General features: G+C 68.0%; 52 protein-coding genes (1 of these 52 cut by a window edge). 24 read left to right on the top strand and 28 right to left on the bottom strand.

What is annotated here, in order from left to right:
• Positions 1-1,751 carry the 3' portion of an efflux RND transporter permease subunit gene (locus tag TSH20_RS01805; RefSeq protein WP_109073118.1) on the top strand. Its footprint begins 1,375 nt before the window's first position, so only the last 1,751 of its 3,126 coding nucleotides appear in the window; its start codon lies beyond the left edge, outside the window; its stop codon occupies positions 1,749-1,751.
• Between the two features lie 3 nt (positions 1,752-1,754).
• Here the strand turns inward: TSH20_RS01805 and TSH20_RS01800 are convergent, their stop codons facing one another.
• The gene (locus TSH20_RS01800) at positions 1,755-2,837 is read right to left on the bottom strand and encodes a patatin-like phospholipase family protein (RefSeq protein ID WP_109073117.1); all 1,083 of its coding nucleotides are present in this window, start codon (positions 2,835-2,837) and stop codon (positions 1,755-1,757) included.
• Positions 2,838-2,993: 156 nt separating this feature from the next.
• Between TSH20_RS01800 and TSH20_RS01795 the strand changes: the two genes are divergently transcribed.
• The 4 genes from TSH20_RS01795 (at position 2,994) to TSH20_RS01780 (ending at position 7,830) form a co-directional block, all read left to right on the top strand.
• Positions 2,994-3,803, top strand: a complete 810-nt coding sequence (locus TSH20_RS01795; protein ID WP_109073116.1) for an RNA methyltransferase — start codon at positions 2,994-2,996, stop codon at positions 3,801-3,803.
• Positions 3,800-6,001, top strand: coding sequence for a helicase-related protein (locus TSH20_RS01790; RefSeq protein ID WP_109073115.1), 2,202 nt, complete (start codon positions 3,800-3,802; stop codon positions 5,999-6,001). Before TSH20_RS01795 ends, TSH20_RS01790 begins: the two co-directional genes overlap by 4 nt.
• Before the next feature lie 243 nt (positions 6,002-6,244).
• On the top strand, positions 6,245-7,534 hold the full coding sequence (locus TSH20_RS01785; protein WP_109073114.1) for an Nramp family divalent metal transporter: 1,290 nt from the start codon (positions 6,245-6,247) through the stop codon (positions 7,532-7,534).
• Positions 7,535-7,617: 83 nt separating this feature from the next.
• On the top strand, positions 7,618-7,830 hold the full coding sequence (locus TSH20_RS01780; protein WP_109073113.1) for a SlyX family protein: 213 nt from the start codon (positions 7,618-7,620) through the stop codon (positions 7,828-7,830).
• Between the two features lie 87 nt (positions 7,831-7,917).
• Here the strand turns inward: TSH20_RS01780 and der are convergent, their stop codons facing one another.
• From der to TSH20_RS01760, 4 genes are all read right to left on the bottom strand, one after another.
• Positions 7,918-9,312 carry a ribosome biogenesis GTPase Der gene (der, locus tag TSH20_RS01775; RefSeq protein ID WP_109073112.1) on the bottom strand — a complete coding sequence of 465 codons (1,395 nt, stop codon included), beginning with the start codon at positions 9,310-9,312 and terminating at the stop codon, positions 7,918-7,920.
• Positions 9,313-9,353: 41 nt separating this feature from the next.
• On the bottom strand, positions 9,354-10,712 hold the full coding sequence (locus TSH20_RS01770; RefSeq protein ID WP_109073111.1) for a PQQ-like beta-propeller repeat protein: 1,359 nt from the start codon (positions 10,710-10,712) through the stop codon (positions 9,354-9,356).
• Positions 10,713-10,721: 9 nt separating this feature from the next.
• Positions 10,722-11,366, bottom strand: coding sequence for a tetratricopeptide repeat protein (locus TSH20_RS01765; protein WP_109073110.1), 645 nt, complete (start codon positions 11,364-11,366; stop codon positions 10,722-10,724).
• A gap of 291 nt (positions 11,367-11,657) precedes the next feature.
• The gene (locus TSH20_RS01760; protein WP_085089627.1) at positions 11,658-12,299 is read right to left on the bottom strand and encodes a response regulator transcription factor; all 642 of its coding nucleotides are present in this window, start codon (positions 12,297-12,299) and stop codon (positions 11,658-11,660) included.
• 949 nt (positions 12,300-13,248) lie between these two features.
• Here TSH20_RS01760 and TSH20_RS01755 point away from each other — a divergent pair.
• Positions 13,249-13,989, top strand: a complete 741-nt coding sequence (locus TSH20_RS01755) for a LuxR C-terminal-related transcriptional regulator (RefSeq protein WP_247870533.1) — start codon at positions 13,249-13,251, stop codon at positions 13,987-13,989.
• 76 nt (positions 13,990-14,065) lie between these two features.
• Here the strand turns inward: TSH20_RS01755 and TSH20_RS01750 are convergent, their stop codons facing one another.
• The 9 genes from TSH20_RS01750 to TSH20_RS01710 all read right to left on the bottom strand — a co-directional run bounded on the left by TSH20_RS01750 (position 14,066) and on the right by TSH20_RS01710 (position 24,036).
• Positions 14,066-16,066 carry a cache domain-containing protein gene (locus tag TSH20_RS01750; protein WP_109073108.1) on the bottom strand — a complete coding sequence of 667 codons (2,001 nt, stop codon included), beginning with the start codon at positions 16,064-16,066 and terminating at the stop codon, positions 14,066-14,068.
• A gap of 214 nt (positions 16,067-16,280) precedes the next feature.
• On the bottom strand, positions 16,281-16,616 hold the full coding sequence (locus TSH20_RS01745; protein ID WP_109073107.1) for a tRNA-binding protein: 336 nt from the start codon (positions 16,614-16,616) through the stop codon (positions 16,281-16,283).
• Positions 16,617-16,830: 214 nt separating this feature from the next.
• Positions 16,831-17,265 carry a phasin family protein gene (locus TSH20_RS01740; RefSeq protein WP_109073106.1) on the bottom strand — a complete coding sequence of 145 codons (435 nt, stop codon included), beginning with the start codon at positions 17,263-17,265 and terminating at the stop codon, positions 16,831-16,833.
• A gap of 173 nt (positions 17,266-17,438) precedes the next feature.
• Positions 17,439-18,137 carry a TetR family transcriptional regulator gene (locus TSH20_RS01735; RefSeq protein WP_109073105.1) on the bottom strand — a complete coding sequence of 233 codons (699 nt, stop codon included), beginning with the start codon at positions 18,135-18,137 and terminating at the stop codon, positions 17,439-17,441.
• A 78-nt stretch (positions 18,138-18,215) separates the two neighbouring features.
• On the bottom strand, positions 18,216-18,698 hold the full coding sequence (locus TSH20_RS01730; RefSeq protein WP_109073104.1) for a YbaK/EbsC family protein: 483 nt from the start codon (positions 18,696-18,698) through the stop codon (positions 18,216-18,218).
• 12 nt (positions 18,699-18,710) lie between these two features.
• On the bottom strand, positions 18,711-19,532 hold the full coding sequence (gene proC / locus TSH20_RS01725) for a pyrroline-5-carboxylate reductase (RefSeq protein ID WP_109073103.1): 822 nt from the start codon (positions 19,530-19,532) through the stop codon (positions 18,711-18,713).
• A gap of 37 nt (positions 19,533-19,569) precedes the next feature.
• Positions 19,570-20,073, bottom strand: a complete 504-nt coding sequence (locus TSH20_RS01720) for a YbjN domain-containing protein (RefSeq protein WP_085089634.1) — start codon at positions 20,071-20,073, stop codon at positions 19,570-19,572.
• A 230-nt stretch (positions 20,074-20,303) separates the two neighbouring features.
• The gene (locus TSH20_RS01715; protein ID WP_109073102.1) at positions 20,304-20,684 is read right to left on the bottom strand and encodes an accessory factor UbiK family protein; all 381 of its coding nucleotides are present in this window, start codon (positions 20,682-20,684) and stop codon (positions 20,304-20,306) included.
• 109 nt (positions 20,685-20,793) lie between these two features.
• Positions 20,794-24,036, bottom strand: coding sequence for an AsmA family protein (locus TSH20_RS01710; protein ID WP_109073101.1), 3,243 nt, complete (start codon positions 24,034-24,036; stop codon positions 20,794-20,796).
• 277 nt (positions 24,037-24,313) lie between these two features.
• Here TSH20_RS01710 and TSH20_RS01705 point away from each other — a divergent pair, with 277 nt between their 5' ends.
• On the top strand, positions 24,314-24,496 hold the full coding sequence (locus TSH20_RS01705) for a DUF4169 family protein (protein ID WP_109073100.1): 183 nt from the start codon (positions 24,314-24,316) through the stop codon (positions 24,494-24,496).
• Positions 24,497-24,672: 176 nt separating this feature from the next.
• Positions 24,673-25,497: a DUF2189 domain-containing protein gene (locus TSH20_RS01700; RefSeq protein ID WP_109073168.1), complete on the top strand. Its 825-nt coding sequence runs from the start codon at positions 24,673-24,675 to the stop codon at positions 25,495-25,497.
• Positions 25,498-25,580: 83 nt separating this feature from the next.
• Here TSH20_RS01700 and TSH20_RS01695 read toward each other — a convergent pair whose 3' ends face one another.
• Positions 25,581-25,778, bottom strand: coding sequence for a DUF1192 family protein (locus TSH20_RS01695; RefSeq protein WP_109073099.1), 198 nt, complete (start codon positions 25,776-25,778; stop codon positions 25,581-25,583).
• 138 nt (positions 25,779-25,916) lie between these two features.
• Here TSH20_RS01695 and TSH20_RS01690 point away from each other — a divergent pair, with 138 nt between their 5' ends.
• The 5 genes from TSH20_RS01690 to TSH20_RS01670 all read left to right on the top strand — a co-directional run bounded on the left by TSH20_RS01690 (position 25,917) and on the right by TSH20_RS01670 (position 29,811).
• Positions 25,917-26,933, top strand: coding sequence for an NAD(P)H-quinone oxidoreductase (locus TSH20_RS01690; protein ID WP_109073167.1), 1,017 nt, complete (start codon positions 25,917-25,919; stop codon positions 26,931-26,933).
• 282 nt (positions 26,934-27,215) lie between these two features.
• Positions 27,216-27,830 carry a DUF1013 domain-containing protein gene (locus TSH20_RS01685; protein WP_109073098.1) on the top strand — a complete coding sequence of 205 codons (615 nt, stop codon included), beginning with the start codon at positions 27,216-27,218 and terminating at the stop codon, positions 27,828-27,830.
• 197 nt (positions 27,831-28,027) lie between these two features.
• Positions 28,028-28,621 (top strand): UbiX family flavin prenyltransferase, encoded by a 594-nt coding sequence (locus TSH20_RS01680; RefSeq protein ID WP_109073097.1) that lies wholly within the window; start codon positions 28,028-28,030, stop codon positions 28,619-28,621.
• A 144-nt stretch (positions 28,622-28,765) separates the two neighbouring features.
• Positions 28,766-29,446, top strand: a complete 681-nt coding sequence (locus TSH20_RS01675; RefSeq protein ID WP_109073096.1) for a carbonic anhydrase — start codon at positions 28,766-28,768, stop codon at positions 29,444-29,446.
• Positions 29,447-29,547: 101 nt separating this feature from the next.
• Positions 29,548-29,811 (top strand): hypothetical protein, encoded by a 264-nt coding sequence (locus TSH20_RS01670; protein ID WP_146205424.1) that lies wholly within the window; start codon positions 29,548-29,550, stop codon positions 29,809-29,811.
• Here the strand turns inward: TSH20_RS01670 and TSH20_RS01665 are convergent.
• On the bottom strand, positions 29,787-31,574 hold the full coding sequence (locus TSH20_RS01665) for a tetratricopeptide repeat protein (RefSeq protein ID WP_109073094.1): 1,788 nt from the start codon (positions 31,572-31,574) through the stop codon (positions 29,787-29,789). The genes TSH20_RS01670 and TSH20_RS01665 overlap by 25 nt on opposite strands.
• 183 nt (positions 31,575-31,757) lie before the next feature.
• On the opposite strand from TSH20_RS01665, the gene TSH20_RS01660 reads away from it, so the two are divergent.
• On the top strand, positions 31,758-32,192 hold the full coding sequence (locus TSH20_RS01660) for a hypothetical protein (RefSeq protein ID WP_109073093.1): 435 nt from the start codon (positions 31,758-31,760) through the stop codon (positions 32,190-32,192).
• Positions 32,193-32,234: 42 nt separating this feature from the next.
• On the opposite strand, the gene TSH20_RS01655 is transcribed toward TSH20_RS01660, so the two are convergent.
• A complete protein-coding gene (locus TSH20_RS01655; protein WP_109073092.1) occupies positions 32,235-32,690 on the bottom strand; it encodes a TIGR02444 family protein in 456 nt (151 codons plus the stop codon).
• A gap of 23 nt (positions 32,691-32,713) precedes the next feature.
• A complete protein-coding gene (locus TSH20_RS01650; protein ID WP_109073091.1) occupies positions 32,714-33,808 on the bottom strand; it encodes an ATP-dependent 6-phosphofructokinase in 1,095 nt (364 codons plus the stop codon).
• 272 nt (positions 33,809-34,080) lie between these two features.
• On the opposite strand from TSH20_RS01650, the gene TSH20_RS01645 reads away from it, so the two are divergent.
• Entirely contained in the window at positions 34,081-34,281 is a 201-nt protein-coding gene (locus TSH20_RS01645; RefSeq protein WP_085089646.1) for a DUF465 domain-containing protein, read from the top strand.
• Positions 34,282-34,402: 121 nt separating this feature from the next.
• On the opposite strand, the gene TSH20_RS01640 is transcribed toward TSH20_RS01645, so the two are convergent.
• The gene (locus TSH20_RS01640; RefSeq protein WP_247871535.1) at positions 34,403-34,867 is read right to left on the bottom strand and encodes a group III truncated hemoglobin; all 465 of its coding nucleotides are present in this window, start codon (positions 34,865-34,867) and stop codon (positions 34,403-34,405) included.
• 215 nt (positions 34,868-35,082) lie between these two features.
• On the opposite strand from TSH20_RS01640, the gene purE reads away from it, so the two are divergent.
• Both purE and TSH20_RS01630 read left to right on the top strand, forming a co-directional pair.
• Complete coding sequence (purE, locus tag TSH20_RS01635; RefSeq protein WP_109073090.1) at positions 35,083-35,619, top strand: 5-(carboxyamino)imidazole ribonucleotide mutase; 537 nt, start codon at positions 35,083-35,085, stop codon at positions 35,617-35,619.
• Positions 35,620-35,640: 21 nt separating this feature from the next.
• Entirely contained in the window at positions 35,641-36,765 is a 1,125-nt protein-coding gene (locus TSH20_RS01630; protein WP_109073089.1) for a 5-(carboxyamino)imidazole ribonucleotide synthase, read from the top strand.
• Positions 36,766-36,823: 58 nt separating this feature from the next.
• Here the strand turns inward: TSH20_RS01630 and TSH20_RS34505 are convergent, their stop codons facing one another.
• Complete coding sequence (locus tag TSH20_RS34505) at positions 36,824-37,213, bottom strand: hypothetical protein (protein WP_146205423.1); 390 nt, start codon at positions 37,211-37,213, stop codon at positions 36,824-36,826.
• Between the two features lie 124 nt (positions 37,214-37,337).
• Here TSH20_RS34505 and TSH20_RS01625 point away from each other — a divergent pair, with 124 nt between their 5' ends.
• Both TSH20_RS01625 and TSH20_RS01620 read left to right on the top strand, forming a co-directional pair.
• Complete coding sequence (locus TSH20_RS01625; RefSeq protein WP_109073088.1) at positions 37,338-38,501, top strand: acyltransferase; 1,164 nt, start codon at positions 37,338-37,340, stop codon at positions 38,499-38,501.
• A 328-nt stretch (positions 38,502-38,829) separates the two neighbouring features.
• Positions 38,830-40,593 (top strand): EAL domain-containing protein, encoded by a 1,764-nt coding sequence (locus tag TSH20_RS01620; protein WP_109073087.1) that lies wholly within the window; start codon positions 38,830-38,832, stop codon positions 40,591-40,593.
• A gap of 26 nt (positions 40,594-40,619) precedes the next feature.
• On the opposite strand, the gene TSH20_RS01615 is transcribed toward TSH20_RS01620, so the two are convergent.
• From TSH20_RS01615 to fumC, 4 genes are all read right to left on the bottom strand, one after another.
• Entirely contained in the window at positions 40,620-40,826 is a 207-nt protein-coding gene (locus tag TSH20_RS01615; protein ID WP_109073086.1) for a hypothetical protein, read from the bottom strand.
• A gap of 138 nt (positions 40,827-40,964) precedes the next feature.
• Positions 40,965-41,699 carry a DUF599 domain-containing protein gene (locus TSH20_RS01610; protein WP_247871534.1) on the bottom strand — a complete coding sequence of 245 codons (735 nt, stop codon included), beginning with the start codon at positions 41,697-41,699 and terminating at the stop codon, positions 40,965-40,967.
• Between the two features lie 91 nt (positions 41,700-41,790).
• Positions 41,791-42,006, bottom strand: coding sequence for a ribbon-helix-helix domain-containing protein (locus TSH20_RS01605; protein WP_109073084.1), 216 nt, complete (start codon positions 42,004-42,006; stop codon positions 41,791-41,793).
• 91 nt (positions 42,007-42,097) lie between these two features.
• The gene (gene fumC, locus TSH20_RS01600; RefSeq protein WP_109073083.1) at positions 42,098-43,489 is read right to left on the bottom strand and encodes a class II fumarate hydratase; all 1,392 of its coding nucleotides are present in this window, start codon (positions 43,487-43,489) and stop codon (positions 42,098-42,100) included.
• A gap of 316 nt (positions 43,490-43,805) precedes the next feature.
• On the opposite strand from fumC, the gene TSH20_RS01595 reads away from it, so the two are divergent.
• Positions 43,806-44,054, top strand: a complete 249-nt coding sequence (locus TSH20_RS01595; protein WP_109073082.1) for a hypothetical protein — start codon at positions 43,806-43,808, stop codon at positions 44,052-44,054.
• A 360-nt stretch (positions 44,055-44,414) separates the two neighbouring features.
• The gene (locus TSH20_RS01590) at positions 44,415-44,630 is read left to right on the top strand and encodes a hypothetical protein (protein WP_109073081.1); all 216 of its coding nucleotides are present in this window, start codon (positions 44,415-44,417) and stop codon (positions 44,628-44,630) included.
• Positions 44,631-44,640: 10 nt separating this feature from the next.
• Here TSH20_RS01590 and TSH20_RS01585 read toward each other — a convergent pair whose 3' ends face one another.
• Both TSH20_RS01585 and TSH20_RS01580 read right to left on the bottom strand, forming a co-directional pair.
• On the bottom strand, positions 44,641-45,138 hold the full coding sequence (locus tag TSH20_RS01585; protein WP_109073080.1) for a GNAT family N-acetyltransferase: 498 nt from the start codon (positions 45,136-45,138) through the stop codon (positions 44,641-44,643).
• 93 nt (positions 45,139-45,231) lie between these two features.
• A complete protein-coding gene (locus TSH20_RS01580; protein ID WP_109073079.1) occupies positions 45,232-46,299 on the bottom strand; it encodes a glycosyltransferase in 1,068 nt (355 codons plus the stop codon).
• Between the two features lie 377 nt (positions 46,300-46,676).
• Here TSH20_RS01580 and TSH20_RS01575 point away from each other — a divergent pair, with 377 nt between their 5' ends.
• Positions 46,677-47,960, top strand: a complete 1,284-nt coding sequence (locus TSH20_RS01575) for a lytic murein transglycosylase (protein WP_109073078.1) — start codon at positions 46,677-46,679, stop codon at positions 47,958-47,960.
• Between the two features lie 22 nt (positions 47,961-47,982).
• Here TSH20_RS01575 and TSH20_RS01570 read toward each other — a convergent pair whose 3' ends face one another.
• Positions 47,983-48,639: a hypothetical protein gene (locus tag TSH20_RS01570; protein WP_109073077.1), complete on the bottom strand. Its 657-nt coding sequence runs from the start codon at positions 48,637-48,639 to the stop codon at positions 47,983-47,985.
• 282 nt (positions 48,640-48,921) lie between these two features.
• On the opposite strand from TSH20_RS01570, the gene TSH20_RS01565 reads away from it, so the two are divergent.
• Complete coding sequence (locus tag TSH20_RS01565) at positions 48,922-49,989, top strand: response regulator (RefSeq protein WP_109073076.1); 1,068 nt, start codon at positions 48,922-48,924, stop codon at positions 49,987-49,989.
• Between the two features lie 258 nt (positions 49,990-50,247).
• Entirely contained in the window at positions 50,248-53,751 is a 3,504-nt protein-coding gene (locus TSH20_RS01560) for an indolepyruvate ferredoxin oxidoreductase family protein (protein WP_109073075.1), read from the top strand.
• A 99-nt stretch (positions 53,752-53,850) separates the two neighbouring features.
• On the opposite strand, the gene TSH20_RS01555 is transcribed toward TSH20_RS01560, so the two are convergent.
• Complete coding sequence (locus TSH20_RS01555) at positions 53,851-55,902, bottom strand: ELWxxDGT repeat protein (protein WP_158281935.1); 2,052 nt, start codon at positions 55,900-55,902, stop codon at positions 53,851-53,853.
• Positions 55,903-56,082: the final 180 nt, after the last annotated feature.

Raw genomic sequence — 56,082 nt, 5'->3', positions numbered from 1 at the left:
GCTTCTTCCTGCAATTCGGCATCACCGTCTCGGCGGCGGTGCTGATTTCGCTGTTCGTCTCCTTCACGCTCGACCCCATGCTGTCGAGCGTGTGGTACGACCCGGCGGCGCACGGCAAACACGGCCGCTCCATCTTCGGCCGCTTCGCGGCAGCGTTCGAACGCGGCTTCACCGCCGTCTCGCACGGCTATGGCCGGCTGCTGCGCTGGGGACTGCGCCGGCGCTGGGTGGTGATGATCGCGGCACTGGCGATCTTCTTCGGCAGCTTCCTGCTGGTCCCGCGCATCGGCGTGGAGTTCGTCCCCGCCGCCGACCTGGGCGAGCAGATCGTCGAGGTGGAAACCCCCGTCGGCTCATCGCTCGCCGCGACCACCGCCAAGACCAAACAGGTCGAGGCGGCGATCCGCGAGTTCCCGGAAATCGCCTACACCTACAGCACCGTCAATACCGGCGTGTCGATCGGCCACAACCGCGGCAGCATCTATCTGCGCTATGTTCCCATCGACCAACGCAAGCGCTCGCCGAACGACCTCGCCCCGCTGCTGCGCCAACGGCTGTCGGCGATCCCCGGCGTCACCATGGGCATCGCCATCCCCGGCGTCGGCGGCGTGCAGAAGCAGATCCAGGTGTCGGTGCAGGGCCGCGACATCGCCGAATTGGATCGGCTGTCGCAGAAGGTCATCGGCGCCATGCGCGCCATCCCCGGCTTCGTGGATGTCGACAGCACGCTGAAGGCGGCCAAGCCGACGCTCGCCGTCCGGCTGGAGCGCGACCTTGCCAGCGACCTCGGCATCAGCACCACCAAGGTGGCCGACACGCTGCGCCCGCTGTTCGCCGGCGATACGGTGTCGAGTTGGAAGGCGCCGGACGGCGAGAGCTACGACGTGCTGGTCCGCCTGCCGGAGGCCGACCGTGCCGGTCGCGCCGACCTCGACCGCATCTATCTGTCGGGTGGGAGAGACGTCGCCGACACGCCGCGCATGATCCCGCTGTCCCAGGTGGCGGATGTGACGACGACGCTCGGCGCCTCGCAGATCAACCGGCGCGATCTGCAGCGCGAGGTGAATGTCCAGGCCAACGTCCAGGGCCGCGCCGCCGGCGACGCCGGACGCGAATTGCAGGCGGCATTGGCGAAGATCGAACTGCCGCCCGGCTACCGCATCGTCTTCGGCGGATCGACCAAGGACATCGCGGAGACCAGCGGCTATGCGGCGCAGGCGCTGGCGCTCGCCGTCATCCTGATCTACCTGATCCTGGCCTCGCAGTTCGGCAGCTTCCTGCAACCGCTCGCCATCATGGCCTCGCTGCCGCTGTCGCTGGTCGGCGTGTTCCTGGGCCTGCTGGTGGCGGGATCGACGCTGAACATCTTCAGCGCCATCGGCTTCATCATGCTGATGGGTCTGGTGACCAAGAACGCCATCCTGCTGGTCGATTTCGCCAACCAGGCGCGCAAACGCGGCGCCAGCCTGCACGATGCACTGGTGGAGGCCGGCATCATCCGCCTGCGCCCCATCGTGATGACCACCGCGGCAATGATCTTCGGCATGATCCCGCTGGCGCTCGGCATCGGCGAAGGCGCGCAGCAGCGGGCGCCGATGGCCCATGCGGTGATCGGCGGCCTCTTGTCCTCCACCATCCTGACGCTGCTGGTGGTGCCGGTGGCGCTAACCTATCTGGATGGGCTGTCGCGCCGGATGAAGCGCTGGTTCGCCCACACCGATCCGGACGCCCAGCAGCACCCGGCGGAGTGAGCGTCAGGCCAGCGCGGGCGACCGGGCGGTGCCTTCCACGCCGACGCGGCCGAGATTCTCCTCCACCCAGCGCCCCGCCGCCTCGCGCCCGGCGTCGCGCAGCCAGTTCAGGAAGCTCCAGTCGGTCATAAGCTTCGAATAGAGGCCCAGGTCCTGCAAATGCTCGTCGGCGCCGATCAGGTGCAGGCGCGGGGCATCGGGAAGGGCAGACAGACAGCGCATCTCCTGCAGCAGGGCGGCGTTGAAGGTGATCTGGTTCAGCCGGGCGGCGATGCCGGCCGGATCCTCCGGGGTCGTGCCGCAGGTAAGAGGATTGATCGTCACCACCATCAGGTCGGCGCCGGGACAGGCCTCCGCCAGCGGCGACAGTGGCGGATTGGCGAGATAGCCGCCGTCCCAATACTCCTGCCCGTCGATCCGCACCGCGCGGAACAGGTGCGGCAGGCAGGCGGAGGCCAATAGATGGTCGACTTCCACCTCCGTCTCGTCGAACAGCCGCAAGGCACCGCTGCGCACGTTGGTGGCGCTGACGAACAGCCGCAGCCCGCTCCGCCGGATCAGGTCAGGCTCCACCATCTCGGTCAGCAAGCCGCGCAGCGGGTGGAAATCGGCCGCCTGCGTCTGATAGGGGGTGACCCAGCGCCGCGCCCAGTCGACCAGATGGGTCCCCGGCGCGTGATCGACGTTCCAGCGGCCGAGCAGCCGGTCGGTCACGCTCGGCCGGATCGGCCCCAGCCGCCCGGCGGCGCTCACCCGCTCCCAGAAATTCGCCAGTTCGGCCCGGGCGCCGTCGCGACCGCCCCTTGTCCAGCCCTGCACCAGCATCGCCGCGTTCATCGCACCGGCGCTAGCGCCACTGACGCCGACCAGCCGGATGTCCTCCTCCAGCAACCGGTCGAGCACGCCCCAGGTGAAGGCGCCATGCGCGCCGCCGCCCTGCAACGCCAGCGCCAGCGTCGGCTTGGGCCGCGGCAGGGCCAGCATCGGCCCCGGCCCCGACAATTCCAGCGGTTCCGCCGGCAGAGCGCGCGGCGCCGGCTTCGTCCGGCCGCGCATGCGGTTCCACAGCCTTCGGATCATGGTCATGTCCGGCACGTCTCCAACTACTAATGCTGCGTCGCAACATGAGAAGAGACTTTTGCATCGGCAAGGGGGTATGCCCATGGAGGCAGGCGCCACGGCATTGGAAACCCGCCCCCACATGCACTAAGTAGGCGCACACCTCCGACGCCGAGCCGCCACTTGCCCACCATCATTCCGATCATTGATCCCGAGGACCCGCGCATCGAACCCTACCGCGACGTGCGGGAGCGCGATCTCGTCGGCCGCGATGGGTTGTTCATCGCCGAGGGGGCGGTGGTGGTGCGCAGTCTCGTCCAGTCTACCCGGTATCGCCCCCGCTCGCTGCTGATCGCCGACAAGCGGGTGACGGCGCTGGAGCCGATGCTGGCGGCCCTGCCCCCGGACACCCCCGTCTACACCGCCACACAAGCGGTGCTCGACCGCATCGCCGGCTTTCCGCTGCACCGCGGCATCCTGGCAGTCGGCGAGAAGATCGACGTACCGAGCGCGGCCGACCTGCTGGGTGCCTGCGGCCCGGTCGCCCGGATCGTCATGCTGTTCGGCATCGGCAACCACGACAATATGGGCGGCATCTTCCGCAACGCCGCTGCCTTCGGCGCCGATGCGGTGATCCTCGATTCCGGCTGCTGCGACCCGCTCTACCGCAAGGCGATCCGCGTTTCGGTGGGGGCGACCCTGCTGGTGCCGACGGCCAAGCTCGCCGCCGGCGAGGACCCGCTTGCCCTGCTCGACCGCTTCGGGTTCGAGGCGGTGGCGCTCAGCCCCGCCGGTGCCGAGACGCTGGCCGCCCTGACCCCGCCCGGCCGCGCCGCCCTGCTGTTCGGGTCGGAAGGGCCGGGTTTGCCGCCTGCCCTGCTGGTCCGTGCCCGCAGCGTGCGCATTCCGATGGCCGGCGGCTTCGACTCCCTCAACGTGGCGACCACCAGCGGCATCGTGCTGCACCACATCGCCTCCGGACAGGCCACATGACAGACGACACCACCACGCCCGCCGCCGACCCGCATCTGGTCCACGACCTCGCCGTCGCCCATCCGGAGGTGACGACGCTGGGGGCCGCCGGCGTGCTGCGGATGCATGACGCCGAGGCGCGCGGGCTGGTGCCGCTCGGCCTGCCGCTGCCCAAGGGCAAGCGCGACCTGCTGGTCCCGGCGGAGCGGCGCGAGGCCATCCTGCTGGAGATCACCGGCCGCATCGACCGCGCCCACCGCCGCGACGCGCTGCTGGCCCAGGGCCGCCGCGCGCTGGCCGGAACCCACACCGCGTTGCTGTCCTGCGAGGACCGCACCCGCGTCCGCGCCGTCCGCAGCGACGAGTTGCCTTGGCCCGGCATGGCCCCGGCGATCCGTCTGCAAGTCTCCCGGACCTTCGACGCCCTGGAACTGTCGGACCTGTCCGATGCCGAACTGTCGGCACGGCTCGATCACGACCCCACCCTGCGCGCCGCCCTGGACGACGCGCTGTCCCGCGTCGCCACCCGGCTGCGCGATCTGGCGGAGCGGGCCGGCGACGATCCCGACTGGGGCTTCGCCAGCCTCGCCGAGCGCCTGAGCAAGGCCGCCCGCAACCGCACCGACACCGACGAACTTCTCGACCGCTGGGACCGCGAGTACGACCAGTGGCGTCGCGACCGGGCGGAGGCGCGCGGCCGGCTCTATGTCGACCGTCATTTCGACTTCTCCCGCTTCGAGCGGCTGTTCCCGGTGGCGCGCGGCATGAACCGCAAGCTGGTGCTGGTGATCGGCCCGACCAACTCCGGCAAGACCCACCGCGCCATCACCGCGCTCCGCGAGGCGCGCGACGGCGTCTATCTGGCGCCGCTGCGCCTGCTGGCGCTGGAGGTGATGGAGCGGCTGAACGCCGAAGGCACCCCCACCACGCTCATCACCGGCGAGGAGGAGATCCGCACCCCCGGCGCCCGCCACACCGCCTCCACCATCGAGGTGATGGACCCCGACCGCCCGGTGGAGGTCGCGGTGATCGACGAAATCCAGATGCTGGCCGACCCGGCACGTGGCTGGGCCTGGACCGCCGCGCTGATGGGTGTCCCGGCGGAGACCGTCTATATTCTCGGCGCGCCCGAAGTCCGTCCGCTGGTGGAGCGCGCCGCCGCCCATCTCGGCGAGGCGCTGGAGGTGGTTGAACTCGACCGCAAGACGCCGCTGTCGATGCTCGACCGCCGGCTGGAGTGGGCGGAGGTGGAACGCGGCGACGCGCTGATCGCCTTCTCCCGCCGCGAGGTCCACAGCGTCCGCGACACGCTGCTGGCGCAAGGCCTGTCGGTCGCCGCCATCTATGGCGCGCTGGCCCCGGCGGTGCGGCGGCGCGAGGCGGCGCGCTTCCTGTCCGGGGAGGCCGACGTGGTGGTGGCGACCGACGCCATCGGCATGGGGTTGAACCTGCCCTGCCGCCGCGTCCTGTTCACCGCGCTGGAAAAGTTCGACGGCAGCAGCGTCCGCCCGCTGAGCGCGACGGAGGTGAAGCAGATCGCCGGCCGCGCCGGCCGCTTCGGCCAGTTCGAGGAAGGTCATTTCGGCGTCATCGCCCGAGGCACCCCCGCCGCGCTGAAGCGCCTGCTGGAGGCGCCCGACGGCCGCCTGCGCGCCGACGCCCCCCTGCCTGTCCGACCGACCCGCGCCATGCTGGCCCGCCTCGCCAGCCACATCGACAGCGCCGAGACGCGGCTTCTGGTGGAGTGTTTCGGCAGCGCCGCCACCGCCGGCTCCCCCTTCCGGCTGGCCGACCTGTCGGCGCTTCGCCGCGCTGCGCCGATGCTGGACGCGCGGCGGCTGGCTCTGGCCGCCAAGCTCGACCTGCTGCTCGCCCCCGCCGATCTGGAGGAGCCGGAGGACGCTAAGGTCTTCGCCGCCATCCTGGATGCCGTGGAGGCGGGGGAGGTCCTGCCGCTCGCCCGGCTGATCCCGGCCCGGTTCGATGGGCTGGCCGCCGATGTGCTGGAGGCTGCATCGCGCGCCTGCGACCTCTATTTCTGGGCCTCGCGCAAGTTCCCGGACGCCCTGCCCGACCGCGACCGCGTGCGCAGCGCCCGCGACGCCATCGGCCAGCGCCTGTCCGAAGCGCTGGCCTCCCGCGCCCGCCGCCGCGAACCGCCGCCCGCCGCCGGTTTCCGCGGCGCCCCGCGCAAACGCTTCGGCCCCCGTCGACGATAAAAGCCGACTCTGAGCATCCCGGATGGTTCCCGGCGAAATTCGCTCGCATGGCACTGCTGCACTGCGAACGAAGTGACCACCACGCTGTTCTGAACTGGACCCGCCTTGGCAAGGCGCCCACATTGATAGATATCGTCTATCTCGATGTTAGAACGCATCGATTGGACACTATCGAAATGCCCTGCCATGTTGCATCGGCAGCCAAGCCTGTGGCCGCCATCGGACCGTTCAGGAGCAACCGGCGTGAAGACCGCATCCCCCACCATCGCCGATACCGTCCACACCGCCGCCCCGGCGGGCGGGCGCCGCTTCTGGACCATGCTCGGCCCCGGCTTTGTGGTGGCGGTCGGTTACATGGACCCCGGCAACTGGGCGACGGACATCGCGGCGGGCTCCAGCTTCGGCTTCGCGCTGCTGTCGGCGGTGCTGATCGCCAGCCTGGCCGGCATCTTCCTGCAAGGGCTGATCGTTCGGTTGACGCTGGCGACCGGCACCGATCTGGCCCGGTTGATCCGCCAGCGCTTCCCGCGCCCTGTGGCGATGCTGGTGTGGGCGGTGTCGGAGCTGGCGATGATCGCCACCGATCTGGCCGAACTGCTGGGCAGCGCCATCGCGCTGAAGCTGCTGTTCGGCATCCCGATCATGGCCGGCGTGGTGATCTCCGCCGTGCTGACCTTCGGCATCCTGGCCCTGCCCGGCGCCCGTGGTCGCGCCCCTGAACTGGTGGTCGGCGCGCTGATGAGCGTCGTCGTGGTCTGCTTCGCCTGGGAACTGGTGATCGCCCGCCCCGACCCCGCCGCCCTGCTGGCCGGCCTGATGCCCAGCGTCGAGTTGGCCCGCGATCCGCAGATGCTGTACCTGTCGCTGGGCATCATCGGCGCCACGGTCATGCCGCACAACCTGTTCCTGCACTCCGGTCTGGTGCGCTCGCGGCTGGCCGAGGTGAAGACGGCGGAGGAGCGCCGGCAGGCCGCCCGCTGGCTGACCATCGACCTGTCGACCGCGCTGGCCCTGGCCGGTCTGGTCAACGGGTCCATCCTTGCGGTCGCCGCCGTCACCTTCCAGGGCGTGGGAGCCGGCAGCGCCCCCGGCATCGAGGACGCGCACACCCTGCTGGGCAGCAACATCGGCGGCGCCGCCGCGCTGGTCTTCGCCATCGCCCTGCTGGCCGCTGGCCAAAGCTCCACCACCACCGGCACGATGGCCGGGCAGATGGTGACGGAGGGCTTCTTGAACCTGCGGCTGCGCCCGATCACGCGGGCACTGATCACCCGCGGCGCCTCGCTGATCCCGGCGCTGGCGGTTCTGGGCAGTGCGGGCGACGGCGCGGTGGACGGGTTGCTGGTGCTGAGTCAGGTGGTGCTGGCGCTGACCCTGCCCTTCATCCTGATCCCGATGCTGTTGCTGCTGCGGAATGACAAACTGATGGGCGGGCTGGCGATGGCGCCGCTGACCCTGCGGCTGGCCAGCCTGACCGTGCTGGTGCTGACCGGCCTGTCCGGCTGGCTGGCCGGCACCACCGCGATGGTGTGAGCGGAAAGGCACCTCGACCCGGACCGGGGAATGGTCCATCTTGCGGCCCGTTCCCCGTTTTCCCTTTCCCTGGCCGGTGCCTAATGGATCCCGCTCTTGAACAACGTCTTGCCGATCTGGAAAGCCGCCTCGCCCATCACGAGCGCATGGCGGAGGAGATGTCCGAGGTCATCTTCGCCCTGGGCCAGACCATCGACCGCCTGACCGCCCAATTGAAACGCATGCGTGATCGGGTGGAGGCAGCGGAATATGCCATCGCCTCCCCGCAGGACGACCGGCCGCCGCCGCATTATTGAGCCGGGCCGGTCCTTTGGCGGAGTTTAACCCACGCCTATTCCTCCCTCGCCCCGCGTGTAGTCCGGGTGAGGGAGGAGATCGCTGGATCAATCCTCGGCGTACGGATTCTTGCCCTTGCGCAGCAGCAGGCGCACCGGCACGCCGGGCATGTCGAAGCTGTCGCGCAGGTGGGTGGTCAGATAGCGCTGGTAGCTTTCCGGCAGGTCCAGCGGCTTGTTCACGAACAGCGCGAAAGTGGGCGGACGGGTCTTCACCTGGGTGACGTAGCGGATCTTGACCCGGCGACCCTCGACCAGGGGCGGCGGATGGTGTTCCAGAACGCCTTCGATCCAGCGGTTCAGCTGCGCTGTCGGGATGCGGCGGTTCCAGACGGTGTAGGTCTCCAGCACGCCGTCCAGCAGCGTGTCGAGCTTGTGGCCCTTCAGCGCCGAGATGGTGACGACCTTCACGCCCTTGATGTAGCCGAGCGAAGCCTGCAGCTTGTCCTCGACCTGACGCAACGCCATGGCGCGGTCATCGACCGTGTCCCACTTGTTGACCGCGATGACCAGGGCACGGCCCTCGGAGATCACCAGGCGCGCAATGGTCAGGTCCTGCTTGTCGAGGATGGCGGCGGCATCGACCACCAGCACCACGACATTGGCCATGCGAATGACGCGCAGGCTGTCGGCGACCGCCAGCTTCTCCACCTTCTCGTCCACACGGGCGCGGCGGCGCATGCCGGCGGTGTCGACCAGCTTGAAGCGGCGGTCGCGCCATTCCCAATCGACGGAGATGGCGTCGCGGGTCATACCGGCCTCGGGGCCGGTCAGCACGCGCTCCTCGCCCAACAGGCTGTTCAGCAGGGTCGATTTGCCGACGTTCGGACGGCCGACGATGGCGATCTGGATCGGCTTGCTGCGGTCCTCTTCCGGCTCCGGCTGGTCGCCGACCGGGATGGAGGGATCGTAGCCGTCGTCCTTCTCCTCGACCTCGCCGGTGTCTTCCGGCGGGGCGTAGGGCAGCAGCGCCTCGACCAGATCGGCCATGCCCTCGCCATGCTCGGCGGACAACGGGATCGGATCGCCCAGGCCCAGCTCGTAGGATTCGAACATGCCGGGCTGGCTGGCCTTGCCTTCGGTCTTGTTGGCGACCAGCAGGACCGGGGTCTTGCTCCGGCGCAGCAGGTTGGCGAAATGGCGGTCCAGCGGCGTGATGCCGGCGCGGGCGTCGATGATGAACAGCGCCACGTCGGCGCGCTCAAGCGCCTGCTCGGTCTGGCGGCGCATGCGCGCCTCCAGGCTGTCGTCGGTCACGTCCTCCAGGCCGGCGGTATCCACCACCGTGAAGGACAAGCCACCGACATGGGCCGGGGCCGAGCGCCAGTCACGGGTGACGCCCGGCGTATCGTCCACCAGGGCCAGCTTCTTGCCGGCCAGACGGTTGAAGAGAGTCGATTTGCCGACATTCGGCCGACCGACGAGGACCACGGTGAACGACATGGGGCCAAAGGCCTTTCACAACAGACGGAGGAAATCCGCGATCAGCGGAACGCGACCAGCGTTCCGTTGTCGCACAGCACATATAGAGTGTTGTTGGCAACGACCGGCGGCAAGTAGGAACCGGTGGGGAGCGAACGGGTCACCTCCACCCGGCCGTCCGACGGCGACAGTCCGAGCAGCTGGCCATTGGAGCCGGTGACCCACAGGCGGCTGCCCGCCATCACCGGGCCGGACCAGACGATCGGTCCCGACTTGTCCTCCGGATCCTTGAAGCGGGCGAGCGGGGCGACCCAGCGGACCTTGCCGTTCTGGCGCGCCACCGCGACGACCTCCTGGTCGTTGGTGACGGTGAACAGGTAGTCGCCGGCCAGCCAGGGGGTCTGGACGCCGCCGATCTCCGTTTCCCAGATACGGGCGCCGATTCGCTCGTCGATGGCGACCATGCGGCCGGAATGGCCGATGGCGTAGACGTTGCCGCGATCGACCACCGGCAGGCCGCGGATGTCGGCCAGATTGCTCAGCTGCCCGGTGCGGCGGATGGCGGCGAGGCTGTCCTGCCAAGACACGCGGCCGTTTTCCGGACGCAGGCCGAACAGCTCGCCCGACGAATAGGGGGAGACGACCAGCGTGCCGGTGGCCGCCGGGCTGGCGGCGCCGAGCAGGCCGGCGGTCTCCAGGATGCCCTGCTGCGACCACTGCACCGCACCGTCGTCGGTGGAGAGCGCGATGGTCTGGTTGTCGAGCGTGATGACCAGCACGCGGCCGCCGGCCACCGTGGGCGCGCCGCGGACCGGGCCGGCGATGCGCTTGCGCCACAGGATCTTGCCGGTGGCGGCGTCGAGCGACAGCACCTCGGCGAAGCCGGTGGCGGCATAGACGCGGCCGTCGGCATAGGCGACGCCGCCGCCGGTGGCCCCGCCCCGCTCGTTCTCCGGCCGGGTGTCGACCCGCCACAGCGACTGGCCGCTGCGCTCGTTCAGCGCGGAGACATGCGAGTCGGCGTCCATCGCGAAGATGCGGCCGTCGGCGATCACCGGCGTGCCGAGCAGCGCGCGCGAGCTGCTGGAGCCCGAACCGATGTCGGCGCGCCAGGCGTCGGACGGGTTGGCGGACAGAGCGAGGTTGCCCAGCACATGGTCCGGCGTGCCGCCCGGCTGCGCCCAGGCCGCGTTGGCGACCGGCGGCGGCACGGTGACGGCGACGGCGGCGAGCTGTGCGTCCGGCTCCACCTTGCGCTCGCGCTGGAGCACGGCGACGCGCTTGCCCGGCAGGGGCGGATCGGGCGTCTTGCCGAACCAGCTGTCCACGGTGTCGCAGCCGGCGAGGAAGACGGACAGCAGCGATGCGGACAGCAGCGCCGCGCGGCGGATGGAGCCGGCCTTCATCTTGTTGTTCTTCATGGCCCTGGATCAGCCCTTGCCGTAGAGGGAGGCGAGATCGGCGGCACGGCCACGCACGCCCGACGGCGCTTGCTGGTCATCCGCCAGTTGCTTGTAGAGCGTGCGCGCCTTTTCCGTGTCACCGGCGCGGGCGGCCAGCATCGCCGTCAGCTCGCGCGCCGTGAAGCGCCAGGGGCTGGTGTCGGCGGTCAGCGGCTGCAGCTTCGCCGTCAGCTGGGCCGGGTCGCCCTTTTCCGCACGCTGCGTCACCGCCAGCAGGGTGGCGAGGTCGCGGTACTCGGCGGGCACGGAGCCGTTAGCGGCAATGCCGTCATAGATGGTCGCAGCCTCGTCCGGCTTGTTCTGGCGGATCAGCAGCGCCGCGGCGTTGAACTGGGCGATGGCGGCGAGGTCGGGCTTGGCGGAGCCGGCGAAGGCCGACAGCGCCTCCACCCCCTTCTCCGGTCCCTGGGCACTCTGCGAGATGGCGGTGACCAGGGCGGCGGTCTGCTCCTGCTTCTGCTGCGCCTGCCAATGGCGCCAGTAGCTGTAGCCGCCGGTGCCGGCGACGACCAGGACAGCCGCGGCGATCATGGCGCCGCCATACTTCTTGAACAGGTGCTCCGCGCGGTCCCGGCGCAGATCCTCGTCGACTTCGCGGAAAATATCGCTCATGGCGCTGCGGTTGCGTCCCTGCGGTGGCGGCGTCGCGCACGGCCCGGATGGCGGCGCGGGTCAGGCGGAACCCGTCCGGCCGGTGAACCGGACGGATGATTCCACAAGATCAAGAGGGGCGGATAGCATCGGGCAACCCGCCGGGTCAAGAGGCTCACTGCCGTGGACGGGAGTCCGGCCGTTGCCGCCAAAAGAAAACGGGCCGCGGAGGGGTTCCCCCGGCGGCCCAGTTCCGCGACCCGTACGTGCCCCGGATCGGTCGATGCAGTCTGAGGTCGATGCTGTCCGAACTTACGCCGACATGGCTGCGGCGGCGATGACCGCCTGGGTGCGGTTCTTCACGCCCAGCGACTTGAAGATGGCGGTGACGTGGATCTTCACCGTGCCTTCCGACAGGCCCAGTTCATAGGCGATCTGCTTGTTCGACTTGCCGAGACGCAGGCATTCCAGCACTTCGCGCTGGCGCTGGGTCAGACCGTAGCCGGCGCTGCGGTCGGACATGTCCACCGTGCGGCGGCGCGGCGCGGCCTCCATGCTGGCGGTCAGCGCGCCCGGCGGCAGGTAGATGCCGCCCGAGAACACCAGGTTCAGGGCGCCCATCATCACCTTCACGCTGCTCGACTTCGGGATGTAGCCGGTCGCGCCATGGTCGAGCGCGCCACGGATGTCGCCCAGAGCCTCCGAAGCGGAGATCACCACCACCGGCACACCCGGCTGCAGCGCCTGGATCTCGCGCAGGCCGTCGAAGCCCGGCCAGTTCGGCATATGCAGGTCCATCAGGATGATGTCGAAGGTGCTGCCGGCCCGGCACTGGTCCAGCACCTCGTCAAAGGTCCCGGCCTCGACGAAGCTGGCCTCGCCCTGAAGTTGCTCCAGCAGACGCCGCAGACCTTCGCGAAACAGCAGATGGTCGTCCCCGATCAGAATCTTCATGGTCCCCGTCATCCTCGCTCGCCGACCCTTGCCGGTGCCGTCCGCTTACGAACGACCGCCCGTCAGGGCTGTTGTCTGTTGTCCGGCACGCCCCCGCGGCACCCGGATCACCACATTCGCGCCGAATACATGGCTTGGTGGTCGATTGGTCTGTGCGCCCTCTTCGGACATCGGCCGGAAGACCGTCTGCCGTTGTGGGCTTGTTCTTCGCTGTGTTGGGTATCTGATACCACGATCGGTCGGGACCCTGTATCCCGACAAGGGCCATAGGTCATTCGAAGCCGGCATTCCCCTTCGAGGCACCTTTGGTCATGGCACGACCAAGAATTGCCTCCACCAAAAGTCATAGCTTCTTCTGCGCGTGCGAACAGAGTTATCGCGCGAGCGCATCGGATTCACTTGGCCCGATCGGGCTCATTCGAAAAGAGACCTGTTGTCTCCATTAGTGACGGGAATTTTTCTGGAACCTTGCCATCTTTGCGGCGTTCGTGTGGCAAGGATTTGGTTTATCCCGATTCGAACGCGCAGAAGAGTAAGAAAAACCAGCGACCAAACCGAAAGGATATCCCTGATGGATGCCTGTACCAACGCGCATTCCCCTGTGACCCGCTCAGCACACATCATTCCATAGGTGTTACCGTTTCGAAACCTGAGGCGACCAACAAGGAGACGATAAGCGATCTTGGCTGATCATCCATCGCCTGATTTACGCGGAGCCCGGTTCATTTCTAAATCACGCGGTGCGAACAGGACTTTCCCGATCCCGACGAAGGGGGAGTTTGCAGTCCGCGCCGCAATACTTCGATGTCCACAATAATTTTCCGGATGACGTGAGTTTTATGATGACGTGCCTGGGCCAACCGGCCGGTTCCTCTTCAACCCTTAGACGCAGGCGGCAATGCCCTGAGCCGGGCCGGCCGTGGATGCCTCCTCCAGACAGAGCTGACCCATGCACACACACCATGAGTACGCCCATGAGAAAGCATCTCACCAGACCCGCAACGCGGTGACTCCCATGCATGTCTGCCTGATCCTCGACAACAACGCGCTGACCGAGAACGTGGTCCAGCAACTGGACCGTGGCGGTCGCCACCGGGTCACGGTTCTGCACGATATCGGGGAGCTGACGCAGAGCGCGCTGACGCCGGATGCGATCCTGATCGGGCTGCAGCAGTTCACCGCGCTGCGCGAGAACGAACCGATGGTCTATCTGCGGCTGTCCCGCCGCTCGCGGATCGTCGTCGTGCTGTCGTCGCGTGAGCTGCTGGACGCCGCCCATATCCTTGCCTTCGCCGACGCGTGGGTGTTCGAGGATCTGAACGTCGACCGCATCAACGAGCTGCTGGACCTGGGGCTGGAAGGCCACTGCCTGATGCCCAAGCAGTTCCTGTCACGCCTCGGCGTCGACGAGATCCGGCTGACGCTGCTGCCGCGCCTGTCCGATCCGGAGTTCGAGACGCTGCGCCTGCTGGGCGAGGGCATGAACAACCGGACCATCGCCAACGCGCTGGACCTGTCGGAAGCGGTCATCAAGTCGATGGTGCGCAGCGTTCTGTCCAAGCTGCATTTCCGCAACCGGACGGAGGCCGGCGTATTCGCCGCCCGGCAGCAGGGTGCCCTGGAACAGGCGCGGACCGGCATGACCCCGCCGCACGTCCACGCCGCCGCCGCCCGCCGGGCCGGGGTTTGACCGACAGGCCAGGACCGCGCAGGATTCGCGCGGTCCAGCAGTGCCGCCCAGCCAGACCTGATCCGGCGAACCTGGATCAGCCAGCCAAGCGGCGGCCGGCCATCGCCTCTTCGAAACGGTCGAAGCGGGCGTCGAAAGCCTGACGATCGATCTCGGCCAGCCGGAAGCGGACGCGCACCACCCCCTCCTCCCGATTGAAGGCGTCGAAGGGCAGCGCCACGCCCAGGCTGTCGAACAGCAGGGTGCCGCGTGCGCCGACGGAGTCGGCCTCGCCCAGCGCCGCGCCATGACGGGAAATGTCCAGCAGCCGCACCGTCAGGCGCCCCTCCGCCCCCTCCACGATGCAGGGCGCCTCGACGCGATAGCGCGGCACGCTGCGGCGATCCACGTCGTCGGTCGCCGTGCGTACGGCGCGGACCAGCACATGCATCAACTCGTCGATGCTGTGGGTCACTTCCGACGCCCCGGCGCGCAGCATGTCGGCGCGCTCCTCCGTCACCTTGGCCTCGCGTGATACCTCGTCGATGCGGGTCGAGACGTCGGTGGCGGCGCCGGCGGTCTGGCCGACATTGCGCGAGATTTCCTGGGTCGCCGAAGCCTGCTGTTCCACCGCGGCGGCCACCGTGCCGGAGATGGCGTCGATCTCGCCGATGGTGCGGCTGATGTCGCGCACCTCCTCCACGCTACGGGCGGTGACCGACTGGATCTCGCCGATCAGGCGCGAGATCTCCTCGGTCGAGCGCGAGGTCTGGTTGGCGAGGTTCTTCACCTCGCCGGCGACGACGGCGAATCCCTTGCCCGCCTCCCCGGCCCGCGCCGCCTCGATGGTGGCGTTCAGGGCAAGCAGGTTGGTCTGGGCGGCGATGCCCTGGATCAGCTCCGCCACGTCGCCGATCCGGCTGACCGCCGAGGACAGCGATTCGATGGTGCTTTCGGTCCGGTTGCTGGCGGCGACGGCGGCGCGGGTGACCCCGGCAGCATGTCCGACCTGATTGCCGATCTCCTCGATGGAAGCCGAGAGCTGCTCGGCAGCCGAGGCCACTGCCTGGGCGTTGCTGAGCGCCTGGGCCGCCGCCGCGGCGACGTTCTGGGCGTTGGACCCGACCAGCCCGGCCGATTTCGCCATGGCGTCGGCGTTGCGGTCCATCTCCTGCGTGCGGGCGGCGACCCGCTCGACGGCGCTGCGGCTTTCCTGCTCCACCGTATCGGCCATCGACTGCAGCGCCTTGCGCTTCTGCGCCTCGCCCTGGATGCGCTGATGCTCCTGCTCGGCGCGCAGACGTTCCGCCTCGGCCATGCCGTCGCGGAAGACGAGGACGGAGCGCGACATCGCGCCGATCTCGTCCATACGTTTCACGCCGGCAACGCTGGCCGACAGATCGCCGGAGGACAGCGCGGTCATCACTTGGCTGAGTTGGCCCAGCGGACGCAGCAGCCAACGCGACACCAGATAGCCCGGCACCGCCAGAACCAGGGCGCAGATCACCACCAGCATGGTGGCGAAGCGCATGCTGTCGTCGAAGGTCTTGAGCACCTCCGCCTTCTTGATGCCGACATAGAGGATGCCGACCGGCTTTCCGGCCGCGTCCTTGATCGGGTCATAGGCGGCGTAATAGGGCTCGCCCAGGATATCGACCATGCCGCGGAAGGGAACGCCCTGGCGCAGCACCGAGTCATAGGCCGGGCCCTGCGCCAGCGTGGTGCCGACGGCACGGCTGCCGTCGGGCTTGGCGACGTTGGTGGCGATGCGGCGGTCGCCCAGGAACAGGGTGGCCGTACCCCCGGTGATGCGCTTGATCTTGTCGACCACGAGGTTGTTGTCGTTCATCACGACACCGTCCAGCAGCATCTTGCCGTCGGCTACGGAGAACTGGCCGCCGCGTTCCTGCAGCGAGGACCAGGCGATGTCCATGCTGAGCCGCTGCATCTCGATCGCCTGCCGCTCCAAGTCACGGACGATCACCTGACCGATCGCGAACAGGATCGCCGTGCTGAGGATCAGCATGCCGAAAAGGTTCAACAGGGTGACTTTCGTGGAGATCGAAAGCCGGCCGACGAAGGCGCGCAGGGCGTCCATGAGTGCCATCCACCAGGAAAACATGTTGCAGATGCGAGATCGCTGTCGCACCGCACTATGCCATCGTGGTTTAGGGTGCATTCATTTAAAATACATACGACTCCTGCGGCAACTTGTCGCCTTACGAGATCTTTATGAATTCAACCTCGGGGTGATTTTTCCGTAGGCACGGCATGATCGAATCTTTCATACCGCCACAGGAAGACGGTCGAAATCAGAACAGCCGTGCACCGTCCGGGACCGCATGATCCGGGCCGACCAGCACCACGGCGCCCTCGGCGTCGGGCAGGCCCAGGCACAGCACCTCGCTGGTGAAGGGGCCGATTCGCTTGGGCGGAAAATTCACCACCGCCAGAACCTGGCGTCCTACCAGCGCGTCGGCAGCGTAGTGGCTGGTGATCTGGGCGGAGCTGCGCTTGGTGCCGATCTCACCGCCGAAATCGATGGTCAGCTTGTAGGCCGGCTTGCGCGCCTCCGGAAAGGCATCGACGGCGCGGATGGTGCCTACACGGATGTCGACCTTGGTGAAATCGTCGTAGGAGATGGTCATGACGGGTCCGATGCGGTGGTTTTATGATTGGCGATCGGATTCACGCTCCAAATCGATTCCGATTTTACGCGATCCGATCTAGCGGTCGGCGCCAGGGTAGCGCGGCAGAACGGGCATCGGAACCGGGAAGGCGCGTCCGGACCATCCGGCACAAACGAAAAAGGGGCCGCCGATGGCGACCCCTCTTCGCTGATTTCCGGCGGACCGGAGTGGATCAGGACTTCGCCTTGGCAATGGCGGCCTTGACCTCGTCCAGGCTGTCCGACACGCGCTTGGTCAGGATCTCGGCGGCCTCGGTGTTCGACTTGGCGATCATCTCGCTCAGCTCGCGGATGTTGGCCAGTGACTTCTCGAAGGCGGCCTTGACCAGATCGGCCTGCTTGGCGGCCTTCTCTTCCGGGGTGCCGGCGGCGGTCAGTTCACCGACGGCGCGGTTCACGTCCTCGGCGACGGTGCGCAGCACCTCGGCCTGACGACGGACGATGGCCTGGAAGCCTTCGAAGGCCAGCTGGTTGGCAGCGGTCACCGCCTCGATGTTGCGGCGCTGGCTGGCGATGATGGACTCGACGTCCACGCCCGGCACCTTCAGGTCACCCATCATCTTGGACGGATCGAATTCGAGGAAGGGGTTACCGCTGATCTTGGCCATGTTTCTCATCCCAGTATCGGTGTTTGCTGCCCGCATCTGAATACGGGCATGTTGCGTCGCAACATTACAGAGGCCGACTATGCAGAGTGCCGAAAAGTTAGTCAATCCGGTTTTTTGCGCCGCAGCATAACCTTGGCGGGTGGAAGCCCACGCCGCGGAACGCCCGCCCGTCGCTAAATACCTGACGACATGGACTCTGTTCCCGACGACCGGCCCAGCGGCCCGCGCGACCGGGTCCAGCGGCAGAAGGTCGCGCCCCAGCGCTCCGCCCCGCGCAACGCATTGTCGAGCGCGGCCATGGTGCGCGACAGGTCGGCGGTGTCGTCGTTCAGGAACACCCGCATCACCCGCGCATGGACGGTGCCGAGACCGGCGACCAGCGCCGTGCCGCCGCGCTGGTCCGGGTCGATCCCGGCGGCGCGCAGCATCCAGGCCATGGAACGGCCGAAGGCGCAGGAGAAGGCCAGCGCGGTGGCCGGATCGGCCGGCAGGTCGCGTACGACGGAACGCAGGCCGTCACGGAAGGGGCGCAGAGCGTCGAAGCGGCGCATCATCACGTCGAACAGCCGGTCGCGCGCCGATTCGGTCGGGTCCGCGGCGATATCCCCGGCCAGGACCGTTTCATCGGCGACCCGCGATACCGCCGCCAGCAGGTCGGCGCGCCCGCGAAAGCGGTGATGAAAGCGCGACAGCGGGATGCCGGCGGTGTGCGCGACCTCCAGCAGGCCGACGTGGCGCCAGCCCTTCTCGGCCGCCAGCCCCATTGCTGCCGATGCCACGGCACGGTCGAGGGCGTCGGGGTCCGCAAAATCCCGGGCGGGGTCTGAGCGAAAGCTGTTGTCTTCAGGCTTGTCGGACGACATGTCGGACATGGCACCACCTCCAGGCGACAGGGATCGCCTGATAAAATGGTGTGCGGACGGGCGAACGTCACCCGTCCACCCCTTCAGTTATGCCTTGCGCACGGTCTCCACCCGGCCGCCGGTCATGCTGACCAGATCGGCAGGGGTCAGGCGGAAAACGGCGTTGGGGGTGCCGGCGGCGGCCCAGATGGTCTCCAGCCGCAGCAGGTCGTCGTCGATCAGCACCAGAGGCGGGACGGCATGGCCGATTGGCGGAACGCCGCCGATGGCGAAGCCGGTCGATTCCCGGACGAACTCGGGGTCGGCACGCTCAATCTTCTCGCCGATCAGCCGCCCGACCGCCTTCTCGTCCACCCGGTTGGCGCCGCTGGCGACGACCAGGACCGGGCGCCCGGTCTCCTTGGTACGGAAGATCAGCGACTTGGCGATCTGCGCCACCTCGCAGCCGACGGAGTTGGCCGCGTCTTCCGAGGTGCGGGTGCTGCCTTCATGTTCGACCACATGATGGCCAAGGCCGATGCTGTCCAGCAGTGCCTGGACGCGGGCGGCGGAGGGGCTGAGGGTGGTCACGGCGGCGCCTCCTCAGCCAGCCAACTCGCGCGACCGCCGGGTGGCGGCGGCGATGGCGGCGGTCATCACCGGCTGCATGCCTTCCGGCGCCATCAGCACCTCCAGCGCGGCCTGGGTGGTGCCATTCGGGCTGGTCACCGCCTTGCGCAGGTCGGCGGCATCCTGCGGCGAGGCGTCGAGCAGGGCGCCGGCGCCGGACACGGTGGCGCGGGCCAGCCGCATCGCCAGATCGGCGGGCAGACCGGCTGCCTCGCCGGCCTTGGCCATCGCCTCGACCAGGAAGAAGACATAGGCTGGACCGCTGCCCGACACGGCGGTGACGGGGTCCAGCAACCCCTCGTCCTCCACCCAGGCGACATCGCCGACGGCGCGCAGCAGGCGGTCGGACAGCTCACGCTGACTGGCGCTGACGCGGGCGTTCGGAACGGCGACGGTCATGCCGCGGCCGATGGCGGCCGGCGTGTTGGGCATGGAGCGGACGACGACCGCCCCCTCCCCCAGCAGGCGTTCGAAATAGGCGATGGTCTTGCCGGCGGCGATCGACAGGAAGACGGTGCCGGGGCGGACCAGGGCGCGGTAGGACGGCAGAGCGTCCTCCATCACCTGCGGCTTCACCGCCAGGACGATCACGTCGGGAACGAAGCCGGCCGGCAGGGCGTCGGCGCCGGATGCCAGGGTGACGCGCGAATCGCCCGCCACCGACTGCGGCAGACCGGCGCGGTCGACCACCACCACGCGCGACGCGGTCCCGGCGGCGAGCCAGCCGTCCAGCATCGCCCCGCCCATCTTCCCGCAACCGACCAGCAGCAGCGACGCACCCGATTCCGCCGTCATGACCAAGACCTTCCCCTCGCTTGAGACTTCTTGTTCTTTACGCTTCGCCCATGGTGTCGAGAATGGCGGCGGACACCGCTTCGGACGCCGATTTTCCGCCCCAGATCACGAACTGGAAGGCAGGATAGAAGCGCTCGCACTCCGACAGGGCGATCTCCACCAGATCCTCCAGCTGCTCCACCGCGGCGCCACGCGATCCGCGCAGCAGCATGGTCTGGCGGAACATCGGCGTGTGCTCCTCCGAGCAGACGTCGAAATGGCCGAGCCACATGCGGCCGTTGACCTCGGCCAGCAGTTCGGCGACGGCGGTGCGGCGGGCGGCCTGGACCTTCATGTCGAACTGGCAGGAGAACTGCATTGCGCTGACGTCCGGCTGCCAGACGAAATAGAGCCGGTAATCGCACCAGCGCCCGCCGATCTCGACGACCAACTCGTCCTCGGTGGCGCGGTCGAAGGGCCATTCGTTGGCGGTGACGATCTCCTCGACCACGTCGAGCGGATTGTGGGCGGAAGTGGTGGTCTCTACGGCGACTGCCGACATGTGCGCGTCCTCCTGTGAAGGCGCTATGGGCGGTACCGTTCACCCGAACCGCAGCAACGCGCCGGCGATGGCGCGCGGTCCGGGGCAATACCCCGAATATGATGAAAAGGCGGGCTGGACCGAAGCCGGGCGAAGCGCTGCCGCGGACCGCCCCGGCCGCAGGACACGCCGCGGGATGACGGCGCGTGACGACGGGAGGGAGCGTCCGGTGGGTGCGGCAGCGCTGCCGCTCAGGGTGCTGGGGAGGCCTTGGTCTCGGGCTTGCCCCCGCCCGCCGCAGCGGGCTTGGCCGGCTCGGATTCGGCCACGGCGGGGACGCCGGCCGGCTCGACCACGACCGGCAGCGGTGCCTTCGCGGCGCTCAGCGATGCGACGGTGGCCTCCAGCGCGGCAAGCCGCTCGGCCATCGCCTCCTGCTCCTCGCGGGCCTTGGCGGCCATGGCGCGGACAGCCTCGTACTCCTCGCGGCTGACGACGTCCATCCGTGACAGAACCCGTTCGAGCTGGGCCCGCAGTTGGCCTTCGGCCTCTTCGCGCAAGGACGAGAAGGCGCCGAGCGCGCCACCTGCCACACGGGCGAGGTCGTCCAAAATCCTGTTGTCCACCTGCATCGCTCTGACTTCCGGTTACCGTTCGTTCATTATGGACGCCACACGCCGCGACTTCAACGCCCTTGGAACGCCCATTGCCCTGGGGACAGGACGTCATTTGAGCCAAGCCTTATTTGGCGGGCGCGGCTGCGTTGAAGTGGTCACGCAGGGCCTTCAGGTCCAGCGTCTGCGTCGGCGCGGACCAGGGACCTGCCATGCGTAGCGTCAGCGGCGGCAGATCGCCGTCCGCCTTCACCGCCAGCGCCAACGCCAGATCCACCCGTTCGTCGGGAAGGGAGACCGTGCCGGTCAGCGTGCCGTCAGCCGGCGCGGTGGTCAGGCGGGCGTCCTCGGTGCGGATCACCCCCTTGTCGATGGCGAAGCGGGCGTCCAGCCGGTCCAGCTTGGTCTCACCACCCTGCAGCGCGCCGGCGACGGCGCCCAGCACCTCCTGCGTGCGCTCCGCCCCGGCGAGGCGGCTGCGCAGCGCGGTGAGATCGACGCCGCGCAGCACGCCGCCCGACGCCACCGCCCGACCTCGGCCGGTCAGGCTGCTCAGCAGCGCGTCGCCTCGACCGCTGCCCGACAGCGTCACGTCGAGGTCGACGGTGCCGCCGCTGAGGCCAAGCCCGGCGAAGCCGGACAGCGCGCTGCCCATGTCGGCCTTGATGACGGTGAGATCGGCGTCGAGCTTCGGCGCCTGCCCCGGCGCGGCGGCGAGGCGGCCGCTGAGGCCGATCTGCCCACCCTGCCATTCGCCGTCCAGTTGCTCCAGGGTCGCGACGCCGTTGTCCAGAGTGGCGCGCAGCGCCGGCTGGACGATGCGCTGCCCCGCCACCGTCAGCGAGGTGGAGGTCAGGCCGAGCCGCCCGTCCAGCGACTGTATCCAGCCGAGATCGGCCAGTGGATCGGTGGGCGGCAGGTCTGCGGCGGGATCCGCTGCTGTGGGCGCGGTGCGGCCGGCGCCATCGCCGACCAGCGGCGCATTGCGCAGCCGGTCGAGATCGAGGTCGCCGGTCTGGATGTCGGCCTGGAAGGCGGTGCGCTCCGACTTGCGGTCGAGGGTCAGCTTGCCGCGCACGGGGATGCCGGCGACCAGCCCCTGGAGGTTCTTCAGGGCGGGGGATGCCGCATTGCCCGACAGTTCGCCATAGAGGTCCAGCGGGCCGTAGGCGCGGGCAAGACCGCTGTCGGTGAACAGGGCGGCGAGGCGGCCAATCTCCGGATGGGTGACGCGCAGCTTCAGGTCGGCCTCGGGCTTGCGGTCGAGGCCGAGCAGGGCGCCGCCGGCGTCGACCGTGCCGCCGAGCATGCCGGCCGAGGCCTCCACCGCCAGCCGCTCGCCATCGCCGGCCAGCCGGGCCTTGACGCTGACCGCGCCCAAACGTTCCGGAACCGGCAGGCCGGGCGGCCAGGACACGGCGCTGGGCAGGCCGCCAAGCGATTGCGCCTGCGCCGCCAGGGCGAGGTTGACGCCGCGCAGCGGGATCAGGCTGGCGACCTGACCGTCGATCCGCGCCTGCAGACCGGCGATGTCGTCCACCTTGGCCTCGCGCACCGTCAACGCGCCGGACGCGACCGTGGCGTCGAGGTGAATCCCCTGGACCGGCAAGCCGCCAACCGTCAGCTGGCCGACCCGCAGGTCGAGGTTGGCGTCGGCAAGGCCGAGAAGCCGCTGCGGGGTCTGGCCGCCGTCGGATGCGGTGGCGCGCGGAGCCGGCTGGGGTTGGGATGCGGGCTGCGTTGGAGTGGGATCGGCCGGCAGATAGCCGTCCAGATTCAGGCGGTCGAGGTCCAGCCGCGCGCCGAAGGCAGGCCGGCCACGGTCGACATAAGCGACGGCGCCGCTGAGCCGGCTGCTGTCGAAGCGGAAATCCAGGCCCGACAGCTCGAAGCGGTCGGCATGGCCCTGCAGCCGGGCCGACAGCGAGGCGCGGCGCAGCCGGTCGGCCGGGACGCCGCGCGGAGCCAGCTTCGCCCATTCCAACAGGGCGCGCAGGTTGTCGGCATTCGCCTCCATCCGCAGGTCGAGCGTCGGCTGCCCGCCCGGCGTGGTCACTTCGCCTGCCGCGACGAAATCGGAACCGCCGGGCAGCAGCGCGCTGACCCGGTCGATGTTGAGCCGCCCGGCGGACAGGCTGGCCTCGATCCGGCCCTGGCGCACCACGCCGTGGTTGTAGCCGATGGCGTCGATGGCGACGTCCAGCTTCGCCTCAACGCCGGTCGGCAGCGCGAAGGACGGAAGTGATGCCTTGTCGCCCGAGGCGGCGCCGGCGACGGGAGCGGGCGTGCCCCGGCCGCTGCCGCCGCTGGCCGCTGTGCCATTGCGCCCGCCCTGGGCCAGCCAGGCATCGAGGTCCAGCCGGTTGACGGCGAGGGTCAGTTCGGTGCGCGGAATCTCGCGCTTGGCCGGGTCGCCGGCGCGGAGCGTGGCGTTGCCGGTGGCCCGCGTGTCGCCCAGCTGCGCTTCAAGGCCGGAGAAGGTGGCGAGGCTGGTTCCCGCCTCCACTGTCGCGCGCAGGTTGAAGGACTGGCTCAGCGCCCCGGGAGCCCAGCCGGAGGCGCCGGAGGCGGGAGCGTCCACCAGCTTGGCGAAGTCGCTGCCCTCGGCGCGCAGGTCGCCCTGCACCTTGGACCCGCCGCCGGCTCCGCCGCCGGTCAGGATGCCGGCGAAGCGCAGTGTCGCGTCGGTGTGCGGCATCGACAGGGTGGCGCGCACCGGCACCGCCGCCCCTTCGGTGAACCGGCCGGCGGTGGCCTCGCCATGCAGGGACAGGCCACGCAGGCGGAAATCGCCCTGGAGTTGGAAGGGGCCGTTCAGGCTGCCGGCGGCGATGCGGGCGTTCAGCTTGTCGACCGTCTCGGTCCGGCCGTTGCGGTCGTCGCGGTAGATGATGGTGCCGTTGTCGATCATCACCTGATCGAAGCTGACGGCGGAGACCAGCCCCTCGGCGGCCCCCAGACCGTCGCCGGCGCGGGGGCCGGCGGTGGACAGGTCCCAGTTGATGCGGCCGTCCTTCAGCACCTCCACCACGAAGATAGGCTCGACCAGCGCGATGCTCTCAACCTGGATGCGGCCGCCCAGCAGGGGACCGAGCGCCACCCGGGCGTCCAACTTCTTCAGGCGGACCATGTCGGGTTCGGCGGCGCCGGCGGCATTCGCGAGCCGGGCGTCGCGCACGGTCAGGGCCGGTGACGGCAGCAGCGTGAAGCCGACGTCGCCATGCAACTCCACCTGCCGGCCGGTCGCCTGCGACACCCGCTCGGCGATGGCGCCCTTGTAGGCGTTCCAGTCGATAAGGCTAGGCGCCGCCAACAGCAGGCCGGCCAGAACCGCCAGTCCGGCCAGTGCAGCGATCAGGATCTTCTTCACCGGGTTTCCGCCTTCCCTGCGACCGGCCTTGTCGTCGGCCGCGCCCCTTTGCCACGTCGATACAAAGACTCGTTCCCCCACCCGCCGCACCGTCCGCTTCCGGTGCGCGCCGTCCTTCGGTAAGCTAGCGCCCGCAGAAGAAACAAGCAATTTGGGCAATCCCACGGCCAAGTCGGGGTCCGTCCGAATTTTTTCCGCGAAAACTCCCCGTCCGCCGGGCGCCCCTACCGGCCGCGCGGCGCCCGAACCATTGAATTCAGCCACCGGAGACCGTGCCATGGGCGACGTGGTCAACCTCAACCGTTTCCGCAAGACTCGCGACAAGGCCGAGCGCGCCAAGGAAGCCGACGCGAATCGGGCCCGATTCGGCCGCACCAAGGCGGAGAAGGAACGCGACCGCAAGGAAGCCGAGCGGCGAACCCAGACGTTGGACGGACATAAGCTGGACAGTGAGGACTAAAGTACCAAGACCAAGGTGCCGCAAAGACCAAGCTTCAGGGTCGGAATAACCTCTATTGATTTGTTACTATTGGGTACACCAATAGTTCCTTCTTGCGACTATCAGCGGGACTGTGTGAAAGTGCGCCCATGAGCGCCGGCGGGCGCGTGCCTTGGTTCAAGGGGAGGGCCGTCATCATGGTCGACATGACCTCGTTTCGCGGACCGGTTCAAACGCCTCAGACGCACACGCCCACCCACACCCCCGACTGGCTGCCGCCGATCCGGACGGTCGAGATGGACCGTCCCTGGGTCTGGCTGGCGTCGGCCTGGCGGGACATGATGGCGGCACCGGGCATCAGCTTCGCCTATGGCGCGCTGGCGGTGATTTCCAGCCTGGTCCTGGTGGTCGGACTGGCGATGCTGGACATGGAATATCTCCTGCTGCCGATGGCGGCGGGCTTCATGCTGGTCGGCCCGCTGTTCGCGGTGGGGCTGTACGAGACCAGCCGCCTGCTGGAGCTGGGGGAACGGCCGACCTTCGGCAAGGTGGTCGCCGTCTATCGCCGCAACGGGGTGCAGATCGCCGGCGTCGGTCTGGTCCTGATGCTGGCGATGCTGGCCTGGATCCGCGTTGCCTTCCTGATCTTCGCCCTGTTCTTCTCGGGCGAGCCGCCGGCGCTGGATCAGCTGGTCGACCGCATCTTCTTCTCGGCTGAGACCATTCCGTTCCTGCTGACCGGGACGGTGTTCGGTGGGATCATCGCCACGGCGGTGTTCTCCATCGCCGTGGTGTCGGTGCCGATGCTGCTGGACCGCGAGACAGACGTCTTCACCGCCATGGCGACCAGCATCGCCGTGGTGCGCGCCAACATCAAGCCGATGATCGCCTGGGCCTTCCTGATCGCCCTGTTCATGAGCGCGGGGATGGTCACCGCCTTCCTCGGGCTGGCGATCGCCCTGCCGGTGATCGGCCATGCGTCGTGGCACTGCTACCGCGATCTGGTCGGCATCGGGCGGTAAGGCAAGGGACTGTGCGATAAGAGATGGGGCGATAAGAGACAGGCAGCGTGAAAAGCCCTCTCCCCGGCGGGAGAGGGCTTTTTTCATCCCTTCCTGAAGAACGCCTCGGCCGCCGATTTCTGTGCCTGCTTGGCGGCGATGGCGGCGCGGGCTCGGTCGATTTCCGCCTCCAGCGTGGCGATGTAGGCCTCGATCTCGGCCACGCCCATCACGGTCAGGTCCTTGGGCGCCGGCTTGGCCTTGCGCGGTTCCAGATCCTCGAAACGGTCGTCGATGGCCATGGTGTGGGTCCCTCCCCTGCCGCGTGGTTCGCCTTGTCAGGCCGGTCCGGCAAATCTACCTTTCGCACCGGACAATGCCAACGTGCCGGTGCCGTCAGGCGCCGGAACGGACAGACAAAAATGGAAGGGACGACCGCCATGGGCCTTGCCTTGCCCGACAGCATGCGCTGCGTCGAGATCACCCAGCCTGGAGGGCCGGAAGTGCTGCGCCCGACCCGCCGCCCGGCGCCGGTGCCCGGCCCCGGCGAAATTCTGGTGGAGGTCGCCGCCGCCGGGGTGAACCGTCCCGACACGCTGCAGCGCCAGGGCCGCTACGACCCGCCGCCGGGCGCGTCCGACCTGCCGGGGCTGGAGCTGTCCGGCACGGTGATCGCCATCGGCGAGGGGGTGGACGGCTGGGCCAGCGGCGACAAGGTCTGCGCGCTGGTGGCCGGCGGCGGCTATGCCGAATATTGCGTGGTGCCGGCGGTGCAGGCTCTGCCGATCCCCTCCCCGCTGTCGATGGTCGAGGCGGCGGCGGTGCCGGAGACCTTCTTCACCGTCTGGACCAACGTGTTCGAACGCGGCGCCCTGAAGCGCGGCGAGACGCTGCTGATCCATGGCGGGTCGAGCGGCATCGGCACCACGGCGATCCAGCTGGCCAAGGCCTTCGGCGCGACCGTGTTCACCACCGCGGGCAGCGACGACAAGTGCCGCGCCTGCGAGGAACTCGGCGCCGACCGGGCAATCAACTACAAGTCCGAGGATTTCGTCGCGGTGATCCGCGAGGCGACCGGCGGGCGCGGCGTCGACGTCGTGCTGGACATGGTCGGCGGCGATTACATCGCCCGCGACATCGACATCATGGCGGTGGACGGCCGCCACGTCTCCATCGCCTTCCTGCAGGGGGCGAAGGTGTCGCTGAACATGGCGCCGGTGATGACCAAGCGGCTGACGCTGACCGGATCGACGCTGCGCGCCCGGCCGGTGGCGGAGAAGGGCCGCATCGCCGCGGCGTTGCGCGAGCATGTCTGGCCGCTGCTGGAGACCGGCGGCATCAAGCCGCAGATCCACGCCACCTTCCCGCTGGAACAGGCCGACGAGGCGCACCGGCTGATGGAAAGCAGCACGCATATCGGCAAGATCGTGCTGACGGTGGGGCCGGACGCCGCCTGATTTTGCGCTTTTCTTCGCCGATGTGGCGCCGTCGGGCTTGCCTTAGGCGGGCAAGACAGGTTAGCAGAGGCGAGCGGGCGGCCGGGATTTCCCGGTGCGCCTGCGCAAGCATGCTTACGCGGACCGGTATTCGCCCTATATCGTGGTGACGAGAAAGGGGCGGCCGCCACGGGGGTGACCCTGGGGCCGCGAAGCCGCCCCCGCGCCGCACAACCAGTTCGAACGACCGGCCGCACCACCCGCCAGCGGGTGCGACCGGTGAAGAGTTTGTCAGGAGGGATGATGGCACTGCCCTTGATGCCGAAAGCGACAGCCGTCTGGCTGGTCGAGAACACGTCCTTGTCCTTCGAGCAGATCGCCGCCTTCTGCGGCATGCATTCGCTGGAAGTCCAGGCCATCGCCGACGGCGAGGTCGCGGTCGGCATGGTGGGGCTGGACCCCATCGCCAACGGCCAGCTGACCAAGCAGGAAATCGAGCGCTGCGAGAAGAACCAGGACCTGCGCCTGAAGCTTCTGGTCGCCGACCTGCCGCAGGTCGCCTCCCGGTCCAAGGGTCCGCGCTATACCCCGATCACCAAGCGCGGCGACAAGCCCGACGCCATCGCCTGGCTGCTGAAGCACCATCCGGAGCTGTCGGACGCCCAGATCTGCCGCCTGATCGGCACCACCAAGCCTACCATCGCCGCGGTGCGCGACCGCACCCACTGGAACGTCGCCAACATCAAGCCGCGCGGCCCGGTGATGCTGGGCCTCTGCTCTCAGCGCGAACTGGAAGAGGCGCTGGCGCTGGCCATCCGCCGCGGCGGCGTGCCCCGCCCGCCGGAGGAAGCCGCCGAGGACTTCTACGGCGAGAACCGCGACGACGACCGCTATTCCGAACAGGAAGACGCGCACTGAGGGGGGTGTCCCTCTCCCGTCCCGGGGGAGGGAAGGGGCCCATGCGCAGCATGGGAAGGGTGAGGGGTGAGGTGCGAAGCCATGCGCTTCTGGTTCTTTGGATTACCCCTCACCCTCCCCACGCCTGCGGCGCGGGTCCCCTCCCTCTCCCGGGGCGGGAGAGGGCTTGTCGCTTGATGAGAGCATAGAATCCCGCCATGACCGATCCCACCACCTCTCCGCCCCGGCTCGTCGTCGGCATCAGCGGCGCGTCGGGGGTGATCTATGGCATCCGCATGCTGCAGACACTGCGGCGGATCGGCGTCGAATCGCATCTGGTCGTCAGCCGCTCGGCCGAGGTCACGCTGGCGCACGAAACCAGCATGAAGGTGGCGGAGCTGCGGGCGCTGGCCGATGTCAGCTATGCCGCGGCCGATATCGGCGCGGCGGTGTCCAGCGGCAGCTTCCGCACGCTGGGCATGGTGGTCGCCCCCTGCTCCGTCCGCACGATGAGCGAGATCGCCAGCGGCGTCACCTCCACCCTGCTGACGCGGGCGGCCGACGTGGCGCTGAAGGAGCGGCGGCGGCTGGTGCTGATGGTGCGGGAGACGCCGCTGCATCTGGGCCACCTGCGCACCATGACCGCGCTGGCGGAAATGGGCGCGGTGATCGCGCCGCCGGTGCCGGCCTTCTACGCCAAGCCGCAGAGCATCGACGATCTGGTCGACCATTCGGTGGGGCGGGTGCTGGACCTGTTCGGGCTGGACGCCGGCAACCTGCGGCGGTGGGGCGAACGGCCGGAGGTGGCCTGACCGACCGCCGCCGCGGATCGCTTGTTGCGGTACCGCCCAACAGGCGGCTTGGTGCGCGGGCGCAATGCCGCTATACCGCTGTCAATGAATCATGATGCGGAGCCGGCACAGCCGCCGGCCGGCAGCAACGGGAACAGGCCGACCATGCCCTTCAGCAGCAAACCGAGCGAGCCCATCCGCCAGCTACTGGCCGGCATCAAGTCCTTCCGCGCCCGCTATTACGAGCGGCGTCCCGACAGCATGCGGCAACTGGTGACCGAAGGGCAGCACCCGGAGGTGCTGGTGATCGGCTGCTCCGACAGCCGTGTCGATCCCGCCCTGCTGACCACGGCGGAGCCGGGCGAGCTGTTCGTCGTGCGCAACGTCGCCAACCTCGTCCCGCCCTACCAGCCCGACGGCGCCTATCACGGCACCTCGGCCGCGATCGAATATGCGGTCAAGTCGCTGAAGGTGTCGGAGATCATTGTGCTGGGCCATGCCCAGTGCGGCGGCATCCAGGGCCTGATCCGGCTGCGCGCCGGGCAGAAGTCAGCGGACGATTTCATTTCCCCCTGGGTGTCCATCGCCGGTTCGGCGCTCGACCCCTATGTCGGACCGGAAGGCTCCGAACAGGCGCGGGCCGATGCGGAAAAGCTGCAGAGCACCCCGGCGGTGATCGAACGGGCTGCGGTCCGCGCGTCGGTCGATAATTTGATGACCTTCCCCTTCGTGCGCGAAGGGGTGGAAGCCGGCACGCTGAACATCCATGGCTGGTGGTTCGACATCCAGACCGGCGAAATGTGGGCGATCAATCCCACCACCCGCTTGTTCCAGCCGTTCGAGTAAGCATCGGCCGAAACGCTGGCGCGGGAATTTACCGGCGCCCTGCCCTGTTGAAGGCGAAGGAACGCTTTTTCTTCGCCATCACCAACCGGGAAGGGAATGCCATGAAGACCGCACTTCGAGTCCTTGTTGTCGCCGCCGTGCCGCTGGCGCTCGCCGCCTGCAACCAGACCAGCAGCAACGGTAGCAGCGGCGGCCTGTTCGGCGGGAGCGGCGGCGGGCTGTTCGGGTCGGGAGGTTCCGATTCGTCCTATGCCCGCAACGGCCGCTGCGACGACCCGCGCTACAACACCTCCAACGGCGGCCATGCCGAGGCCGGAACCGACGATTACGACTGCTCGCGCTACGGCAACGGGCTGAAGCGCTGAGCCGACAGCGCCAGTTCCGCGGCCATGCGTCCGGCGACCGACGACCAGTCGCCGGGCGCCGGCTGCCGGAACAGGCGGGCGGTCGGATACCAGGGGCTGTCGTCGCGGCCGGTCAGCCAGCGCCAATCGGGCGAGAAGGGCAGCGCCAGCCAGAGCGGCACGCCGAGCGCCCCGGCCAGATGCGCCGGCCCGGTGCAGGAGGACACCACGATGTCCAGGTTCGCCATGATCGCCGCGGTGTCGGCGAAGTCGGCGATCTCCGGCCCCAGGTCAGTGAAGCTGTCCGGCAGGACGGCGTCGGCAAGGTCGGCGCGGCCCGGACCCATCTGCAAGCCGTAGAAGCGGCAGCCCGGCACGTCGAGCAGCCCACGCAGGCCAGCCAGCTTGGGTGAGCGCTCCACGTCGCCGGGAAAGCGCGGGTTGCCGGCCCAGACCAACCCGACACGCAGCGCGCCATGCGGCCCCAGCCGGTCGCGCCAGCGGGCGACGCGCAGGGGATCGGGGCGCAGGTAGGGGATATCGGCCGGCACGCCGTCCACGACGGTGGCAAAGGCACGCGGCAGGCTCATCAGCGGGCATTCGAGGTCGAAGGGCGGCAACGGGTCGCCGCGGGCGATGACCTGCGCCGCGCCCGCCACGCCCTGCATCAGCGGCAACAGGGGGCGCTGCACCTCCAGAACCACCCGACCGCCGCGGGCCGCCACCAACGGGACGTAGCGCAGGAACTGCAGCGTGTCGCCCAACCCCTGCTCGGCATAGAGCAGGATGGTCCGGCCGTTCAGAGGCTCGCCGCGCCATGTCGGCTGGGTGAAGTGGCGCCAGGGCGGTTCGGCACGGTCGTCATGGCGGCGCCAGTCGAACTCCGGCCAGCCGCGCGCGTAATCGCCGGCCATCAGACAGGCGAAGCCGAGATTCCAATGCAGCCCGGCATCCTGCGGCCGGACGGCCAGGGCGCGCTCGAAGTCGGCAGCCGCCTCCGCCGGGCGGGCCATGGCGATCAGGGCGGTGCCGCGCGCCGCATACAGGGACGAATTTGGCGAGGAGCCGGGCTGCAACCGCTCGGCCGCCGTGAATGCCTCCAGCGACTCCGGGAAGCGGCCGAGCTTGCCCAGGACGGCGCCCAGCACCTCCCACGCCTCGCCGGCATTCCGGTCGAGCGCCAGCGAATCGCGGGCGGCGGTCTCCGCCTCCACCCAGCGGCGTTGCGCGGCGAGCGCTGCGGCCAGGGTCGCGTGCGCGACGGCGGAGCGGACGTTCAGGCGGAGCGAACGACGGGCGCAGCGCTCGGCCGACGCGGGATCGCCGGACGACAGCAGGGCGGCTGCCCGGTTTGCCAGCGCGTCGGCATGGCCGGGTGCCAGAGCAAGCGCCTTGGCGGTGGCGAGGAGTGCCGCCTCCGCCTGCCCCAGCCGGCGCAGGGCCCCGGCGCGGCTGGCGTGGGCGTCGGCAAGGTCGGGCAGCAGGCGCAGCGCCCGGCCATAGAGCCGCACCGCGCCATCAAGGGCGCGGGCCGACTGCTCTACCCCGGCAAGGTTGGACAGGCCGCCGGCTCCATCGGGACGCAACGCCACCGCAAGGCGCAGGATGCGGCCGGCCGCACCAAACCGGCCGGTCTGGGCGGCGAGCACGCCCAGCAGTTCCATGGCGTTGGCATGTTCCGGATCGGCGTTGAGGATTCGGCGATAGATGTCCTCCGCCTCCACCATCCGGCCCGCCTGATGGTGGTCGAGGGCGATCAGCAGGGCCTGCGACAAAGTGACCATCGGGACTCTTGTGGATTGGCGGGAGTGCAGCCTGGGTCCAGATCATGCCCCGGCGCCCCCTCCGCGGTCCAGCCGGGCACGGTCGGAAATCGACGCAAACGGTCACAGAATCGGGATTTTCCCTGGATTGTCATGAGGCTGACGCATCGCTATTGTCCGCGCCGCATTCCTGAGGAGCGGATCATGACCTCCCGCCCAATCCGGGCATTTTGCCAATTCGGCCTCCGCCGGGGCCAATCCGGCCTCCGCCGGGTCACTCTCGCCGCCGCCCTGATGCTGGGGTTCGGTATCGGTGCCGCGCAGGCCAACGAAGGCGCCAAGTCGAACGGCTGCCCGTGGGCGCAGGACGTGACGCTGGAGATCAACGGCAAGACCCTGACGCTGAAGCAGGATGTCTTCACCACCACCAGCGCCGAGCCGATCGAGATCGAGTCCTTCAAGGTCGTTCCGCTGGTCGACCAGTTGAAGCTGCGCATCATCGGCCCGAAGGGGCGCGAGTGGGAAGCGGCGCTGACCCGTCTGGTCAGCGGCAAGCGCTGCAGTGCCTTCTATGCGGGCAAGCCGGTGCTGGTGTCGAACACGGTGCGCAATCCGGACGAGCTGATTCTGAACAGGTAGAGGCTTAGCTTCTTGCGGAGTTAGACCCCCACCCTGAATCCGTTATCCCAACACCCCCACCAACTCCTCCAGCGCCGGATCGCCGCCCGGCACCAGCCGCGCCATGTTGGCGGCGGCCAGTGTCACGCTGCCGCCCGGCTGCGGCAGGAACCCGCCGGCGGCGAACAGGCGGTCCTGCTGGACACGCTCGGCCTCCAGTTCCGCGGCCTTCATGCGGCGGTAGAGGGTATCGTCCTCCGCCTTTGCGCGGCGGCGCAGGGCGCGCAGCGGGCGCACCATCTCCTCGCGCCAGCCGGACACCGCGCCGTCGATGCGGGCGAGGTCCCCGGCGGACAGGCGGACGCCGCACTCCAGCCCGGCCCAGGCGGCGAACAACAGAACATTGACGTCCACCCCACGCCGGTCCTGCAGGGCGAGACAGCAGGCAGGCACACCCGGCCGGCCGTAGACGGCCAGGGAGAAGTCCCAGAACGGGTTCGCCGACTTCGTGCCGGTCATGGGGACGCCTGTCATCGGGCCGGTCAGTCACCGAAGCTGATGTTCAGGCCGCGGGCGGTCTTCACCAGCGCGCCGTCCAGTTCGACGCAGGAGTAATGCTCGATCGCTTCGGTGATCGGCACGTCGATGACGCCGCGGTTGGCCCAGGCGACCATGCGGTTGAACTTGCCCTCCGCGATGAGGTCGACGGCATGGACGCCGAAGGCCGAGGCGATCAGGCGGTCGCGCGGGCTGGGCATGCTGCCGCGCTGGACATGGCCGAGCACGGTGACGCGCGTTTCGGCCCCGGTGGCGTCGGCGATCTTCTCGCCAATGTAGTCGCCGATGCCGCCATAGCGCTTCTCGCCGCCCTGGAGGATCTTCTTGACGCCGGTTCCTTCCAGGGTCTTCACCGCTTCCGACACCACGACCAGGGCGAAGTTGCGCCCCGAATCGCGGACGTCCTTGATCTTGGAGGCAATGCTTTCGATGGAATAGGGGATTTCCGGGATCAGGATCACGTCGGCCCCGCCGGCGATTCCGGCCGCCAGCGCGATGTGTCCGGCGTCGCGGCCCATCACCTCCAGAACCATCACGCGGTGGTGGCTGGCCGCGGTGGGCTGCAGGCGGTCCAGCGCCTCCACCGCCACGGCGACGGCGGTGTCGTAGCCGACCGATACCTCGGTCTTGCCCAGGTCGTTGTCGATGGTCTTGGGCACGCCCACCATCGGGAAGCCGCCCTTCTGCGCCAGCTTGTGCAGGATGGCGAAGCTGCCGTCACCCCCGATGCCGATCAGCGCGTCCAGACCGAGTTCGCGGTAGCCGCCGATGATCTCGTCGGAACGGTCCTTCAGCGTGCCGTCGGGCATCGGATAGGCGAAGGGGTCGCCGCGGTTGGTCGTGCCCAGGATGGTGCCGCCCTGGCGCATCATGTGGCCGTCGACGCAGCCGAGGTCGAGCGTCTGGTACTGGACCGGGCGCTGGAGCAGGCCCTGGGTGCCTTCCTTGATCCCCAGCACCTGCCAGCCATAGCCGGTGGCGCGGTGAACCACCGCACGGATGACCGCGTTCAACCCGGCGCAATCGCCGCCGCTGGTCAGGATGCCGATACGCTTGCCGGCTTTAATTGGGGCAGTCATTGAGGGTTTCCCGTCCCGTTCGCCTGTTCATTGAAATGGACCACCATGTTACCGGAAAGGGCGTTTCCCGCAATCATTGCCGGTATCCGCAAAGGAGGCATCGGGCCGATCCCCTCGCCGCGGTGATATCCCGGATGGCCAAAGGACCGAACCGGCGGTTTGGCGGTGCCGTGCCGCTGGATTTCTGGTATAGTCCGGCCCGCCCAGCCAACGGGTTACCCGCAAGAGCACCCCCGATCCACCCGGGGCAACGGCCATTCCTAACGGGCGCGATGAACGAGCAAGAGATTTTGAAGGAAAAGCTGGCGAGCTTGCGCAGCGAGCACCGCGACCTGGACGACGTCATCGCCCGGCTGGTCGAACGCGCGCCCTATGACCAGTTGCAGATGCAGCGGCTGAAAAAGCGCAAGCTGATGCTGAAGGACCAGATCATGGTCCTGGAGAGCCGGCTGTTGCCGGACATTATTGCTTAACCATACGGGCCTTTGGGCGTCATCCCCGCGGATGCGGGAATCCAGGCTGCCGGATCAAGCGCTTGGAAAGACTGGATTCCCGCCTTCGCGGGGATGACGGTTTCCTGATGGGAAAGCCCCCTCACTCCTTCTTGGGCACGGTGAAGAACTGGATGCCCATCTGGAAGCTGCGGGCGATGTTCTCGGCCTTGCCGATCAGGAAGTTGGCGCCCTCGGCGGGCAGTACCTCGTGGGCGGTCTCGCGGAACAGGCCGAGCCAGCGCTCGAAATGCGGCGGCTCCAGCCCAAGCGAGATGTGGACCGGCATCGGGCGGCCGTCGTAACGCTGGGTCAGCAGAGCGATGGACGACCAGAAATTCATCATCTTGCGCAGATGCGGTTCCCAATCGGTGATGGCGCGGCCGAAGATCGGACCAAGCTCCTCGTCCTTCATGATCTTGCCATAGAAGGTCCGCACCAGCGTCTCGATCGACGCCTCGTTGATGCCGACGGTGGCCATCCGTTCCTCCGCCATCGCGGCGCGGATGTCCCGGTGCTCTTTGCGTCGGTCGTCGTTGGAGTCTTCGTTGGGAGCGGCGTCGGTCATGCGATGGGTCCGGTTCCGGGAATGAGCAGGGTCTATCCAGTCCATATATGACGGCACCATAGGTGGAACCATGTTCCATCGGAAGGGCCGGAATGTCGCAGCCGCAGGCCCGGATTCGTCGTGGCCGGAGGAGGCGGAGCGGCGGCGCCTCTGGACAGGCGCCCGACTCCTCCTATAATGCGCCGCTTTCCGGACCTTGAGGAAAGCGCCAGGCCGTGACCGCCGATCACTCCCCGAACAGCACCCCTTCGGCTGCCGGCGCCCAGCCGCTGGTCGGCATCATCATGGGCAGCCAGTCCGATTGGACGACGATGAAGCATGCCGCCGACACGCTGGCGGCGCTGGGCGTCCCGCACGAGGTCCGCATCGTTTCCGCCCACCGCACCCCGCACCGGCTGGTGGAATACGCCACCACCGCCAAGGCGCGCGGGCTGAAGGTGGTGATCGCCGGGGCCGGCGGCGCCGCCCACCTGCCGGGCATGGCCGCGTCGATGACGCCGCTGCCGGTCTTCGGCGTTCCGGTCGAAAGCCACGCGCTGAAGGGCATGGACAGCCTGCTGTCGATCGTGCAGATGCCGGGCGGTGTCCCGGTCGGCACCCTGGCAATCGGCAAGGCCGGCGCCATCAACGCCGCCCTGCTGGCCGGCTCGGTCATCGCGCTGATGGACCCGGCGGTGGCCGAGGCGCTGGACGGCTGGCGCGCCCGCCAGACCGCCGCGGTGGCCGAGGCCCCCGTAGACGATCCCGCCTGACAGACAGAAAGCCTGACCGCCATGACCGGCAAGCCAACCGGCACTCTCCTGCCCCGCCTCGCCCCAGGTTCCACCATCGGCATGCTGGGTGCCGGACAGCTTGGCCGGATGACGGCGCTTGCCGCCGCGCGGCTGGGCTACAAGACCCATGTCTACGCTCCCGACGCGGCAGACAGCCCGGCGGCGCAGGTCAGCGCCGCGGCGACGGTGGCGGATTGGGACGATCTGGAGGCGCTGGAGCGCTTCGCCCGCTCGGTCGATGTGGTGACTCTGGAGTGGGAGAATGTGCCGGTCGCCACGGCCGAGCATCTGCGCCGCTTCACCAACCTGAACCCCGGCCCGAATGTTCTGTCGGTTGCGCAGGACCGCATCGCCGAAAAGAGCTTCGTCAACAGGCTCGGCATCGCGACGGCACCCTGGCGCGCGGCCAACAGCGCCGAGGAGGTCGCCAGCGCGGTGGCGGAGATCGGACCGCGCTGCGTTCTGAAATCGACGCGGCTCGGCTATGACGGCAAGGGTCAGGCGCGGCTGGACAGCGGCAGCGATCCGGCGGCTGCTTGGGCGGCCATCGGCGGCGGCAAGCCGGGGGTGGAGGGCATCGTCGAGGGCTTCGTCACCTTCGCCTGCGAGGTGTCGGTGATCGTCGCCCGCGGCGCCGACGGCGGCATGGTCGCCTATCCGGCGGTGGAGAACCGCCACAAGGACGGCATCCTCGACGTCACCATCGCCCCCGCCGCGGCGGACAAGGTGTCGGAGGCGACCTCGGCAGAAGCCGACCGCATCGCGCGCCGCATCGCCGAGGCTTTGGATCTGGTCGGCGTGCTGGCGGTGGAGATGTTCGTCACCGCCGACGGGGCCGTGTTGGTCAACGAGATGGCGCCGCGCCCGCACAATTCCGGCCACTGGACCATGGACGCCTGCGCCACCAGCCAGTTCGAACAGCTGGTGCGCGCGGTCTGCGGCCTGCCGCTGGGATCGGTGGAGCGGCTGGCCGATGCCGAGATGACCAACCTGATCGGCGACGACGTGCTGCGCTGGCCCGAACTGCTGGCCGAACCCGGTGCCCGGCTGCACCTGTACGGCAAGGCGGAAGCGCGGCCCGGCCGCAAGATGGGCCATGTCAACCGGCTGTTCGTGCGCCGCTGACGCTTCGGATCGCATAAAGACTAGAAGGCCCCGCCGACCGGACCGGTCGCGGGGCCTTTTACATGCAGGGATTCATGTCGGGGCGGAATTCGTTCTCGCCACGGCCGAACTGCAGCCACTGCACGCGCTGCGCCGGTGGATGGGCATCATCCGGTTCTTCGGCCGCGACGAGATGGATGAAGGATGCCGGGCGGAACGGCCAGGCACAATCGTGAGAAAGCTCAACCGCTGGGCGCAGGAGACGTACTGCCCCGGCAGCACCCAGCCGGTGGCAGAGAGGCGAATCCGTGTTGCGAACTGTGCCATCGGCACTATGGCCACCGGACAGTTTGGCAAATCCGCACTCCCCACCAATTGCAGGGCCGCTACAGTGAACCAGACCGGGGTAGCTGTCGGCAGTCATTCGGAATAAACCGATTTTCCGGCTATTTGGTTGCGCCACCAGCATTTACTTTCACCCCGCGGTAATCAACCGCCTATTCCTTATCTATCGAAGGAATATTCCGCCGCAATATTAGGATCGGCCATCGACATGACCTGACTGAATTGACACCCCGATTAGGAGAAACCCAATGCGTTTCCCAGTGCTGGACGGTTGGCGTGGCTTATGCGCGTTATTCGTGGCTTTATTCCATTTCAGCGCTTTTGGAAATTTTTATCTCAATCCGTTCGTTCGAGGTAGCTATCTGTTTGTCGACTTTTTCTTCGTCCTTAGTGGCTTCGTCATCACCCACGCCTATCTCGGGCGCCTGAACTCGGCACCGGATGCCGGGATTTTTCTGGTCCGGCGGATGGGCCGTGTCTGGCCCCTGCATGCGGCCACCCTGGTCGCGTTCATTCCGCTGGAGATCGTCAAGGCACTGGCGATCCACGGCGAGGCAGCGGCCTTCACCGGCCGCTTCGCGCCGTCGTCCATCCTCAGCAACCTCTTCCTGGTCCATTCACTGGGCGTCGAGAGCGAGCTGACCTGGAACATGCCGAGCTGGTCGATCAGCGCGGAGGTCTTCGCCTACATCACCTTTGCCCTTGTCTGCCTGTTGGCCCGCCGCCCGTGGCTGGTGACGGCGGCGGCCGTGGCGCTGTCGGCTGCAGGCGCCTTCGTCGTCATGGGATGGTCGGACCATTTCATCGATACCAGTTTCGACCTCGGCTATTTCCGCTGCCTCTACGGCTTCTTCGCCGGACACATCGTCTATCGGCTGTTCATGGCCGCCCGCAGCGCCGGACTGGCGAAGCTGCCGATGGCGGGGCTGGTGGAGGCGGCCTGCCTGATTGCGGTGATCGTGTTCGTGGCGGCGGCGCGCGGCAATGCCCTGTCCTTCGCCTCGCCGCTGCTGTTCGGCCTGGTGGTCTGGGTGTTCGCCTTCGAGGGGGGAGTCCTCTCGCACCTGCTGGCCAAGGTGCAGTTCCAGTGGCTGGGCGCCCGTTCCTACTCCATCTACATGGTGCATGCGCTGGTCATCGCCCTGTACCAGAAGACGGCGGCCGTGATGCAGAAGCTGCTGGGCCGGCCGATGTTCTCCGAGACGGCGGTCGGTGATGAAGAGACGCGGCTGATCTTCTTCGGTGGCACCTGGGTGATGGATGGGCTTGCGCTGTCGTATCTGGCGACGGTGGTTGCGGCATCCGCCCTGACCTACCGGTTCATCGAGATGCCCGGCCAGGCGAGCTTCAACGCATTGCTTCTCGGCCGGCGCAAACCCACGGTCCAGCCGGCGACAGTGGACGTCACCTGATGCGGCACACCGGGCGCGTGAGTTTTGGCGGCCGCTCGACAACCCGCTTGCGGGGGTTGCCGATTCCCGGCCAGCGCTTCCGACGACCGTCGTTGCGGTCCCGGAATGACCGCGCCAAGTTTTCGGTAACGATAATTTCCGAGAAGACAGGCAGAAGGCAAGGCGCCGCCGGATCGTTGGCATTTACGGAATAGATGTCACAAATTGTCGCGTTCTGTTAAGTCGAAGGTCGTCGGCAACAGACTCTCTTCTAACCTATGGCGATATTGGTTACTCTCGGTCACATTCATCCTGAAACTCTCTAAACTTTGATGCAATTTGTAACCTCATGACGATGCCCTTGGCGCAGGACAGTGCAGGACGCTCCGCCCCGGTGATAGCGCCGGCCATCGGCCCGGTGATGACGCCGGCTGCCGGTTCGGCGGCGCCGCGCCGTCCGGCATCAAGCCGCGACAGGGACCGCTTCGTCGGCTTCGCCTTCGCCGCAGCCGACCTGCTGATCGAAACGGACGCGCAGGGCAACATCCTGTTTTCCGCCGGGGCGCGCTGCCGCCTGACCAAGGGCGAGGTCGGCGGGCTGGTCGGCACCAACCTGATGGAAGTGGTGGCGCCCGGCGACCGCAAATACGTCCATGTCCTGTTCGACCGCATCCGGGAGAAGGCGCGGATCAAGCCGTCGCGCGTGCTGTTCCAGGCCTTCGACGGGCAGCAGTTCCCGGCCCTGCTGGGCGGTTGCCGGCTCGATTCCTGTCCGGGGTCGCTGTTCCTGACCGTGCTGTTGACCGCACCGCAACGCCACGGCGCCGGCGCAGCCGCCGCGAGGCAGGGCGAGTTGCTGGACCAGACCGGATTCGCCGGCATCCTGGAGGAGCGGATCCTCGCCGCCCGCGAGAAGGGGCTTGACCAGGGGCTGACCCTGCTGCTGGTCGAGGGGCTGCAGGCGATGGTGGAGACGATGCCGGAAGGGGCCGCGGCGGAGGTGCGCGAGGGCATCGACGCATATCTGCGCGGCATCTCCGCCGACGGCGACAGCGCTGGCCAATTGACCGGCGACCGCTACGGCATCGTCCATGCCGCCGACATCGACGGGAACGAGGTGCAGGGCCACATCGCCCAGATCATCGAGGCGGCGGGCGGCGCCCTGCCCGGCGGCATCCGGTCCTGGACGCTGGACATGGCCGACGACCGGCTGGACGCGGCGGATGCGGCGCGCGCGCTGGTCTACACGGTGCAGGCCTTCGCCTCGGCGCAAGGCGGGGAGTTCACCATCTCCAGCCTGGAGGATGGCGCCAACCGGCTGATGGCCGGCGCGGTGGAACGGATCGGCCAGCTGCGCGCGACCATCGACAACCGCGACTTCATCGTCGTCTACCAGCCGATCGTCGACATCGGCACCGGCGCCGTCCACCATCTGGAGGCGCTGACCCGTGTCGACGGGATGAGTTCGCCGGCCGACTTCATCACCTTCGCCGAGGATGTCGGGCTGATCTACGATTTCGACCTGCTGCTGACCCGCACGGTGCTGGACACGTTGCAGGAGTTCCGCAAGGAGCCCAAGCTGCCGGACGTGGCGATCAACCTGTCGGCCAAGACGCTGATGAGCCCGATCTTCCTCAAGCAGTTCCAGTCGGTCGTCGCCCCCTATGGCGATCTGGCCGCGAAGCTGCTGATCGAGGTGACGGAAACGGTCATCGTCACCGACATCGCCAAGCTGAACGAGGTGCTGCAGAAGCTGCGCGAGACCGGGTTCCGCATCTGCCTGGACGATGTCGGCGCCGGATCGACTAGCTTCCAGTCGCTGTACGGCATCCAGGCCGATTACGCCAAGATCGACGGCAAGTTCGTCCGCGGCGCCGTCAACAGCCCGCGCGACATGGCGATGCTGCGGTCGATGGTCGACGTCTGCCGCCAGTTGGGACTGGACCTGATCGGCGAGCAGGTGGAGGAGGCGGTGCACGCCGATCTGCTGACCGGGCTGGGGGTGTCGCTGGCCCAGGGTTTCCTGTTCAGCCGGCCGTCGCGGGACTTCGCTTATTTCGCCAAGGACTGGTCGAAGGTGCGCAGCGGCGGCAAGGTGCTGCTGAAGGGGTGAGCCGGGCCTGCCCCAGGCCAGCCGGATCAGGCGAGCGCCGTCGCACCGGCGAAGGCGCCCATCCCCTCGATGCTGTGGACCTGCTCCAGCCGGTGGCGGGCGGCGTCCAGCAGTTGCCGGTTATGGGCCAGCGCATTGGCGCCCGCACAGCCGTCGCGCAGGTGCATGCGGCGCAGAAGCGCTTCGGCCTGATCCAGGGTATCCATGATGCTCAGTGCGGTATCGGCGTCCATCGTCGCCCTCATATCCTGTGCGCCGCGCGGGAAGGTCGTCGCGCCGTTTTTTGATGCGTCGACCTTAGACGCCGCAACTCGCCATCAGGTAGAGGATATTTGGTCGCACGCGCGGAAAACATGGTGGCTTTTTAAACGTTATTTCATCTTGGTTGAATCGTTTCTCTCCAGCCATTGCGTCTGCACGCGGATGACCTTCTCGGTGGCGGAAAATGCCTGACGGCGGGTAAGAACCAGAACAACGCCGCTGGAGGCCGCGATCAGGGGAATCGGTCCGATGACCCAGACCAGCGCCGCCAGCGCAAAGTAATAGGCGCGGATCCCGCCGTTCAGTGCGGTGATCGCCAGGGTCAGCGCCTCGCTGATGGTCCGGGCGATTTCCTTGCGGTCGTCCGGCGGCACCGGCGGCATCGGGGCCGAGCCGATCAGGGCGCAGCAGTAATTGTACTGGCGCAGCGCCCAGGTGAACTTGAAGAAGCCGAAGGTGAAGATCACCACCATCAGCAGCATCTTGATCTCGAACAGCTGGGGCGAGGTCTGGACGGCGAAGGACAGGTCGGAGATGAACTGCTGCGCCCGCTCCGCCGCGCCGAAGGACCCGATCAGGCCGGCCAGCACCAGCATGTTGGTGGAGGCGAAGAAAGTGCAGCTGTGCATAGTATGGCCGAACAGCTGCGAATCGATGATGCGGTTGTCGCGCTCCAGCATCCGCTCGATCCAGTGGCGCCGCACGATCCGCAGATGCTGGTTCAGCACGTTGCGGCCGGCCAGCAGATGGTCCTGGGTGATGGTGAAGCCGACCCAGGAGCCAACGAACCAGACGAAGGCGATGATGTCGAGCGTGGTGACGTCGGAAGGCATTGCGGCGGGCATGGCGGCGGGGTCTCGTCGGGTGGCGGACGGCCAGCAAGCGTGTACGCCGGCCGCGGACGGCTGTCCATTGTGGCTGTCCGAGAGGACTCCGTCACCGTTCTCCCGCTTCGCGCCCCTGCACCGCCTTCAGGACATGAACGCGGATGGCGCTGGAGAGATTGCCGGTGCGGGTCTGGTCGATCTCCTCGATCAGGGCGTTCACCGACAGGCTGCGGGACTGAGCAACCGATTTCAGGGCGTCCCAGAACTCCTCCTCAAGGGAGACGCTGGTGGGGTGGCCGGCGATCAGGACCGAACGCTTCTTCATGGTCACGCACGCATCGCAAGTGGGGGATGGGGGTGGTCAGAGGAAGGCCGGAACGGCCGGGAACGACGACACCCCCACCCTAACCCCAAGCTTAACCGGGACCAACCATCCGTTCGGGGCGAACCCATTGATCGAATTGTTCATCCGTCAGGAGTCCGAGTTCACGCCCGGCCTCCTTTAGGCTTGTCCCTTCCTTGTGGGCTTTCTTGGCGATCTTCGCCGCATTGTCATAGCCGATGTGGGGATTGAGCGCCGTCACCAGCATCAGGCTGTCCGACACCAGTTTGGCGATGCGGTCGCGGTTGGCCTCGATTCCCACCACGCAATTGTCGGTGAAGCTGTTCGCGGCGTCGGCCAGCAGACGGATCGACTGCATAACGTTGAAGGCGATCACCGGCTTGAACACGTTCAGTTCGAAATGGCCGGTGGCGCCGGCGATGGTCACGGTGGTGTGGTTGCCCATCACCTGGGCACAGACCATCGTCATCGCCTCCGACTGGGTCGGGTTGACCTTGCCGGGCATGATCGAGGAGCCGGGCTCGTTCTCCGGCAGCGACAGCTCGCCGATGCCCGACCGCGGGCCAGAGCCCAGGAGGCGGATGTCGTTGGCGATCTTCATCAGCGACACCGCCAGCGTGTTCAGATGGCCATGCACGTCGACCAGCGAATCATGGGTCGCCAGCGCCTCGAACTTGTTTTCCGCGGTGACGAAGGGAAGGCCGGTGAAGGCCGCCACCTCCTCGGCGAAGGCTTCGGCAAAACCGGGCTTGGCGTTCAGGCCGGTGCCGACCGCCGTGCCGCCCTGGGCCAGCCGGTAGAGCTGCGGCAGCGCGCCCTTCACCCGGGCGATGCCGTAGGAGACCTGCGCGGCATAGCCGGAGAACTCCTGCCCCAGCGTCAGGGGCGTGGCGTCCTGCAGATGGGTGCGGCCGATCTTGACGATGTCCTGGAAGGCATCGGCCTTGGCGTCCAGCGCCGTGCGCAGATGCTCCAACGCCGGGATCAGGCTGCGCACGATCTCATCTGCCGCGGCGATGTGCATGGCGGTGGGGAAACTGTCGTTGGACGACTGCCCCATGTTGACGTGGTCGTTGGGATGGATCGGCGTCTTCGACCCCATGGCGCCGCCCAGCTTCTCGATGGCACGGTTGGCGATCACCTCGTTGGCGTTCATGTTGGACTGGGTGCCGGAACCGGTTTGCCAGACCACCAGCGGAAAATGGTCGGCCAGCCGGCCGTCGATCACCTCGTCCGCCGCCTCCATGATCGCGGCGCCGAGCTTGGGGTCGAGCACGCCCAGCTTCAGGTTGGCGGCGGCGGCGGCGCGCTTCTGGATGCCCAGCGCACGCACCAGCGGCACCGGCATGCGCTCTCCGCCGATGCGGAAATTCTGGAGCGAGCGCTGGGTCTGGGCGCCCCAGTAACGGTTGGCCGGAACGTCTATGGGGCCGAAGCTGTCGGTTTCGGTGCGGACACCGCTCATGGTCGGACCTTTCCTGATCGCCGCTTTTGGTCACGGATGGGGCGGGTTGCAAATGCTCCCGCCCCGCCTGATCTTTGCGGTGAAGGTGCGGACGGCAAGGGGCGGTCTGAAGTGGCAGTTTGAGGGCGTTTCGGGGCGGACCAAGCGGGAGCTTGGGCGACTCGGCAGGAATCCTCACTTCACCCCCGAATTTGTTCTTGTTGCGTTCGCAATTCTTCCGTACCCTTTTCCGAGTGACCGGTTGAACCGCCGCAAATCCGGCGGTCATCGACGGATTTTGGCGACAGCATTGGGCGACAGCGACAGGGGGAACAGAATGGACGATCTGGCACACGACCATATCCGCGCCTTCATTGCCCGGACGCGCGTTTCGGAGATGAAGAGCCGCGGTTGGCGCGTTCTCGGCCCCGGCGAGGAAGGCTCCGTCCTGATGGAAGGCCCGATGGTGGCCGGGCGGGCGGCGTCACTGGAAGCGCCCATCGGCGGGATTTTCGACGATCTGGTCGCCCGCGCCCTGGAGCGTGCCGACGCCCGCGATCGCGTGAACGCCCGCCGCGCCGCCTAACGATATTTCGAGTGTCAGCATTTTCAGGGGGTTGCGGTTGCCCAATCGGGTTGTTGGGACCGCACCCTTTGGTAGAGACCCCCTCCAATTTTCTCGGGCGGTCTGAGCAACCGGACATAGCGGTGCGTGTTGTCATAGAGCATGCTACCCGCCGGGCATCCGACGGTGATCGAGTGCAGCAGGTCTCAAAACGCCGCCATAGGCGTTTGGATTAATTCTTTCGGGCGGTTGCTGCGACGCGACCATAGATCGGAAGTACCCCCGAAGATACGACCTGCCGCATATTCCTGTTAGGAAGTCCTTAACTGGCTCGATGGCCTAATTAAGTCATCGGGAACGCTCAGGCCAAGGGAGATTTACATGATCGGCGCCGTCAACACCAAGAAGATCAACGCGTCTTCCGCGGCTCATATCGCGCTTCTCGATCAGTTTATTCGGCTGACCCAAGACACCATCGTGGAGCAAGACGACGCTTTTGTTCGCGACAGTCTGGTCGATCTCTTGGCCAACCTGCGCAACGAACGTGCCGATTATGCCGAGATCATCGGCGCGTCCGCGTTGAACCGCGCCGCCTGATCGCAGCGCGTTACTCTTCCTTGGCACCGGCTTCCGCAGCAAGGGTGGACAGGGCGTCCCCGGTCAGCCGGTACGGGAGCCATTCCTTCATCTGGCGGAAGCCGACCCGGTCGTAGAATCCACGCGCCGGGTTCCAATCCAGGACACTCAAGTCGACCCGACGGTAGCCGCGCTCCACCGCGCGTTGCGCCACCGCGGCCAGAAGCTTGCGGCCGACGCCATAGCGTCGGGCGTCGGGCGTGACGTAGAGGTCCTCGACATACAGGCCCGGCCGCCCCTCCCAGGTGGAGAAATTGCGGAAGGTCAGGACGAAGCCGACCGGCGCGCCATCCAACTCGGCGATCAGCGCCTCGAACACCGGCTGCGGCCCCCAGCCGTCGCGGCGGAAATCCTCCTCGGTCGCCTTGACCGCATCGGATTCGCGCTCGAACTCCGCCAGTTCGCGGACGAAACGCAGGATGGTGGCGCAATCCTCCTCGACGGCGGGGCGGATGGTGACGGTCGGCATCGGCGGGTGGCTCCCTGAATTGGCGCAAACGAAACGGGGAGCGGACCATAGCCCGCTCCCCGCTCTTGCGCACTCCCGTTGAGCATGACGCCGTCAGTCGTCGCCGCCGCCCTTCAGGTCGAGAATGCCGCGCAGTTCCTGCACGCGTCGTTCGGCGCTGTGTTCGGCCAGCACCCGCTTGCGCGCCCGGCGGCCAAGGTCGGTTAGGTGGTTGCGCGGCAGCATCATCGCGGTGGTGACGTCGTCGGTCTGGGCGGCCACCAGAATCTCGCGCCCGGGCTCGAAGAAGCTGTCCAGCCCCTCCCACTGGTCGGCGACGATGGCGGAGCCGCAGGCGGCGGCCAGGAACAGCCGGTCGGACGGGCACCAGCCGATCTTGCGCTCGTCGTCGCGGGCCAGCGTCAGCGCCAGACTGGCCGAAGCCAGCACGTCGGCATGCTGCGCCGGGTCGAGATCGGGGAAGGTCAGGATGTTGGAGGCGCGCGGCACGCCGTCCGGCAGATCGGCGCCGACCAGAACGAAGCGACGGCGGGTCAGCCGCTGGGCGGGGTTGATGAAGAAGTTGTCCAGCCCTTCGCGGATGCCGTCCGGCCCGCCGACGATGCAACAGAGGTCGCCCAGATACTCCCGCTTGAAGTCGCCGGGCTTGTCCACCTCCGGCACGATCCAGGGATAGAGCGGGACCACCGATTCCGCCCCGGCCTTGGCGCGGTAGCGGTCCAGCGCCGGCCCGCCGCAGGAGGCAAGCACCATGTCGAAGCCGCCCAGCCCGTCGGCCGGCAGATGGGCCACGCTCTCCCCCGCCTCCAGCGCGGTCAGGCTGACCGCCGCTTCGGGATCGTAGAGCACACGGCGCGGTGCCTTGGAGTGGCGGACGAGGTCGGCGGCAAGGCGGGCGTCCGGCCCCTGTGCCACCACCAGCGCCACCCCGGCATCGTCGGCCTGCGCCGCCGCCTCCACCGCGACATCGTCCCAGGCGCCGTAGGACAGCACGTCGCCGCCGGGGATCGTCCAGGGCGTCGGCGCGTCCGGGCCGCTGCGTTCGACCGCGACGACGCGATGGCCGCGGATCGCCAGCGCCTGGATCAGCGCACGCCAGCGCGATCTGTGCCCGCCATCATGGCGATACCCGTTGGTCAAGCCGAAGATCACGATTTTCATGGCGACGGCACCCTTGGCATTCCGTGACAGAAGGCGGCCTCTTCGTCGAAGCGGCACCCGATCGTTGCGCGTTCCGGATCGATGTGCCTCCAGATCAACGCAATAGAGGAAGGCGGTGTTCCGGATTTCGCTCCCGTCCCGTCTTCCTTGTCGGGAACCGGTCTTTCCGGGATCGGCACCGAAAGGCGGAGACCCGCCGGACGGGAATTGCGAAAGCGATGCGCTGGATTTTGATATGGACCGGTCCGCCGGCCCTGCAAGCGTGTCACCCCCGCAATCGGGGGTTCCACCCCGGAGGTATCCATTTGTCGGTTGAGCCTTGCGGCCGGGAGCCTTAGGGTCACGCCCCGGTTCCCCCTCCGATCACGGTCGAGCGCATGCGAGTCCCGTTCCGTCATCCCGCCCGCCTCCTTCTCGCCACCCTGCTGATGGCCGGCTGCCAGAGCACCGGCGCCACCGCCCCGGTCGTCTCAGGCACCCCGACCAACGGCACTGCTGCTGCCGCCATCCCAGCCCCGGCGGCAGCGGCGCAGCAGTCCGTCTCCTTCGCCGAATGGCTGGCGGCGCTGCGTGCCGAGGCGCTGAGCCAGGGCATCCGTCCGCAGACCTTCGACCGCGCCTTCCAGCGGGTGAAGCTGTCCGACCGTGTGGTGGAGCTGGACTCGGCCCAGCCCGAGTTCACCCGGCAAGTGTGGCAGTATTTGGACAGCGCCGTGAATGAAAAGCGCGTCCAGGACGGCCGGCAGAAGCTGCAGGAGCATGCGGCGTTGCTTTCCCGCATCACCCGCCGCACCGGCGTTCCGGGGGAGGTCCTGGTCGCCTTCTGGGGAGTGGAGTCCGATTTCGGCAAATCCACCGGCAACTTCTCGGTCATCGACGCGCTGACGACGCTGGCCTTCGAGGGTCGCCGCGCCGCCTATTTCCGCTCGGAACTGCTGGCGGCCCTACGCATCCTCGAGTCCGGCGACATCCCGCCGGAACGGATGAGCGGTTCCTGGGCCGGGGCCATGGGCCAGACCCAGTTCATGCCGACCGTCTTCCTGCGCAACGCGGTGGACGAGGACGGCGACGGACATCGCGACATCTGGGGCAGCATGCCCGACGTCCTGGCCTCCACCGCCAAGTTCGTGCTCGCCAACGGTTGGCGGCCGGGCGAGACCTGGGGGCAGGAGGTGCGGCTGCCCGACGGTTTCGCCTACGATCAGGCCGAGCTGAGCATCACCAAGCCGCTGTCGGAATGGCGGCGGCTGGGCGTGCGTCCGCTGGACGGCAGCGAGCTTGACGGCGACGGGTCCGCGGCGATCCTGGTGCTGGCCGGGCATCGCGGACCGGCCTTCCTGGTGCGCGACAATTTCCGCGCGATCATGCGCTACAACCCGTCGACCAGCTATTCGCTGGCCGTCGCCCTGCTGGCCGACCGCATGACCGGCAAGCCCGGCGTCCGCGGCAGCTGGCCGCGCGAGGAACAGGCACTGAGCCGCGACGAGCGCATCGACCTGCAGCAGCGTCTGGCGGCGCTGGGCATGGAGCCGGGCGCAGCCGACGGCATCGTCGGGGCGAACACGCGCAACGCGGTGCGTCGGTTCCAGGCGTCGGTCGGGGAGATCCCTGACGGATTTGCCACCAAGGCGCTGCTGGAGCGGTTGCGGCAGCGGTCGTAAGGGGGCGGCGTCGGGGGGCGGTCTAACGCATCGGCGCAGACTTCCCCTCCCCCACCATTCCGCCGCGCAGCAGCCCCCAGGCGCCCGCCAGCAGAACCGCCGCCACGCCGGCGCCAGCCAGCGCATCCGGCGCGCCGTCGAACAGAAGCCAGCTCGCCGCCAGACCGACCAGCCCGGCGGCAAGCGGCAGCACGTCCTTGCGCGAGCACAGCCAGATCGCCCGCAGGGTCAGCGTGCCGCGCCGATTGGCGAACAGCAGGGTTGCGGTCGCCACCGTCACGCCGATGGCCAGCAGCAGGGCAAGGCTGGCGAGCGGCACGTCGGGAATGGTCATGCCGGCGATGCTGCGCCCGGCAGTCACCACCAGAGCCACGGAGGCAACCGCCAGCGCCACACCCTGCAACATCGACAGCCGGGTGCGCAGGTCGGGCCGCCGCCCCGTGCCGACCAGGGTCACCGCATGGCCAGCGGCGTGGTTCAGCACCAGCAGCGCCGCCGCCCACAGCGACACCGCCTGCGTCGCGTTAGCGGCGGTGAGCAGCAGGGCGCCGAGCAGCCCGTTCACCACCATCGCCATCCGCATCGTGTGCTTCAGGTCGTCCGATCCACCGGACGGACGGGAAGACCCACCGCCGCAGGAACCGCCGCCACAGGATCCGCCACCGCAACCGCCGTCCATCACATCGCCCTTTCCCATAGGAGAATGGTGGGAATCATAGGATCGCGCCGACAGCGCGTCCACTGAGATCAGGATCTTCTGATATGAAGCGCGTCCATGGCTGCGCATCGAAAGGGGTGGTGCCGCAGGCCGGCTACCCTTTCGAACGGCGGAGGGGATAACCCGGCCCACCCAACGGTGCATCGGGCGTCTCATTGGTCGCTCACCCGTCCCCTTCCCATGAAAAGGAGCGGGGCGAGGCGGATATGGGGACAGACACAGCCGCATCATCGGAACCACTCCATGACGAAGCGCCCCGCCTCCCCCGTCAAGATCCTGATTGTCGACGACAATCCGCTGCTGCAGCGGGCGTTGAAGGACATGCTGGGGCTTTGGGGTGTCGGCCAGATCACCGCGGTCGCCAACGGGCAGGAGGCCAAGGACGCGCTGCGGCGCGAGGTGTTCGACCTGATGGTGACCGACTGGGTGATGGAGCCGGTGGGCGGCGCGCAGCTGATCCAGTGGATTCGCCAGTCGCCGGGCAGCCTGCGGCCCAACATGCCGATCATCGTGCTGACCGCCAACGCCGATCTCGCCACCGTGCGCAGCGCCTGGGATGCCGGCGCCGACAGCGTGCTGGCCAAGCCGGTGCCGGCCGCCACGCTGGCCCGGCGCATCGACGCGGTGCTGAACCGCCGCGACGGCACGCCGCGCACAGCCACCGGGGGCACGACCACCGGCGGGACGACGGGTGGTGCGGAGCCCCGCAGCGAAAGCCGCCCTGACTCCGCACCCCCGGTCGACCAAGGCGGCATCTCCCCCGCCGGCCTGCCCTCCCCCCGGCCGACGGCTCCGCGTCCGGTCGTCAGCGGCGCGGCGCAACTGCCGCCTCCCATGCCGCCGGCGGCCGTCCCCGCATCCGCGACGCCGCCGGACCGCAGTGCCGCCACCATGCGCAGCGACGATCCGAAGCGGGTGCGGCTGCTGCTGGCGCTCGACAAGCTGGAGGCGGCCATCGACCGGCCGGACCCGATCGGCAGCCGGCTGCGCCATTCCCTGTCCGACCTGCAGATCGCCACCGCCGGCGATTCCGCCGCGTCCTCCATCGTCGCGTCGCTGTCCACCTGCGTCACCTGGGTGGAGCCCGATGTCGAGGGCTATATCGACGCCCTGCAGGCCCATGCCGCCGCCCTGCGCTGGCTGGTGGGATCGGACGGCAGCACCCAGTCGATGGCGGTGGCGCTGTGCCTGATCCGCACGCTGCGCGCCAGCGTCCGCACGCTGGCCGCCCGTGGGCATACGGACTTCGGTGGCTGGCCGGAGAACGGCAGCCCGACCCCTCCGGGCAAATCCCCCCTCACCAGCCGCTGAGTCCGTTCCCATATCGCTTGGACAGGCTCCGGGCGAGAAGGGAGCGGAGCAGGAATTTCCGCAATGAAGGGCATTCCATACGCTCCGTTACGGAAGACCGCCGGTTGCCGGCCGATCCTTGCTTTTTGCGATCCGGCCGGCCGCAGGCGTTGCGATATAAGACAGCCTTCATTACCTTTTTGCCCAGCGAACAAATCGGCGTCCCAGCACTCCGCACCGGAGTTTGCCAGGCTGCCGACCGATGGGAGGAAATGAAGAATGGCGCTCGCAACTGTCTCGCTCGAAGACAAGTACGCGCTCGAAGAGGGGCGTGTGTACCTCACCGGCACCCAGGCGCTGGTGCGCCTGCCGATGATGCAGCGTCAGCGCGATCTCGCCGCCGGGCTGAACACCGGCTGCTTCATTTCCGGTTATCGAGGGTCGCCGCTGGGCGGCTTCGACCAGAATTTGTGGAACGCCCGCAAGTTCCTGGAAAAGAACCACATCCAGTTCCAGCCCGGCGTGAACGAGGAGCTGGGCGCCACCGCCGTCTGGGGCAGCCAGCAGGTCGGCATGTTCAAGGGCGCCAAGTATGACGGCGTCTTCGCCATGTGGTACGGCAAGGGCCCCGGCGTAGACCGCTCCGGCGACGTGTTCAAGCATGCCAACGCGGCCGGCACCTCGAAGAATGGCGGCGTGCTGGTGCTGACCGGCGACGACCACAACTGCAAATCCTCCACCTTCCCGCACCAGTCCGAACACGCCTACATGCACGCCATGATCCCGGTGCTGAACCCTTCGGGGGTGCAGGAGATCCTGGATTACGGCCTGATCGGCTGGCAGATGAGCCGCTTTTCCGGCTGCTGGATCGCCATGAAGACGATCGCGGAGACGGTGGACACCTCGGCGTCGGTCTACATCGACCCGCACCGCGTGTCCCCGATCATCCCGGCCGACTTCGCGATGCCGCCGGGCGGCCTGAACATCCGCTGGCCCGACCCGCCGCTGGAGCAGGAATACCGGCTGATGAAGCACAAGCTGTACGCCGCCCTGGCGTTCGCGCGTGCCAACAAGCTGGACCGCGTGGTGATGGAAAGCCCGCGTCCGCGCTTCGGTATCGTCACCACCGGCAAGAGCTATCTCGACGTCCGTCAGGCCTTCGACGAGTTGGGCATCACCGAGGAGATGGCCGCCGATTGGGGCATCACTGTCTACAAGGTCGGCATGCCCTGGCCGCTGGAGCGCGACGGCGTGCGCCATTTCGCCGAGGGTCTGGAAGAGATCGTCGTCGTCGAGGAGAAGCGCGCGGTCATCGAGAACCAGTTGAAGGAACAGCTCTACAACTGGAACCCCGACGTCCGCCCGAAGGTGGTCGGCAAGTTCGACGAGGAGGGCGAGTGGATCCTGCCGAGCGCCGGCGAGCTGACCCCGGCGCAGATCGCCGTGGTGATCGGCCGCCGCCTGCAGCGCTTCATCGACAACGAGAACCTCGTCCGCCGCATCGCCTTCCTCGACGCGCAGGAGAAGCAGAAGGCCCATGTCGCCCGCGTGGTGCGCAAGCCGACCTTCTGCTCCGGCTGCCCGCACAATACCTCCACCGTCGTGCCGGAGGGCAGCCGGGCGCTGGGCGGCATCGGTTGCCATTACATGGCGACGTGGCTGGACCGCTCCACCGACACCTTCACCCAGATGGGCGGCGAAGGCGTGCCGTGGGTCGGTCAGGCCGCCTTCACCGAGGAAAAGCACATCTTCGCCAACCTGGGCGACGGCACCTATTTCCATTCCGGCATCCTGGCGATCCGTCAGGCCATCGCCGCCAAGGTGAACATCACCTACAAGATCCTGTTCAACGACGCGGTCGCCATGACCGGCGGCCAGCCCTTCGACGGCACGCTGACCGTGCAGTCGATCGCCAACGTCCTGCGGGCGGAGGGCGTGCAGCGCATCACCGTCGTCTCCGACGAGCCGGAGAAGTACGGCATCAACAGCGGCCTGCCGCAATACGCCAACGTCGAGCATCGCGACGACCTCGACCGCGTGCAGAAGGAAATGCGCGAGGTCCCCGGCGTCAGCGTCCTGATCTATGACCAGACCTGCGCCACCGAGAAGCGTCGCCGCCGCAAGCGCGGCAAGATGGTCGACCCGGCCAAGCGCGTCGTCATCAACGAGCTGGTCTGCGAAGGCTGCGGCGACTGCTCCGCCAAGTCGTCCTGCGTGTCGGTGATCCCGCAGGAGACCGAGTTCGGCCGCAAGCGCCAGATCGACCAGTCCAGCTGCAACAAGGATTATTCCTGCACCAAGGGCTTCTGCCCCAGCTTCGTGACGGTGGAAGGCGGGCAGTTGCGCAAGCCGAAGCCGGCGGCCGCGAAGTCGGCCGACGCCACCGCCCTCCCTACCCCCGTCATTCCGGTCTTCGACAAGACCTGGAGCCTGTATGTCACCGGCGTTGGCGGCACCGGCGTCGTCACCATCGGCGCGCTGCTGGGCATGGCCGCCCACATCGAGGGCAAGGGCGTCGGCGTGCTCGACATGACCGGCCTCGCCCAGAAGGGCGGCGCGGTCACCAGCCACATCCGCATCGCCAACACGCCGGAGGACATCCACTCCGTCCGCATCGCAGCCGGCGGGGCCGACGCGGTGCTGGGCTGCGACCTGATCGTCGCGGCGGCGGGCGACGGCCTGTCGAAGATGACCGCCGGCCGCACCCGCGCCGTCATCAACACCCATGACAGCATCACCGCCGACTTCATCAAGAAGCCGGACATGGTGATCCCGGTGCGCGATCTGGTCGGCGACATCCGCAAAGCCTGCGGCGGCGACGCCAATGTCAACGCCTTCGACGCGACGAAGCTGGCCACCGCTCTCTTGGGCGACAGCATCTACGCCAACCCGTTCCTGATGGGCTATGCCTGGCAGAAGGGGCTGATCCCGCTGACCGAGGAGTCGATCGTGAAGGCGATCGAGCTGAACGGCGTGTCGGTGAAGCTGAACCTCGACGCCTTCCAATGGGGCCGCCGCGCCGCCGTCGATTTGGCCGCGGTGGAAGCCGCCGCGAAGCCGCAGGAGCCGGTGCAGGCCGCGCAATCGCTGCTGCTCGACCAGCGCCGCCAGTCCGGCAGCCTGGAGGAGGTGATCGAGCGCCGCCACCGCTTCCTGGTCGATTACCAGGACGCCGCCTATGCCGCCCGCTATCACGCGCTGATCGACTGGACCCGCCGTACGGAGCAGCAGAAGGTCCCCGGCTCCACCGCTCTGACCGATGCGGTCGCCCGCGCCCACTTCAAGCTGATGGCCTACAAGGACGAGTATGAGGTGGCGCGCCTCTACACCGACAGCGGCTTCGTCGAGAATGTGCAGCGCATGTTCGAAGGCGACTGGAAGCTGACCTTCCACATGGCTCCGCCGGTGATGGGCGAGACCGCCGAGGACAGCGGCGAGCCGAAGAAGAAGACCTTCGGCCCGTGGATGCTGCACGCCCTGCGCCTGCTGGCCAAGGGCAAGCGCCTGCGCGGCACCCGGCTGGACCCGTTCGGCCGCACCGCCGAGCGCCGCCAGGAACGCCAGCTGATCGCCGATTACGAGGCAGTGGTGGGCGAGCTGCTGAACGGCCTGACCCGCGAGAAGCTGGCCCTGGCGGTGGAGATCGCCTCGCTGCCGATGGAGATGCGTGGCTATGGCCCGGTGAAGGCCCGCAACGTCGCGGCGGCGAAGGCGAAGGAAGCCAAGCTGCTGGCCGACTTCCGCGCCCCGGTCGCCGCGCCGCAGCCGCTGGCGGCGGAGTGAGGCGGTTCGGGTGGTTCAGTGAGGTGATTTGAAGCAAAGGCGCCCTCCCCGGTGATGCTGGGGAGGGCGCCTTCTTTTGCGGCACTGCTCCGGAAGCTTCTACACCGCCACTACGGTCGGCCCGCCCAGGGGCAGCCCGTAGGAGCCGGCAAGCCGGGTTACTTCGCCGCTGCCGGTGTCGAGGCGGAACATGGCGTCGACCTGCGACTGGTCCTTGGCGCTGAAATAGAGGTCGCCGCCCACCGCACTGAGGTTGGTGACGGAGGACCAGATATCGTCACCGCCGGCATCGACGACCTTGCGGGTGTCCCAGCTGTGGCCGCCGCTCTGCCACAGCGTGGTGGTGGTGCCGTCATCCGCGGCGAAAAACATCGTATCGCCGACGGCGGTGAGGTCGAACGGCCGGCTGCTGTTCGGTCCGGGATTGAGATCGCCAAGGAACCTCCCTTCCGAACCACTGTCGTCGGTCGCCATTACTTCGTAACCGGTATGGGGATCGTAATTGACGTAGTACATCGTATCGCCGGCGGCAGTGAATTGCTGAGGCCTGGCGTAGATGTCGGGGTAATTGTGCCGGACCTCCCGGGTTCCTGCCACCGTCCCGTCACTGGTCCAGAGATTGACGTCGTCGTTGAAGTAAAGCTGCTTGCCGACCGCCCCGATGTCGAGGTCGAGGCCGAACTGCGGCAGGTCGGTCAGGTCGCCGCGCAGCTTGGTCGTTCCCGTCTCCGTCCCGTCCGTTACCCATAGCTGGGTGAAGCCGTCGGTGCCGTCCCAGGCGGTCAGATACAGCCGGTCGCCCGCCGCGGTCAGGTGTGACGGCTGGATGATCACCATCACCGGCGGGTCCTGGTTCCCTGGCAGGAAGTCCTTGACCATCACCGTGCCGGCCGTCGTCCCGTCGGTCTTCCACAGGGCGGCGCCATGTTCCGCATCTTCGGCGGAGAAATAGACGTTGTCGCCGAGTTGGGTGAAGTCGCCGGGGTTGGAGCGTGTCGGACCTGCATAGATGTCCTTCAGCAGATGGGTGCCGGCCGCCGTGCCGTCGCTCACCCACAACTCGGTGCCGTGCACGCCGTCATCCGCCTGGAACAGCACGCGGTCGCCGAAGGCGCTCATCGCCAGCGGGTTCGATCCGCTGCTGCCCGCCAAGATGTCGGACACCATGCGGGTACCGGCCGTCGTACCATCACTCACCCACAGTTCCCGGCCATGGACGCCGTCATCGGCGGAGAAGAAAACCCGCCCGCCGGCGCTCACCGGCCCGATGATGCCGGAGCCGGCGGTGCCGGAGGCAATGTCGCGAAGCAGGAAAGCGTTGGTGCCGTCGCTTCCCCAAAGCTCACTGCCATGCTGCGCGTCGCTGGCCACGAACACGGCGGTTGCCTTGGCCGGTACATCGCTGCCGAGCAGAAAATTCTCCGCGGTCAACATGTTGCGGGTGACGCCCATCAGCTTGACGCTGTCGGTCGGCCCGAAGGTCAGCACCAGCCCGTCGGCATCCTGATGCGATCCGGCCAGCAATTTCTCGAAGCCGCCAATGCCGGTCCAGCCGCGCAGGTCCAGCACGTCGCCGCCGCTTCCGGCCCGGAAATCACCGATGCAGTCCCAACCGTCCCCGGGGCTGAGGGCGAAGCGGTCGCGGCCGGCACCGCCTTCCATATAGTCGTTGCCGCCGTTGCCGGTGATGGTGTCGTCACCCGCGCCGCCGAACAGCAGGTCACGCGCGGCACCGCCCGCGATCTGCCGCCCGGCGACGTCGGCAAACAGCACATTGTCGGCGGTCAGCATGCCGGCGGTCACGCCCATCAGCTTGACCGAATCAGTCGCGCTGAACTCAAGAACGAGGCCATCGCTGTCCTGGTGGGACGAGGCAAGGAGTTTGGAAAGTCCGCCGGTCACCTTCCAGTTGCCGAGGTCCAGCACGTCGCCGCCGCGTCCGGCCCGGAAATCACCGATGCAGTCCCAACCATCGCCGGGACTGAGGACGAAGCGGTCGCGGCCCGCTCCGCCCTCCATGTAGTCGTTGCCACCGTTGCCGGTGATTGTGTCGTCACCTGCCCCGCCGAACAGCAGGTCGCGGCCGCTTCCTCCCGTCAGGGTCCGTCCGGACGGTGAGAGGCCATTTTCACTTGCAGATACCCCTCCCATGACCATGCCTTCCTTGTGGGTTGCCGAAGCATGGCCAATGTCCGATGATTGCTGGACCGGAGGTAGTGCGCGTCGGGCAATCTCCAATTGCACCGGCCGCCGCATCCGGCCGGGAAGAAACGCTCACGCGCTGAGTACCTCTCGCTTCCTTGAAGTTTGACCCTGTCCAGTCCGCGTGGA

It is taken from the genome of Azospirillum sp. TSH20 (genome assembly GCF_003115935.1).
GTDB lineage: Bacteria > Pseudomonadota > Alphaproteobacteria > Azospirillales > Azospirillaceae > Azospirillum.
This window is presented reverse-complemented; position numbering and strand designations above follow the sequence as displayed.

Excerpts from the sequence above, each read along its gene's own strand:
- TSH20_RS01565 (WP_109073076.1), top strand. The coding sequence starts at position 48,922 with ATGACGAAGCGCCCCGCCTCCCCCGTCAAGATCCTGATTGTCGACGAC.
- TSH20_RS01575 (WP_109073078.1), top strand. The coding sequence starts at position 46,677 with ATGCGAGTCCCGTTCCGTCATCCCGCCCGCCTCCTTCTCGCCACCCTG.
- TSH20_RS01760 (WP_085089627.1), bottom strand. The coding sequence starts at position 12,299 with ATGAAGATTCTGATCGGGGACGACCATCTGCTGTTTCGCGAAGGTCTG.
- TSH20_RS01715 (WP_109073102.1), bottom strand. The coding sequence starts at position 20,684 with ATGCAGGTGGACAACAGGATTTTGGACGACCTCGCCCGTGTGGCAGGT.
- TSH20_RS01655 (WP_109073092.1), bottom strand. The coding sequence starts at position 32,690 with ATGACCGGCACGAAGTCGGCGAACCCGTTCTGGGACTTCTCCCTGGCC.
- TSH20_RS01800 (WP_109073117.1), bottom strand. The coding sequence starts at position 2,837 with ATGACCATGATCCGAAGGCTGTGGAACCGCATGCGCGGCCGGACGAAG.
- TSH20_RS01615 (WP_109073086.1), bottom strand. The coding sequence starts at position 40,826 with ATGGACGCCGATACCGCACTGAGCATCATGGATACCCTGGATCAGGCC.
- TSH20_RS01645 (WP_085089646.1), top strand. The coding sequence starts at position 34,081 with ATGAACGAGCAAGAGATTTTGAAGGAAAAGCTGGCGAGCTTGCGCAGC.
- TSH20_RS34505 (WP_146205423.1), bottom strand. The coding sequence starts at position 37,213 with ATGCTGGTGGCGCAACCAAATAGCCGGAAAATCGGTTTATTCCGAATG.
- TSH20_RS01740 (WP_109073106.1), bottom strand. The coding sequence starts at position 17,265 with ATGGCCAAGATCAGCGGTAACCCCTTCCTCGAATTCGATCCGTCCAAG.
- der (WP_109073112.1), bottom strand. The coding sequence starts at position 9,312 with ATGTCGTTCACCGTGGTCCTCGTCGGTCGGCCGAATGTCGGCAAATCG.
- TSH20_RS01690 (WP_109073167.1), top strand. The coding sequence starts at position 25,917 with ATGGGCCTTGCCTTGCCCGACAGCATGCGCTGCGTCGAGATCACCCAG.
- TSH20_RS01640 (WP_247871535.1), bottom strand. The coding sequence starts at position 34,867 with ATGACCGACGCCGCTCCCAACGAAGACTCCAACGACGACCGACGCAAA.
- TSH20_RS01610 (WP_247871534.1), bottom strand. The coding sequence starts at position 41,699 with ATGCCCGCCGCAATGCCTTCCGACGTCACCACGCTCGACATCATCGCC.
- TSH20_RS01555 (WP_158281935.1), bottom strand. The coding sequence starts at position 55,902 with ATGGGAGGGGTATCTGCAAGTGAAAATGGCCTCTCACCGTCCGGACGG.
- TSH20_RS01745 (WP_109073107.1), bottom strand. The coding sequence starts at position 16,616 with ATGACCATCTCCTACGACGATTTCACCAAGGTCGACATCCGTGTAGGC.
- TSH20_RS01595 (WP_109073082.1), top strand. The coding sequence starts at position 43,806 with ATGGACGATCTGGCACACGACCATATCCGCGCCTTCATTGCCCGGACG.
- TSH20_RS01620 (WP_109073087.1), top strand. The coding sequence starts at position 38,830 with ATGACGATGCCCTTGGCGCAGGACAGTGCAGGACGCTCCGCCCCGGTG.
- TSH20_RS01765 (WP_109073110.1), bottom strand. The coding sequence starts at position 11,366 with ATGAGCGATATTTTCCGCGAAGTCGACGAGGATCTGCGCCGGGACCGC.
- TSH20_RS01705 (WP_109073100.1), top strand. The coding sequence starts at position 24,314 with ATGGGCGACGTGGTCAACCTCAACCGTTTCCGCAAGACTCGCGACAAG.
- TSH20_RS01660 (WP_109073093.1), top strand. The coding sequence starts at position 31,758 with ATGACCTCCCGCCCAATCCGGGCATTTTGCCAATTCGGCCTCCGCCGG.
- TSH20_RS01665 (WP_109073094.1), bottom strand. The coding sequence starts at position 31,574 with ATGGTCACTTTGTCGCAGGCCCTGCTGATCGCCCTCGACCACCATCAG.
- TSH20_RS01770 (WP_109073111.1), bottom strand. The coding sequence starts at position 10,712 with ATGAAGAACAACAAGATGAAGGCCGGCTCCATCCGCCGCGCGGCGCTG.
- TSH20_RS01670 (WP_146205424.1), top strand. The coding sequence starts at position 29,548 with ATGAAGACCGCACTTCGAGTCCTTGTTGTCGCCGCCGTGCCGCTGGCG.
- TSH20_RS01755 (WP_247870533.1), top strand. The coding sequence starts at position 13,249 with ATGCACACACACCATGAGTACGCCCATGAGAAAGCATCTCACCAGACC.
- fumC (WP_109073083.1), bottom strand. The coding sequence starts at position 43,489 with ATGAGCGGTGTCCGCACCGAAACCGACAGCTTCGGCCCCATAGACGTT.
- TSH20_RS01780 (WP_109073113.1), top strand. The coding sequence starts at position 7,618 with ATGGATCCCGCTCTTGAACAACGTCTTGCCGATCTGGAAAGCCGCCTC.
- TSH20_RS01790 (WP_109073115.1), top strand. The coding sequence starts at position 3,800 with ATGACAGACGACACCACCACGCCCGCCGCCGACCCGCATCTGGTCCAC.
- TSH20_RS01750 (WP_109073108.1), bottom strand. The coding sequence starts at position 16,066 with ATGGACGCCCTGCGCGCCTTCGTCGGCCGGCTTTCGATCTCCACGAAA.
- TSH20_RS01695 (WP_109073099.1), bottom strand. The coding sequence starts at position 25,778 with ATGGCCATCGACGACCGTTTCGAGGATCTGGAACCGCGCAAGGCCAAG.
- TSH20_RS01630 (WP_109073089.1), top strand. The coding sequence starts at position 35,641 with ATGACCGGCAAGCCAACCGGCACTCTCCTGCCCCGCCTCGCCCCAGGT.
- proC (WP_109073103.1), bottom strand. The coding sequence starts at position 19,532 with ATGACGGCGGAATCGGGTGCGTCGCTGCTGCTGGTCGGTTGCGGGAAG.
- TSH20_RS01590 (WP_109073081.1), top strand. The coding sequence starts at position 44,415 with ATGATCGGCGCCGTCAACACCAAGAAGATCAACGCGTCTTCCGCGGCT.
- TSH20_RS01675 (WP_109073096.1), top strand. The coding sequence starts at position 28,766 with ATGCCCTTCAGCAGCAAACCGAGCGAGCCCATCCGCCAGCTACTGGCC.
- TSH20_RS01700 (WP_109073168.1), top strand. The coding sequence starts at position 24,673 with ATGGTCGACATGACCTCGTTTCGCGGACCGGTTCAAACGCCTCAGACG.
- TSH20_RS01685 (WP_109073098.1), top strand. The coding sequence starts at position 27,216 with ATGGCACTGCCCTTGATGCCGAAAGCGACAGCCGTCTGGCTGGTCGAG.
- TSH20_RS01650 (WP_109073091.1), bottom strand. The coding sequence starts at position 33,808 with ATGACTGCCCCAATTAAAGCCGGCAAGCGTATCGGCATCCTGACCAGC.
- TSH20_RS01570 (WP_109073077.1), bottom strand. The coding sequence starts at position 48,639 with ATGGACGGCGGTTGCGGTGGCGGATCCTGTGGCGGCGGTTCCTGCGGC.
- TSH20_RS01720 (WP_085089634.1), bottom strand. The coding sequence starts at position 20,073 with ATGTCGGCAGTCGCCGTAGAGACCACCACTTCCGCCCACAATCCGCTC.
- TSH20_RS01625 (WP_109073088.1), top strand. The coding sequence starts at position 37,338 with ATGCGTTTCCCAGTGCTGGACGGTTGGCGTGGCTTATGCGCGTTATTC.
- TSH20_RS01605 (WP_109073084.1), bottom strand. The coding sequence starts at position 42,006 with ATGAAGAAGCGTTCGGTCCTGATCGCCGGCCACCCCACCAGCGTCTCC.
- TSH20_RS01585 (WP_109073080.1), bottom strand. The coding sequence starts at position 45,138 with ATGCCGACCGTCACCATCCGCCCCGCCGTCGAGGAGGATTGCGCCACC.
- TSH20_RS01735 (WP_109073105.1), bottom strand. The coding sequence starts at position 18,137 with ATGTCCGACATGTCGTCCGACAAGCCTGAAGACAACAGCTTTCGCTCA.
- TSH20_RS01680 (WP_109073097.1), top strand. The coding sequence starts at position 28,028 with ATGACCGATCCCACCACCTCTCCGCCCCGGCTCGTCGTCGGCATCAGC.
- TSH20_RS01560 (WP_109073075.1), top strand. The coding sequence starts at position 50,248 with ATGGCGCTCGCAACTGTCTCGCTCGAAGACAAGTACGCGCTCGAAGAG.
- TSH20_RS01580 (WP_109073079.1), bottom strand. The coding sequence starts at position 46,299 with ATGAAAATCGTGATCTTCGGCTTGACCAACGGGTATCGCCATGATGGC.